42 protein-coding genes (1 of these 42 running past the window's edge) are annotated in these 57,671 nt (G+C 37.9%); 19 read left to right on the forward strand and 23 right to left on the reverse strand.

Annotated features, from left to right (window positions below; all coding sequences use genetic code 11):
- Positions 1 to 484 precede the first annotated feature (484 nt).
- Both JIV24_RS13190 and JIV24_RS13195 read right to left on the reverse strand, forming a co-directional pair.
- The gene (locus JIV24_RS13190) at positions 485 to 3,124 is read right to left on the reverse strand and encodes a DUF5686 and carboxypeptidase regulatory-like domain-containing protein (RefSeq protein WP_200465521.1); all 2,640 of its coding nucleotides are present in this window, start codon (positions 3,122 to 3,124) and stop codon (positions 485 to 487) included.
- 161 nt (positions 3,125 to 3,285) lie between these two features.
- Complete coding sequence (locus JIV24_RS13195; RefSeq protein ID WP_200465522.1) at positions 3,286 to 4,047, reverse strand: DUF481 domain-containing protein; 762 nt, start codon at positions 4,045 to 4,047, stop codon at positions 3,286 to 3,288.
- A 175-nt stretch (positions 4,048 to 4,222) separates the two neighbouring features.
- Here JIV24_RS13195 and JIV24_RS13200 point away from each other — a divergent pair, with 175 nt between their 5' ends.
- The 3 genes from JIV24_RS13200 (at position 4,223) to JIV24_RS13210 (ending at position 7,838) form a co-directional block, all read left to right on the forward strand.
- A complete protein-coding gene (locus JIV24_RS13200) occupies positions 4,223 to 5,422 on the forward strand; it encodes a pyridoxal phosphate-dependent aminotransferase (RefSeq protein ID WP_200465523.1) in 1,200 nt (399 codons plus the stop codon).
- 110 nt (positions 5,423 to 5,532) lie between these two features.
- Positions 5,533 to 6,777, forward strand: coding sequence for an ABC transporter permease (locus tag JIV24_RS13205; RefSeq protein ID WP_200465524.1), 1,245 nt, complete (start codon positions 5,533 to 5,535; stop codon positions 6,775 to 6,777).
- Positions 6,778 to 7,157: 380 nt separating this feature from the next.
- The gene (locus tag JIV24_RS13210) at positions 7,158 to 7,838 is read left to right on the forward strand and encodes an NUDIX hydrolase (protein ID WP_200465525.1); all 681 of its coding nucleotides are present in this window, start codon (positions 7,158 to 7,160) and stop codon (positions 7,836 to 7,838) included.
- On the opposite strand, the gene JIV24_RS13215 is transcribed toward JIV24_RS13210, so the two are convergent.
- From JIV24_RS13215 to era, 4 genes are all read right to left on the reverse strand, one after another.
- Entirely contained in the window at positions 7,786 to 9,198 is a 1,413-nt protein-coding gene (locus JIV24_RS13215) for an MltF family protein (protein WP_200465526.1), read from the reverse strand. The two genes, JIV24_RS13210 and JIV24_RS13215, sit on opposite strands and share 53 nt — an antisense overlap.
- A 69-nt stretch (positions 9,199 to 9,267) precedes the next feature.
- Positions 9,268 to 11,286 carry a putative porin gene (locus tag JIV24_RS13220; RefSeq protein ID WP_200465527.1) on the reverse strand — a complete coding sequence of 673 codons (2,019 nt, stop codon included), beginning with the start codon at positions 11,284 to 11,286 and terminating at the stop codon, positions 9,268 to 9,270.
- Positions 11,287 to 11,444: 158 nt separating this feature from the next.
- On the reverse strand, positions 11,445 to 12,749 hold the full coding sequence (gene der / locus JIV24_RS13225; protein WP_200465528.1) for a ribosome biogenesis GTPase Der: 1,305 nt from the start codon (positions 12,747 to 12,749) through the stop codon (positions 11,445 to 11,447).
- A gap of 87 nt (positions 12,750 to 12,836) precedes the next feature.
- Complete coding sequence (gene era, locus JIV24_RS13230; RefSeq protein ID WP_200465529.1) at positions 12,837 to 13,721, reverse strand: GTPase Era; 885 nt, start codon at positions 13,719 to 13,721, stop codon at positions 12,837 to 12,839.
- 178 nt (positions 13,722 to 13,899) lie between these two features.
- Here era and JIV24_RS13235 point away from each other — a divergent pair, with 178 nt between their 5' ends.
- The 3 genes from JIV24_RS13235 to JIV24_RS22665 all read left to right on the forward strand — a co-directional run bounded on the left by JIV24_RS13235 (position 13,900) and on the right by JIV24_RS22665 (position 17,785).
- A complete protein-coding gene (locus tag JIV24_RS13235; protein WP_200465530.1) occupies positions 13,900 to 16,203 on the forward strand; it encodes a family 20 glycosylhydrolase in 2,304 nt (767 codons plus the stop codon).
- Between the two features lie 144 nt (positions 16,204 to 16,347).
- On the forward strand, positions 16,348 to 16,932 hold the full coding sequence (locus tag JIV24_RS13240) for an FKBP-type peptidyl-prolyl cis-trans isomerase (protein ID WP_200465531.1): 585 nt from the start codon (positions 16,348 to 16,350) through the stop codon (positions 16,930 to 16,932).
- Between the two features lie 34 nt (positions 16,933 to 16,966).
- The gene (locus tag JIV24_RS22665) at positions 16,967 to 17,785 is read left to right on the forward strand and encodes an FKBP-type peptidyl-prolyl cis-trans isomerase (protein WP_317193948.1); all 819 of its coding nucleotides are present in this window, start codon (positions 16,967 to 16,969) and stop codon (positions 17,783 to 17,785) included.
- Between the two features lie 93 nt (positions 17,786 to 17,878).
- Here JIV24_RS22665 and JIV24_RS13250 read toward each other — a convergent pair whose 3' ends face one another.
- The 9 genes from JIV24_RS13250 to rho form a co-directional block, all read right to left on the reverse strand.
- Positions 17,879 to 19,513, reverse strand: coding sequence for a dipeptidase (locus tag JIV24_RS13250; RefSeq protein ID WP_200465532.1), 1,635 nt, complete (start codon positions 19,511 to 19,513; stop codon positions 17,879 to 17,881).
- Positions 19,514 to 19,597: 84 nt separating this feature from the next.
- Positions 19,598 to 20,632, reverse strand: a complete 1,035-nt coding sequence (locus JIV24_RS13255; protein ID WP_200465533.1) for a proline racemase family protein — start codon at positions 20,630 to 20,632, stop codon at positions 19,598 to 19,600.
- A 145-nt stretch (positions 20,633 to 20,777) separates the two neighbouring features.
- Complete coding sequence (locus JIV24_RS13260) at positions 20,778 to 21,740, reverse strand: ornithine cyclodeaminase family protein (protein WP_200465534.1); 963 nt, start codon at positions 21,738 to 21,740, stop codon at positions 20,778 to 20,780.
- A 9-nt stretch (positions 21,741 to 21,749) separates the two neighbouring features.
- Complete coding sequence (locus JIV24_RS13265) at positions 21,750 to 23,141, reverse strand: aminopeptidase P family protein (protein ID WP_200465535.1); 1,392 nt, start codon at positions 23,139 to 23,141, stop codon at positions 21,750 to 21,752.
- Positions 23,142 to 23,254: 113 nt separating this feature from the next.
- Positions 23,255 to 25,519, reverse strand: coding sequence for a S9 family peptidase (locus tag JIV24_RS13270; protein ID WP_200465536.1), 2,265 nt, complete (start codon positions 25,517 to 25,519; stop codon positions 23,255 to 23,257).
- Between the two features lie 753 nt (positions 25,520 to 26,272).
- On the reverse strand, positions 26,273 to 26,758 hold the full coding sequence (locus JIV24_RS13275) for a hypothetical protein (RefSeq protein ID WP_200465537.1): 486 nt from the start codon (positions 26,756 to 26,758) through the stop codon (positions 26,273 to 26,275).
- Positions 26,759 to 26,801: 43 nt separating this feature from the next.
- Positions 26,802 to 29,996: a sensor histidine kinase gene (locus tag JIV24_RS13280; RefSeq protein ID WP_200465538.1), complete on the reverse strand. Its 3,195-nt coding sequence runs from the start codon at positions 29,994 to 29,996 to the stop codon at positions 26,802 to 26,804.
- Between the two features lie 188 nt (positions 29,997 to 30,184).
- Entirely contained in the window at positions 30,185 to 30,736 is a 552-nt protein-coding gene (locus tag JIV24_RS13285) for a DJ-1 family glyoxalase III (RefSeq protein ID WP_200465539.1), read from the reverse strand.
- A 202-nt stretch (positions 30,737 to 30,938) separates the two neighbouring features.
- A complete protein-coding gene (gene rho, locus JIV24_RS13290; protein ID WP_200465540.1) occupies positions 30,939 to 32,702 on the reverse strand; it encodes a transcription termination factor Rho in 1,764 nt (587 codons plus the stop codon).
- Between the two features lie 303 nt (positions 32,703 to 33,005).
- Between rho and JIV24_RS13295 the strand changes: the two genes are divergently transcribed.
- From JIV24_RS13295 to JIV24_RS13315, 5 genes are all read left to right on the forward strand, one after another.
- Positions 33,006 to 33,872 carry a sigma-70 family RNA polymerase sigma factor gene (locus JIV24_RS13295; protein ID WP_200465541.1) on the forward strand — a complete coding sequence of 289 codons (867 nt, stop codon included), beginning with the start codon at positions 33,006 to 33,008 and terminating at the stop codon, positions 33,870 to 33,872.
- Between the two features lie 86 nt (positions 33,873 to 33,958).
- Positions 33,959 to 34,615, forward strand: coding sequence for a ribulose-phosphate 3-epimerase (gene rpe, locus JIV24_RS13300; RefSeq protein WP_200465542.1), 657 nt, complete (start codon positions 33,959 to 33,961; stop codon positions 34,613 to 34,615).
- Positions 34,616 to 35,113: 498 nt separating this feature from the next.
- Complete coding sequence (locus tag JIV24_RS13305) at positions 35,114 to 35,836, forward strand: class I SAM-dependent methyltransferase (protein ID WP_200465543.1); 723 nt, start codon at positions 35,114 to 35,116, stop codon at positions 35,834 to 35,836.
- 138 nt (positions 35,837 to 35,974) lie between these two features.
- Positions 35,975 to 38,302, forward strand: coding sequence for an Ig-like domain-containing protein (locus JIV24_RS13310; RefSeq protein WP_200465544.1), 2,328 nt, complete (start codon positions 35,975 to 35,977; stop codon positions 38,300 to 38,302).
- Positions 38,303 to 38,338: 36 nt separating this feature from the next.
- Positions 38,339 to 38,542 carry a hypothetical protein gene (locus tag JIV24_RS13315; RefSeq protein ID WP_200465545.1) on the forward strand — a complete coding sequence of 68 codons (204 nt, stop codon included), beginning with the start codon at positions 38,339 to 38,341 and terminating at the stop codon, positions 38,540 to 38,542.
- 74 nt (positions 38,543 to 38,616) lie between these two features.
- On the opposite strand, the gene queF is transcribed toward JIV24_RS13315, so the two are convergent.
- Complete coding sequence (gene queF, locus JIV24_RS13320) at positions 38,617 to 39,057, reverse strand: preQ(1) synthase (RefSeq protein WP_200465546.1); 441 nt, start codon at positions 39,055 to 39,057, stop codon at positions 38,617 to 38,619.
- A gap of 386 nt (positions 39,058 to 39,443) precedes the next feature.
- On the opposite strand from queF, the gene rlmD reads away from it, so the two are divergent.
- Positions 39,444 to 40,853, forward strand: a complete 1,410-nt coding sequence (gene rlmD, locus JIV24_RS13325) for a 23S rRNA (uracil(1939)-C(5))-methyltransferase RlmD (protein ID WP_200465547.1) — start codon at positions 39,444 to 39,446, stop codon at positions 40,851 to 40,853.
- Positions 40,854 to 40,891: 38 nt separating this feature from the next.
- Here the strand turns inward: rlmD and JIV24_RS13330 are convergent, their stop codons facing one another.
- Positions 40,892 to 41,749, reverse strand: a complete 858-nt coding sequence (locus JIV24_RS13330) for an SDR family NAD(P)-dependent oxidoreductase (RefSeq protein ID WP_200465548.1) — start codon at positions 41,747 to 41,749, stop codon at positions 40,892 to 40,894.
- 229 nt (positions 41,750 to 41,978) lie between these two features.
- On the opposite strand from JIV24_RS13330, the gene JIV24_RS13335 reads away from it, so the two are divergent.
- The 3 genes from JIV24_RS13335 to JIV24_RS13345 all read left to right on the forward strand — a co-directional run bounded on the left by JIV24_RS13335 (position 41,979) and on the right by JIV24_RS13345 (position 44,823).
- A complete protein-coding gene (locus JIV24_RS13335) occupies positions 41,979 to 43,457 on the forward strand; it encodes a DUF3300 domain-containing protein (RefSeq protein WP_200465549.1) in 1,479 nt (492 codons plus the stop codon).
- 36 nt (positions 43,458 to 43,493) lie between these two features.
- On the forward strand, positions 43,494 to 44,012 hold the full coding sequence (locus JIV24_RS13340; protein WP_200465550.1) for a DUF4136 domain-containing protein: 519 nt from the start codon (positions 43,494 to 43,496) through the stop codon (positions 44,010 to 44,012).
- A 178-nt stretch (positions 44,013 to 44,190) separates the two neighbouring features.
- Positions 44,191 to 44,823: a DUF6629 family protein gene (locus JIV24_RS13345; protein ID WP_200465551.1), complete on the forward strand. Its 633-nt coding sequence runs from the start codon at positions 44,191 to 44,193 to the stop codon at positions 44,821 to 44,823.
- A 161-nt stretch (positions 44,824 to 44,984) separates the two neighbouring features.
- Here JIV24_RS13345 and asnB read toward each other — a convergent pair whose 3' ends face one another.
- Positions 44,985 to 46,571 carry an asparagine synthase B gene (gene asnB / locus JIV24_RS13350; protein WP_200465552.1) on the reverse strand — a complete coding sequence of 529 codons (1,587 nt, stop codon included), beginning with the start codon at positions 46,569 to 46,571 and terminating at the stop codon, positions 44,985 to 44,987.
- A gap of 609 nt (positions 46,572 to 47,180) precedes the next feature.
- Here asnB and JIV24_RS13355 point away from each other — a divergent pair.
- Positions 47,181 to 48,227 (forward strand): endonuclease/exonuclease/phosphatase family protein, encoded by a 1,047-nt coding sequence (locus JIV24_RS13355; protein WP_200465553.1) that lies wholly within the window; start codon positions 47,181 to 47,183, stop codon positions 48,225 to 48,227.
- 82 nt (positions 48,228 to 48,309) lie between these two features.
- On the opposite strand, the gene nadD is transcribed toward JIV24_RS13355, so the two are convergent.
- The 3 genes from nadD to JIV24_RS13370 form a co-directional block, all read right to left on the reverse strand.
- The gene (gene nadD / locus JIV24_RS13360) at positions 48,310 to 48,885 is read right to left on the reverse strand and encodes a nicotinate (nicotinamide) nucleotide adenylyltransferase (RefSeq protein ID WP_200465554.1); all 576 of its coding nucleotides are present in this window, start codon (positions 48,883 to 48,885) and stop codon (positions 48,310 to 48,312) included.
- 4 nt (positions 48,886 to 48,889) lie between these two features.
- On the reverse strand, positions 48,890 to 49,462 hold the full coding sequence (gene gmk, locus JIV24_RS13365) for a guanylate kinase (RefSeq protein WP_200465555.1): 573 nt from the start codon (positions 49,460 to 49,462) through the stop codon (positions 48,890 to 48,892).
- A 65-nt stretch (positions 49,463 to 49,527) separates the two neighbouring features.
- A complete protein-coding gene (locus tag JIV24_RS13370) occupies positions 49,528 to 50,403 on the reverse strand; it encodes a YicC/YloC family endoribonuclease (RefSeq protein WP_200465556.1) in 876 nt (291 codons plus the stop codon).
- Positions 50,404 to 50,645: 242 nt separating this feature from the next.
- On the opposite strand from JIV24_RS13370, the gene JIV24_RS13375 reads away from it, so the two are divergent.
- Both JIV24_RS13375 and JIV24_RS13380 read left to right on the forward strand, forming a co-directional pair.
- Positions 50,646 to 52,022, forward strand: a complete 1,377-nt coding sequence (locus JIV24_RS13375) for a fasciclin domain-containing protein (protein WP_200465557.1) — start codon at positions 50,646 to 50,648, stop codon at positions 52,020 to 52,022.
- 142 nt (positions 52,023 to 52,164) lie between these two features.
- Positions 52,165 to 53,049, forward strand: a complete 885-nt coding sequence (locus JIV24_RS13380; protein ID WP_200465558.1) for a MerR family transcriptional regulator — start codon at positions 52,165 to 52,167, stop codon at positions 53,047 to 53,049.
- Positions 53,050 to 53,056: 7 nt separating this feature from the next.
- Here the strand turns inward: JIV24_RS13380 and JIV24_RS13385 are convergent, their stop codons facing one another.
- Complete coding sequence (locus tag JIV24_RS13385) at positions 53,057 to 54,397, reverse strand: MATE family efflux transporter (RefSeq protein ID WP_200465559.1); 1,341 nt, start codon at positions 54,395 to 54,397, stop codon at positions 53,057 to 53,059.
- A 167-nt stretch (positions 54,398 to 54,564) separates the two neighbouring features.
- Positions 54,565 to 55,962: a tryptophanase gene (locus JIV24_RS13390; protein ID WP_200465560.1), complete on the reverse strand. Its 1,398-nt coding sequence runs from the start codon at positions 55,960 to 55,962 to the stop codon at positions 54,565 to 54,567.
- Between the two features lie 562 nt (positions 55,963 to 56,524).
- On the opposite strand from JIV24_RS13390, the gene JIV24_RS13395 reads away from it, so the two are divergent.
- Positions 56,525 to 57,671: the 5' portion of a DUF3078 domain-containing protein gene (locus tag JIV24_RS13395; protein WP_200465561.1), read on the forward strand. 293 nt of this gene lie beyond the right edge of the window; the window shows 1,147 of its 1,440 coding nt (coding positions 1-1,147); the start codon lies at positions 56,525 to 56,527; its stop codon lies beyond the right edge, outside the window.

A 57,671-nucleotide genomic window follows, 5' to 3' on the forward strand; every position in this document is an offset into this window, starting at 1 on the left:
CTAAAAATAATACTGGAAATATACTTTAAAACTTATAGCATATCTCCAGTGTTTTTTAGTTCGTAAGGATTAACTAAATAGTGGTAAAAGGAATCGATAACCCCTCGGGATCAGTTATTATTCCTTGTATGCCTTGCGCAAAACCTTTAATGTTAAGTAATAAAAAAAACGCCAGTATAATTAGCTTTTGCATTTGTTATGTTGAGTTATCAGGTTGGGGCAAAATATCACAATCTTTGTGCTCCACAACATAACATGCGTGATATTTTATAAACAATTAATTAATTTAGATAGAAAATAAATAATGATTTTTTTTTAAATTAAAAACCCACGTTCTATGAGCGTCGTGGTCAGAGAAGCTTTGCATTTTGCATTAATTGTATTTTAGGAATTCAATCATACGTAATAGCTTCTATGATATATATTAGTATTTAATGCCCTATGGGCTTATCTCAAAGCCACGTCCTTTGGGCGTGGATATTTACTAATTGATATTAATGCCAAGTCTAAAGCCCCATCGAGCATAACTGCCATCTTCAAAACCAGCAAAAACACCTGCACTGCCTATCAAAAATATTTGATTCATACTATAACCAACCTCAACATAGTTTTTGTAGTTTGGCTGGGTTAGATAGCTGCTGTATAAATTCTCAGTCCATAGACGATTACTTACGAGTGGTAAGAATTTTAATAGCAAGTATGGTGTGGTGTACGATACATGAGCCTTGGCATACCATTCGTTGGTGCTGTATCGATAATCATCAAGTAACATAAAGGCATTTTCCCACGATTTAAAGTTGACGGGAATTTCTGATGTGTTGAAATGCTGGAAGCGTGAGAAATGCATCTGGTCATTGCGTGAAAAATAGCCAGCACCCACCTGCCAGTTGAAGGCATTGAAAATACCCCACTCTTTCTTTTGTGATATCTCACCCCGTATGAGTTCATAGTCCGAATCACTATCAAATACATTGTTAAAACCTCGTTGATAGTTGACTTTAAAAGTAGGATACCTTGACCCGCGCAAGTATTTTCTTCCTTTATACATTCTGTAACGCATGCGTGGTGTATAGCTCACTTCAAGGGAGGTGAACATATCGGATTGATCCATTAAATGCTCAGGTGTCACCTGTTCATTGGGCGGTGTGTTTTCAGTATAATCCTTGTCTTGATCCAATATTGACCAATTGGTGTTGTTTTCCAATTGCTGATAGGAACTGTAAGATGCCGCTAATCGAATACGCATGCCATGTATCAAATCAAAAGAACCATTGATTGCTGCATAGTCCTTTTGATATAGCTTCATGTAGTGATCTTTGAAAAATAAGGCCGAAAACATGTTTAGTGTTCGATCAATACCGTATTTACTATTGAAATCCTTACTTTGCTGACCGCCGGATATTGAAAGGTTAGCCCTGCTTTTGGGCGCAAAACTTAACCAGGCATTGGCATCCCACATTACTTTTTCTCGTGCAAAGGCATACTCTATCATTGGTTCAAACCGGAAAGTATGTACTGAATCAAACTCATGACGAAGCGTTAGGCGTTGCTGATAGCTCCAACCATCGACCGCATTAAAGTCAACCTGGCTTAAACCTATTAAACCATGATAAGTTATGCGTGTTGATGAATCATTGGCATAAAAAGTATGACCTGATAAAAAACCATCTGATACCTTGCTGAATGCCGATCGCTTTTTCTTTTCTGTTTTAATCGTGTCTGATTCTATTTTTGCCAATTTAATAGAATCTTTCACTTCAAAGCTTCGCAATTCACCACTGGTCAGCGGTATTGGTCGTATGGTTTCCCAATAAGAGGAGTCTCTTTTAGTCGTGTCTTTTTTATGCGTGATTTTGTAAGTGCTCTTTATTTCAAGCGATTCTTCCTTTTTCTCTTCTTCTTTGCGCGATTCTTTTTCAATCAGGCGCGAAAGCTTAATCATTTCACGGTTGGATAGCTCCTCTTTAGCTAACAGTTCTTCCATTTTCTTTTGTTGGCGGGTCATCTCCTGTTCTTTCTCAGCCTGTAGTTCAGCAGCTTTTTGAGCTGCTTCCTCTGCTGCGTATTGTTTCATCAAAACATTTGGCACAGGTAGGTTGGTGTTGAGTTGAATGTCGGAGTATTTGACCGAACCGGCATACCAAAAATCCGCTTTCACCCCAAATATGGAGGCCGCTACATTAAAGCGATGGCTAATAGGCAACCACGAACGTTCCTTAACCGGAGCATAAACTTGCTTAATATTGATCTCGCCAAAAAAAGCTTCGTTTGTTACATCAATTGAATGGATATTCCATAAATTATCGACGATGTAAATGTAACCAGTGTAGGTCTGCTGACTTTTTCTTTTTGGAACGATTTTAATCTTATTAACTGCTACATCACCTTCGTAAAAGAAGCCTTCGTACACAAATTTGTAATGCGAAAAGGAGTTAGGAGCCAATGGTGAAATGGCCATGTCCTGATGAGGTTCGTAAAAGCTGTAAGTGATATAACCCATCACGTCTTCATCGTTTGAGTCAGGGAAAGTACTGCGTGATGAAAGAACCGTGTGATTGTACTTGTCAGGAGCCGTAAACTCAATTTCATTCATCGATTCCATGGTGTAGGTTTCTCCGACTTTGATGTCAGGTGATTCCTCATCTCTCTCCATCATCTTCTGAAAAAGTTTTGGAATCTTTTTCATCAGCAGACTTCCTTTTAAGTATACTTCTGCTTTGTATTGTTCGGTTTGACGTTGATAATAGGGGGCAAGACTAATTGCTTTTCGCATGATAGGGTAGGCAGGATCTTCACCGCCTGAAAAAACGCGTACCTCTTTAATACGGTATTCCTGCTTTTTTAGCACAATGTTATTGGTGATGAACTCGTCATTAACATTAACTGTTACCTCTGTTTTTTGAAATCCCAATCCTTGAAACACAATGGTGTAAGTGCCATTTTGAAGGTGGATTTCATATTCGCCTAAATCGTTGGTTGTGGTACCGGTTGTGGTTTCTTTTAAGAAGATGGTGGCAAACGGAATAGGATTGCCTTGTTCGTCAGTTACTGTGCCTTTTACACCTTGCGAAAAGCCGAGTATTGGCAATAGCAATAGTATTCCAGCAAGATAGAGTTTATCCATAGGTTATTAAGTTAGATTATTGGTTTAAGTTGATGTAAATATAAACAAACATTGTTACAAAAGAGGCAGGTTATTGTCCTGTCGTTCAATATTTCAATGTATGGCGTATAACTATCAATAATAGTTACAAACCTATCAATTTATATTTGCCAAAGGAGTCCTTAAAACTTAAGGCTGAATGAGTTGTTGATGGTGTAGAATAGTTTATCAACTTCAGGCGGAACCAGGTTATCGTAATCAAAGCGCACGTACAATGCGAAAGAGAACTTTTTGGTGATTTTCACATTAAAGCGCGACTCGCTCCAAATACGAAAATCAGCAGGATCGGAATAATCGGGCTCGTAGTAGGTAGTGTGGGATAGTGAAGCATTTTGTGACATCTTCCAGTCTGTAGACAACATCGAACTAAATTTCACCAAGCTTTTTCGCCGTTCATAAGTGCTGGTTTCAAACAATTCGTTGAGGTAAATGGTGTAGGCAACCAAAAACAGTGAAAACTTCTCTTTATCAGCAATGTTAAAACGCGGGCCTCCACCCATCACATGTCTGTGTTTTAGTTGTTTGATGCGGTTGTATTGATATTGATAAAAGGCTTCAGCAATAATGATTTTATCGGGTACCCAGTAATTATATTTGAACATCATGTTACCGTTATTCACATTGCGTTCTTCGTCAACTTTGCTAAAACCCAAATCTGTCGAAAAGAGGTAGGTGTTATCATTATCGTTGTATTGTAATTTAAACCGCGAAATAACCTGTAGCATATCCGTAGTGGTGTGCACAATATTCAGCCCTAGGTTAACATCACCCTGGAAACCTTTGTTTGGATTCTTAGTCCGACGTTTGTCGATGCTAACAATTTGAGATGTAGCTGATAAGCTGATGGTTGTTAGAAGGATGAATGTTAAAATCCGTTGGTGCATATTTCACTTTATTTGTGACAAAAATAAGGATTCTCGTGAGACGCGAAAATATTGTTTATTAAGGCTTGTTACATTGCAGCAAAAAACTGTTGAAAATCATGATTTTTGTATTAAGATAAAATCTAAATTTGTGGTGAAATAAGAATTATTAAAATAGCATTTAAAATCTATAACAATGCCAAATATTTCTGATAGAGGACAGCAGATGCCGGCATCACCAATTCGTAAGTTGGTGCCATTTGCCGAAGCAGCGAAAGCAAAAGGAACAAAGGTTTATCATTTGAATATCGGACAGCCGGATATTAAAACGCCAGAAGTGGCATTAGATGCTATCCGTAACATTGATTTAAAGGTGGTTGAATACAGTCACTCGGCAGGTATCGTTAGTTATCGTCAGAAGTTGGCAAAGATGTATCAAAATATCAACATCAATGTTGACGAGAATGAAATTTTGGTAACAGCTGGTGGTTCTGAAGCGATTACTTTTGCGTTTTTAACGTGCCTTAATCCTGGTGATGAGGTTATAATTCCGGAACCTTTTTATGCTAATTACAACGGTTTTGCAGTTTCTGCAGGTGTTGAGGTTAAACCTATACGCTCAAGTATTGAAGAAGGATTTGCATTGCCTGCTATAGAGGAGTTTGAGAAGAAGATAACACCTAAAACGAAGGCTATTGTTATTTGTAATCCAAATAACCCAACAGGTTACCTTTATTCTCAGGAAGAAATGGATCAGTTGAAACAAATGGTGCTAAAACATGATTTGTACTTATTCTCTGATGAGGTTTACCGCGAGTTTTGTTACGATGGCGAAAAGCACATTTCAGCCATGCACCTTGAAGGTATTGAGAACAACGTAGTGATGTTTGATTCAGTATCAAAGCGCTACAGTGAGTGTGGTGTACGTATTGGCGCATTGGTAACTAAAAATAAGTCAATTCTTGAAACAGCCCTCAAGTTTGGACAGGCACGTTTGAGTCCTCCGGGATTTGGTCAAATTGCTGCTGAAGCATCGTTGGATACTCCAAAGGAGTATTTTGATGAGGTATATGACGAATATATTGCTCGTCGTGATTTTCTAGTTGAAGGATTAAATAAAATAGAAGGTGTTTATACGCCAACACCTAAAGGTGCATTTTATACTGTTGCCAAGCTGCCAATTGATGATTCAGATAAATTCTGTCAGTGGATATTAAGTGAATTCAGTCATAATGGGCAGACTGTTATGATGGCGCCAGCTTCAGGGTTTTACAGCACACCTGGTGCAGGTAAAAATGAAGTACGTATTGCTTATGTTCTTAATAAAGAGGATTTAGGAAATGCAATTGAGACTTTAGAAGCAGCCTTAAAAGCTTACCCAGGGCGTACACTTTAGAAGAACTAAAAGCGAAAAATATTCAAAGGGCCGGAGTTTTACTTCGGCCCTTTTTAAATTCCTGTTATTACTTTCAGGTGTTTTTCTACCTTTGTATAAAACCGTACACATTGAATATCGAACTTTTTATAGCACGAAAAATAGCCTCGGGCGGAATGACCGGAAAGAAACTGGCAGGTCCGGTTATCAAAGTAGCCACTTTAGGAATTATACTTGGAGTGGTGGTGATGATTTTATCTGTGGCGGTTGGCTTTGGCTTTAAAGGTGAAATACGAGAGAAGATTAGTGGTTTTGCTTCGCATATTCAAATAATGAGTTACGATTACAACTATTCACCAGAAACCAATCCAATTTCAATTGATAAAGGACTAGAACAAGAAATAAGCGAAGTTGATGGCGTTGAGTACATTCAACGATTTGCCACAAAACCCGGTATAATCAAAGCCAATGATTTAATCCAGGGTGTGGTACTCAAAGGTATTGGCGAAGAATATAATTGGGATTTTATACAATCAATATTGGTAAAGGGACGATTACCAGTTTTTGCTGACTCAATTCGATCGGATGAAATACTCATATCCGAAGAAATTGCCCGAATGCTTAAATTGGAAGTGGGCGATAAAATTCGGATGTACTTTATTCAGGATAGGCCATTGGCTCGTCGATTTGATATAGTTGGTATTTATAACTCTCATTTTCCGGAGTATGATAAACGATTCGCATTTGTTGATTTGAAGCATATTCAGAAATTGAATGGATGGGATAACAATCAAATATCTGGTTATGAAGTTGGAGTAAGTCAATTTGACCTTATGAACCAGGTGAATGAAGAAATTTACTATCTGACGAGTGCTAAGGTTGAGTCGAATGGCACCATGCTTCGAAATAGAACTATAGAGCAGGTACAGCCACAGATTTTTGGTTGGCTCGATATACTAGATACCAACGTTTATGTCATCCTTATCCTAATAATCTTGGTGGCCAGTTTTAATATGGTTTCAGGTTTGCTTATTCTCATTCTTGAACGTACCAATATGATTGGTATTTTAAAAGCACTTGGTGCCGAAGACTGGAATCTTCGTAAAGTCTTTGTTTACCTATCTGGATTTATCATCGGACGTGGTATGCTATGGGGAAATATTATCGGAATACTTATATGTATTATTCAAAAATACACGCAGTTTATAAAGCTTGATCCGGCTAACTATTACCTATCTACGGTACCTATTCATATTAGCATGGGAGAGCTAATTCTATTGAATGCCGGTGTGCTGATAGTAACAATGGCGATGATGTTAGGACCTACCTATCTGGTGTCGCGAATTCTACCGGTTAAGGCGATTCGTTTTAATTAAAAATCATTGTCCGTTAATCGACAGCTGGTGTGCGTATTCGTACGCATAGTTTGTATCCACCCCTTCGATAAATAAATGTGCTATAATTTCTTCGCTTTCTAGTTGTTTGAAATGAATTGTTTTACAGGTCTTTATCTTATTTTACTTAAATTATTTCTCAATTAGTATCAATTTTACGATGAATGGTATGGTTGTTGATTGAGACCTATCAAATACTTAATTAAGGTTTAAGTTAATAAATGGGACAAATGGCCGAGAACGCTCGGCCTTTTTTTATGCACTAATTTTAAGGCCATCTCTTTAGGAATAATCATCACAATTAATTAACTTAAAAGAGAACAAACTATTGAATTTGCGAGTTACATTGTAAAGAAAAGTGTATGAAGAAGGAGATTGATATATTAACCCGGGCATTGTCCAAACCGCTACCAGGGATTGAAGCACAAAGACTTATGTCTCCGTCGGTCAGGTTTACAGGACATACTAAATATGATTCGAGTAAGGCCAGGATAAGCAGTGTGCTTATTTTATTATATAAAAAGAATGATGAGTGGTGCATACCATTAATTCAGCGCCCTAAGTATGATGGAGCCCATAGCGGACAGGTTAGTTTTCCCGGAGGTAAATTAGAAGAAGGAGATCGTTCGTTTTTGGACACTGCTCTAAGAGAAGCTGAAGAAGAAGTAGGGATCAATCGAAACGAATTAAGCTTTATTGCCGAATTAAGTTCACTTTATATTCCAAATTCAAATTTCATTGTTTATCCTCAGGTATGTGTAACTGAGTTTGAACCGTTGTTTATACCTGACAGACGTGAGGTTGAGTCTATTATTGAAGTTCCAATTTGTCAACTGCTGGCACCTGATACAGTAGATCGCTTTCAACGAAATATTAACGGTACTATAGTTGATGCACCTTTTTACAAAATTGATGATTATATGATATGGGGTGCAACAGCAATGATGCTCAGCGAGTTTTTATCACTTGTCGAAAAATCAGGTTTGTTTACTAATCCGTTATTACATTCTTATAATGCGTGTAACGCTCCAGAATGTCGGTAACATAATGAAATGGCTCTTCTCCTCGACAGTAGCCATACTTCACCACCGGGTCGTTGTAAAACGAAGGCTTTGACTTATTTAGCAGGTAATAATCTACGTTATCTTCCCAAATATTAGGATTTTTATTATTCTTCTTGGCTAGTCGCATGGCATCTTCCACATGGCCAGGTCCCACATTATATGAAGCCAAAACGAATTTAAGACGTTCTTCTGGATCGCTTATTCTATCTCTAAATCGCTTATCGAGCCAGATAAGGAATTTTAATCCACCCTGAATATTTTGTTGTGGCGAGGTGATTTTCTCAACGCCAAAACTCTCAGCTGTTTGTGGCATCAGCTGCATTAAGCCAATGGCTCCTGCCCAGCTCTCAACTTCTGGTAAAAAGCGTGATTCCTGATAGATGAGAGCAGCAATTAATCGCCAATCAAAGTTATACTTCTCACTTTCTTCTTTGATAATAGCATCATAAGCCGAAACTCTACCACCTTTGATGGAATGAAAGCTTGAGTTAACAAGGTGTGTTGAGCGTTTGTTGATGAAGTACTTTCGATAAATACGCTTGTACTGATTCGTTTTTTTGAAATTAATCAACCAGTTGTCAACTACATCTCGCAAGTCCCCAGAGTTTGGGCGAACAGCCCATCCAATTTTCTGGGGAAAACTAATGGCTGTTTCGACATCGATATTATCGAAAAAATTTAGGTTTATCTTAGCCAGGTTATAATCGCAAACAGTATATGGAATTTCGCCATTGGCAACGAGTGCGATTAATTGCTCAACTTCGTAGTCAGGAATTTCAACAACATGTATGCTATCTCCAATTTCATTGGCCAAACTCTGGAGTCTGGTAACATATGCTGAGTTCTCTTGTACATATACTGTTTTACCTGCTAAGTCAAGCTGATTTCTGATAACATCATCTTCTTCAAGTGTATTATTTGCACTTGGTTTTTGTTGCACTAATACCTGATGTGTGATACAATGAGGCTCAGTAAATGTTACATGATGACTCCTGTTGCGCGTAACTGTTAAGTTGGTGGCTATTAAATCTACATCGCCTTTTAACAGGCTTTCAAAATTCTTTTCAACATCGTTAGAAACTACGATTTCTAATTTTAAGCCTAAAGTATTGCTTAGAGCCTGAAGCAATTCCAGTTGATAGCCCAACGGACGCCCTTTGTAAACAAAGTAGTTGGTAGAGTTATAGTCGGTCACTACACGTATTTTGCCTCGCTTAACGATATCGTCCAAATCAATGGAAGCCATCTCATCCGGTAGTTTGGAGTTGGTCTGTTCAGTTTGAACCTGACATCCGATGAGTAAAATGAGTACAACAAATGTTGTGACAAGCTTCAGCATAATAACTTCTTTAATTACAAGTGCAAAGTTAATGACTTGTACCCATTAAAAGTTATTTAGGTTACTTCATTAGTCATAAAAATTCCATGATACACCAAATTTAAGGTTGCGAGGATTGCCCGGATAACGATAAGTGGTATAATATGGAGCATCAGGATATCCCTGGTTAACGTGGTCAAACTTGACATAAATACGCGCACGTTTGAGTTGTAAGTTCACAAAGGCATCTACAAATGGATAATTTCCTGTCTTTTCGTTTTGTTGATTAACGAATTGTCCGGTGGCCGGCATGTAAGCAGGGGCATAATAGGAAGTATTATATCTTACATCAAATCCTATTTGGAAATGTAGAACCTGAAACAACGAATTCTGATAGTATGTTGAATTGTAAAGTGCCAATAAAGGAAGAGGAATGTATTTGTCATCGCTGGTGTACTGAACGATAACATCATTAACACTGTGTACTCTGCCTAGAATAAAGTGTTTTTTAAGGCGGGCATTTAATACCTGTAATACAGTACTGGTTTGTGATGGAGTTCCATCCAGATTCCAGTAAATATGTTCGGTAATTAAATTTGCACCACCGCTTATCTCAAGTCGACGCGTAGGAATACGAATACCACCATTAATTCGAATGCTTTTGACTTGATTAAAGTCCTTGCTATATTGAATATGATTCGAGAAGTACTGGTTCTCGAATAACTCCGGTTGTCGAAAATAGATGCCGCCATTAGCGAAGAAACCAGCTGTATCTTTTCTGATTCTAAATTGAGAATTCAGGCTACCCGTTATTTCCGAATCGCCAGCGCGATAACCCTGGAAGTAGAGTTCTGCACCAGCGTTCCACCAAAAGTTGTCTCCAAGGTTTTTAAATATTTGACCACCAATGGCTGATGTAACTAATGTTGTATCTCTTGTTTGGTAGTTGGGTATTCCATTTCCGTTATCGTCGTATCCCCAGCTTGTTTCTCCCGGGAATTTATAATACATAATGTCATTGGTAATGTATGCACGTAATCCGAATTTTAATAAAGAGTTAGCTTCTTCATTAAATTTAATCTGAAATGTATTACTCAGGTTATTGTAGCTTGTGCTATCTCTTGTTTGTAACGAATCTCTGTAGATGTTTGGATAAAATGGTGTGTCAGTAATATAATAGTTCTGCAAATCATCAATTTTATATTGGCGATTTCCCTGATCAAACTTAAGCGTGTGGAAAATGGTACTTACAGGTAATTCTGTAACGGTTGAATCGTTGTCTCTTACGCTGATATTACCGATTGATAAGGAATGGTTATAAAAGAACTGAAGGTTGTTGATGTTGTTGAAAGCCGTTTGGAAATGAACAGGTAACTCATCAGGTTCATAGTCTTGAAAATCGGAATTAGTATCTGCGGCATTTATACCTCCGTTTTCCTGATTCTCAATTTTGGCATACACAAATGCCATGTGCATGTTATAGCGCTCACCATTATAACTGCTCCAGAATTTAAAATTCTGATTCTCGGCTTTTTGTCCCTGGTATTGTCCAATAGAAGAATTCAACTGGTACTGGATGCCAACATTAATTTGTTTATTAATATTTTGAGTGTATAAGACGCTGATGGCTTCTTCAGATCGCACTTTGGGGCCTCCAAAATGATAGGTGATATTAACGTATGGTGTTTTGGTATTGTAGAAATACAATTCGTGAGGCTGAGGAATGTAGGTTAAAAACGAATTGTAAAACAGATGTCCGTAATGTTGCTCCTGCTCATCAAAAATCATCGATTGATTTGCCGAGTTCATATTTCCTAACCAGGCTTGTGCAATACTCTTTTTAAATATTGGGTTATATATTTGATAGCCATTGGACATGGTGTCAACAGCAGCAGTGTCGCTAAAGGTAAAATGATCTTTTAAATGCCAGGTTCTCACATCAGGAGGTATGTGATCGCTTTCTGGCGTTCCTCTTTGACTCATTTCATCGTTGCCTTGACCCATTTGGTCAGGACCTCCACTACCCATGGTGCGCTGTGCCTGAGAATGTGAGACAAATAAAAGACTAATTAATAGGGTTAAAAGGTATTTATTGAAGTTGGATATCATGATTTAAAGTCATCAAATCGTTCACAATCTAAATATATCGGTTGATCTTGGTTTATCAGTCCAAGCAAATATAACCAAAAACTTTTCAAAAGAACTTTAAGAACCTCGTTTGGCATTTGCTTATAAAAAAAGAAGCTATCATTGATAGCTTCTGCTTGTTATTTCTTTCTAAGAATTATATTTACTGGTAAACCATTAAAGTTCCAGTATTCTCTGATTTTATTTTCTAGAAAACGCTTGTAAGGATCTTTAATATACTGTGGCAGATTACAAAAGAACGCAAAGGTTGGTGAGTGCGTTGGTAACTGCGTTATGTATTTTATTTTTATAAACTTACCCTTGGTTGATGGTGGTGGAAACCTGTCAATTAAAGGTAATAATGTGTCATTCAACTTTGAAGTTGTAATTTTTAAATTTTTATTCTCATAAACCTGAAGAGCTTCTTCTATGGCTTTGTGAATACGCTGTTTTGTAGTAGCAGAGGTGAAAACAATCGGGAAGTCGGTGTATGGAGCCATTGCTTCGCGCACCATTGCCTCAAACTTTTTAACGGTATGCGTGTCTTTTTCAATTAAGTCCCATTTGTTGACTAACACAACAATTCCTTTTTTGTTACGCTGTATCAGATTGAAGATTTTTTGATCCTGAGCTTCAAAACCTCGTGTCGCATCAATCATGAGCATACACACATCGGCATTTTCGATGGCTCTGATCGCACGCATTACTGAGTAAAACTCTAAATCTTCATTAACCTTTGATTTTTTACGCAATCCGGCTGTGTCTACTAAATAGAAATCGTGACCGAATTTGTTATATCGTGTAAAAATAGAGTCGCGCGTTGTACCCGAAATAGGTGTTACTATATTACGTTCTTCACCAATAAAAGCATTTATAATAGAAGACTTACCTGCATTTGGTCGCCCTACAATGGTAAACTTAGGAAGATCTAACTCTTCTTCGTTTTCATCTTTGGGAAACATCGATACCAGTTTATCAAGAAAATCGCCTGTACCTGCACCGTTAATTGCAGAGATAGGATAGAGGTGTTCGAGTCCTAAAGAATAAAAGTAGCTCGATTCTGTGATGCGTTCGCTGTTGTCAACTTTGTTAACCACCATTAATACTGGTTTCTGCGAGCGGCGAAGCAAATCGGCAACACCTTCGTCATAATCGGTAATACCTGTTACTACATCAACTACAAACACCACGATGTCAGCTTCCTCAATGGCGATAACGACCTGTCGTCGAATGGCTTCTTCAAAGATATCATCCGAATTGGTTGCATAGCCTCCAGTATCAATCACTGAAAAATCAACTCCATTCCAAAACGCCTTACCATACAAGCGATCGCGCGTTACACCAGCTTCTTCATTAACAATGGCCTGGCGGGTTCCGGTTAATCGATTAAAAAGTGTTGACTTACCTACGTTAGGGCGGCCAACTATTGCAACTATATTTCCCATGATGAATATTCTTTTTGTTTTCGGGGCTGCAAAGGTAGTTAAACTCCTGCTTTACACCAATCTTTATTTTTGATTTAGATGCTTTTACTATTTAAGCTCGTAACCATGACCACGTAAAAAGTTTTCTTTGTCGCGCCAATCTTTACTCACTTTAACATAGGTAGTCAGATTAACTTTCTTTTTAAAGAACTTCTCTAAATCCTTACGTGCTTCAATTCCAACCCACTTTAGTTTAACACCTTTGTGGCCAATGATAATGCCTTTTTGTGATTCTCGGGCCACATGAATGATAGCTCTGATATCAATACGTTCTTTGGCTTCTTTAAACTCTTCCACTTCGACTTCTACCGAGTAAGGAATTTCTTTTTTGTACTGAACCAATATTTTTTCACGGATAATTTCGGTTACAAAAAATCGCTCTGGTTTATCAGTAATGGCTTCCTTGTCGAAAAAGGGAGGTGAGTCAGGTAGCATCTCAATAATGCGATCAAATAAGTTTTGGACATTAAACTTATGCAATGCCGACATCGGAAATAGTTCAGCTTTAGGCAACTGTGTTTTCCAAAAATCAATGATATCATCCAGCTTACTTTGGTCTATTAAATCAATTTTATTAATGACCAACAGGACTGGTATATCTGTTTTTTGAACCGAACTCAGGAATTCGTCATTTTTATCTGGCTTTTCAAAAGTATCGGTTACATACAGTATCACATCGGCATCAGATAAAGCTGCTTTTGAGAATTTCAGCATCGACTCCTGTAACTTGTAGTTTGGCTTTAACACTCCCGGTGTGTCAGAGAATACAATCTGATATTCTGGTTTGTTTACAATACCAAATATACGATGTCTGGTAGTTTGTGCTTTCGAAGTGATAATCGATAAGCGCTCGCCAACTAATTCGTTTGATAATGTTGATTTACCAACATTAGGGTTACCAACAATATTTACAAAGCCTGCTTTATGTGCCATATTCCATTTTTGTTTTCAGCTGCAAAGATACGATTAATTGTTCAGTGCTGATTGAATAATATTTATAGAAGCGTATGAGAAGATGAAACTTACATTTTTATGTTATACATTTACGAGGGTCAAATTGCGTTTTGTTGCAAAAAGATGATTACACGAGAATAAATAAACCTATAAAACTATGATGAGAGTAAGTGTAATAAGTTGTTTTTTATGCCTGATGATTGTATTTGGAAACTGTACAACTAATAAAGGCAAGGGAAAGGTTGTTGAAAAGATTAATGTTATACCACAGCCTAATTCAATTGATGCTAAGACAGGTGTATTTTCTTTAAGTAAATCCACCAAATGGATAATTAATCATCAAGATCTTAGACAGGTTACAGATTATTTCAATACTAAAATAAATACTTCTACGGGCTATAAATTAGAAGAAACAATAGAAGAGCCTTCTTCAAATTTTATTTCGGTTAATATTAGTCCAACACTTCTTGGTGGAGATGAAGCTTATGCTTTATCGGTAACCAAAGATTTTGTGCATATCACCGGAGGATCGGCACAAGGTGTTTTTTATGGCTTACAAACGCTTTTACAACTATTGCCTTCAGACATTGAAAGCTCAAAGGTGATTAAAAAATCGACCTGGGATATTCCGCTTGTGGAAATAAAAGATGAACCACGTTTTAAATGGCGTGGCATGCACCTCGATGTATGTCGTCATTTTGTGCCTGTCGAAAATATCAAAAAGCATCTTGATATGATGGCCATGTTTAAGATGAATACTTTTCATTGGCACCTAACTGAGGATCAGGCCTGGCGCATTGAAATTAAAAAGTACCCTAAGCTGACTGAGCTTGGCTCAAAACGAACAGAAGGAGAGGGTTTTGAATATTCAGGTTATTATACGCAGGAGCAGGTAAAAGAAATAGTAGACTATGCATCACAAAGGTTTATTACCGTAGTTCCCGAGATTGAGTTGCCAGGGCATGCTTTGGCTGCATTAGTCGCCTATCCTGAGTATTCATGTACCGGTGGTCCGTTTGAAGTGCGTAATGTGTGGGGTGTTGAGCCTGATGTGTTTTGTGCCGGAAACGATGATACATTTGCATTTTTGGAAGACGTGATAGCCGAAGTGGTTGAATTGTTTCCATCAAGCTATTTTCATATTGGTGGCGACGAATGCCCGAAAGAACGATGGGAGAAGTGCCAGAAGTGCCAACGTCGTATGCGTCGCGAAGGACTCAAAGATGAGCATGAGCTGCAAAGCTATTTTATTAAGCGTATAGAAAAGGTTTTGATTGCGCATGATAAAAAGATGATTGGTTGGGATGAGATTTTAGAAGGTGGTCTGGCCGAATCAGCAGCAGTTATGTCGTGGCGAGGTGAAAAAGGAGGTATAGAAGCTGCATCGCAGGGGCACGATGTGGTGATGACTCCTGGTAACTGGTGCTATTTAGATCATTATCAGGGTGATTATCGGGTTGAACCGGTTGCTATTGGCGGTTATACAACTTTAGAAGAGTTATATGGTTACGAGCCTGTTCCTGAAGCACTCGCCGAGGACAAGACTCAACATGTATTGGGTACGCAAGGTAATGTATGGACCGAATACATGTATACACCCGAATTGGTTGAGTATCGGGTTTATCCTCGATTGATAGCCTTAGCCGAGGTTAATTGGACGCAGAAGCAAAACAAAGATTTTACAAGTTTTACTAAACGATTGGATGCACATCTGCCAAGGTTAGACCTGCACAATATAAATTACCATATTCCATTGCCGGAAGGACCAATTAATAGGCTCGTTTTTATTGATAATGCCAAAGTGGAATTTACCAATACCCGCAAATATGATATGGTGTATACCACTGATGGGAGCAAGCCAAGCGCTGAATCCAATAAATACAAACAGCCACTGATTTTTGCCGAGAACAAAACCATTAATATTGCCACACTTTTGCCAAGTGGTAAAATGAGTAAGGTAAGAACGATAGAATTGGTAAAATCGAAAATGATTCCATCCAGTAAATCTGAGACAACTAATGTTGGTCTTTCAGAGGAGTATGTTGAAGGTGTATTTATCAAGATAGCCGATTTGAATAAAGTGCCCGATTGGAAACAACGACAAGGTGTAATCGAAGACAAAGGAGATAAATACCGTAAGACAGATTACAAACAACCATCAGCGCATATTTTTACTGGCTTTATTGATGTTGAAAAGGATGGTGTTTATGAGTTTCAAACAAACTTGGATCAGTTTTTTATAGCCGACCAGTTATTAATAAATAATGATGGAGAAGTTAAGCGTTTCTCGCGCCATAATTCAACCATAGTCTTAGCAAAGGGAAAGCACCCGGTTAAACTAGTTTATTTAAATAACATCATTGGCGGATGGCCCCAGGCATGGAATGGTCCTCGTGTTGATTTTCGTTTATTGGGTGATGAGAAATTTACAATGGTCACAAACGAGATGTATAGTTATTAGCCTGAAGTTTATATAAGTTGATAAAGCCCTTTCTGGTTATGGAAGGGCTTTTTTGTATGTGAAATTTTGGGTTTTCAATTTCTCATTAAATAATGTATTTTCGCAGCTGATTTAAATAGAATACAATCATTTAAAAATAAACAAATGAACAAAATTAGTTACGCCCTTGGGATGAACCTGGCTCAGAACCTTAAAAGCTCAGGTATAGAGACGATTGAATATTCAGAATTTACAAAAGGGCTGGAGGCTGCTTTTGAAGGCACAGAAACTCAAATGTCAGCTGACGAAGCTAATCAAGTATTACAGCAATTCTTTGGTGAGTTACAAGCTAAACAGGCTGAAGTTGCTATTCAGGCTGGAAAAGACTTTTTAGCTGAAAATGCTAAAAAAGATGGTATTGTAACTTTAGAAAGCGGATTGCAGTACGAAATTATGACAGAAGGTAATGGTGATAAGCCAGCTGCCACTGATCAGGTGGAGTGTCACTACCACGGAACATTAATCGATGGTACTGTTTTCGATAGCTCGGTACAACGAGGTGAGCCTGCTACATTCCCGGTTAATGGTGTTATCCAGGGATGGGTTGAAGCATTACAGTTAATGCCTGTAGGAAGTAAGTGGCGCTTATTTATCCCTTCTGATTTGGCTTATGGTGAGCGTGGTGCTGGTCAGCACATTGGACCTCACACAACACTTGTGTTTGAAGTTGAGTTGTTGGCAATTAAGTAATTCAATCATTAATATTTAATTCAATTATTAACAGATGAAAGTAACAAATTTATTAGCTGCCTTTACTCTGATTGTGATGGTAATGGCGTCTTGTACTAAGGTTCCGAACACTGGAAAAATGGACTTTGCAGACCAGACTGATAGTGTGAGTTATGCACTTGGTTATCTTCAGGCTGCTAATTTGAAACAACAGTTTGAGCGTTGGCCGGTTGAAATTGATTCTGCTGCATGCGTTGGTTTAGCTAAGACAATTGCTAAGCAAGGGATGAGTAAAGGTAATCTAGAGCATTTAAATGGTATGTTTAATGAAATTGATGAAGCTGCTTTTATGAAAGGCTTCCTTAATGAGTTTGCATACAATAAGTCTTATTTTACTGAGATGACAGCCGACATGTACTTGCGTAAAGTGATGGAGGCCAACAAAGCAGTTAAAGACGCTGAACGTGCAGAAAAAGCAGAAGCTAATTTAGCTGAAGGTCAGAAGTTTTTGGATGAGAACTCAAAGAAAGAAGGCATTGTGACACTTGAATCAGGACTTCAGTATGAAGTGTTGAAAGAAGGAAACGGTGCTATTGCAACAGCTAGCGATCGAGTGAAGTGTCATTACCAAGGTTCTTTAATTGACGGAACCGTTTTTGATAGTTCATTGGAGAATGAAAATCCTGCTCAGTTTGCTGTTACAGGCGTTATCAAAGGCTGGACAGAAGCATTGCAGTTAATGCCAGAAGGAAGTAAGTGGCGTTTGTACATACCAGCTGATTTGGCTTATGGTGAGCGTGGTTCGGGTGCTAAAATTGGCCCTAACTCAACACTTATATTCGACCTTGATTTAATTGAGGTGGTGAAGAAGTAATTATTCTCATTGAATAAAAATAAAAATAGGCTTTGAGCATTGCTCAAAGCCTATTTTTATTTAGCTATTAGCCAAGAGTTGTTAACTGCTTGCTTAAATTCCCTGTTTATTATTTGTAAACTCGCTGATTAAATCCAATTTCAATTCTTTAAATAATTGATGAACTTCATTCATGCGATCAATTGTTATTTGGGTAATGTACGCCTTGGCTTTCTTCGGGTTTTTCTGTAGTAATGACTGCGCTTTTTCATCAACCATTTCTTGTTCTGCAAAGAAACGGGCTTCCAAAGGTTCTCTTTTTTTGAGTACTACTTTGTGAGCATCCTGCCAGCGTAAGTACATCAGGTTATCAACAAAATCAACAGTCCAGCGGATACTGTTGTCCTGATAATATTCAGGGTTATACACTTTATAGCATTCGGCAATATCTGTTACGCCTGTGTAAATGGGTACGTAAGCACTGGTGTAGGCATTATCTACGTAAAACCAATATACACCTCCTATTTCATCGGGTAACCAGCTTCTTAATTGTGCAACCATGCCATATTCGCCGCGGGCACGTGCTACATTACGGCGACTGTTGATGTTCATCACGCGACGCATTTCTTTAGTCGGGAATGGAGTGGTAAATGCACTTTTAGTTAGCTGCCCTTCTTCATCAGGATAATACCAGGCAGAGGCATTTTCCTTGTCATAGATGGTACCTTTAAAGGTTGAGCGCTGAAAAGCCATCACGTCCTGTACCGACATTTTTTTTTCTGGCTTAACTGAGAATGGGTAGATAGAAATTGGTTCCACGTATTGGGTGTACTGATTTTCACCTTCCCACACTGACTCTGAGAAGCGATCGGGCCAGTTAGTATGATTGGGTGCAAAAGTTGCGTAGAATAGCCAAAAACGTGAAGTTGACCATTCGCGAGGAATAGGGGAGTAGGCTTCTTGCCAGATAAATGGTTTGCCCGAATCAGGATTATACCAGCCGCGATCGATCGCTACCTGTTTGTAGTTTGTTGAAGCACAAAAGTTATCTTTATCCTCAATATCAATTTGTTTAATGATACTCCAGTTGGGGATAATCATGGCATGATCGTCAGGAACACGCTGAGCAGCCCAGATACAACCTGGTTGGCCACTGTCTTTCTTCCAGTCATTACCAACACTGAAGACTTCGAGTACCCAAATATCTTCCGTATCAGCAATCACTAATGATTCACTTTCATCTATGCACGAAGGTAAGAAACCATATGTTTCTAATAACCCAGTAATTAATTTCAGCGCATCTTCAGCTTTAGTGCAACGCTGCAGGGCAAAAGCTTGTGCTTGTTCAATGGTCATTATTTGCTCGCAAATTGAGCGATCAACCATTAACTCCGGTCTCTGACTTAAGGTGCTCTCACCAATGGCTAGCTGTTTTGAGTTAATCTGCGGGTATGCCGTCTGAAAGTAGGAGTAGGTTTCTTCAACCTGAGGAATATGGCCAATGACTTCGCCATAGTCGCCTAATGGCCGACCTGACTCAATCATGCCCCAGTATACGGGAGCTTTTGTGCCAGCATTGAATTGTTGTGCCGGAACAAGGTTTAAACGACAGTCGGGACCGGCATCGGTGTGCGATACAATAACTGAGCCGTCGGCAGATGCTTTTTTGCCAATGGCAATGACTGTACAAGCAAGCACATGGCTGTATGTACCAATGATAATGAGTAGTGTTGATAATATCGTTTTCATGATTATAGCTCTTTATTAATAAGTCCACTCTTATTTTGAATGCAAATTCAACAGATAGTCTGAGTGTTGTTCATATGTGATTTACTATCTGAAAATAAATCCTTTTCTCAAAGGGTCATTGGGGTCAAACCAAAATTCATTTTTACCTGTCAAATGGGCTGTTCCGCTAACCTCTGGTACCACTGCTTTGTGTGGTCCATAGTTTGTTTCTTCACTTACCATCACGTCCATGGTAGTGCCTAATATGCTTTCAATGGTAATGCGTTTACCTGCTATTAACTCACCTTTGGCATGATGAAGAGCAGCTCTTGCACTGACGCCTGAGCCTGTTGATGAGCGGTCAACTTCTCCTTCGGCAAAAATGCACACATTGCGACTATGATGCATAGGATTTTGTGGTTTCCCAGTGAAGATAGTGCCATACAAAAAACTTAAATCCTCTTCAAACGGATGCTTTATCTCATATTTATTCATTACTGCATATTTAATGCGGCGCCCCCAGTCAATCAGTTGGTTGTAATCCTTTTCTTTCAGCCCAATGCCCAGTTTATAGGCATCAACAAAAGCATAAAAAGCACCACCATAAGCCACATCGAAAGTCACATCGCCAATGCCATCTACATATATGGTTTCATCTTTATAAAGTAAGAATGATGGTACGTTTAGGAATGAAACCTTCTCGACAACACCATCTTTTCTGAAGGCTTTTGAGCGAATTAATCCCGGAGGAGCATCTATTGTTAACTCAGGTTCATCGCCACTTTTCTGAATCATTCCCGTGTCAAAAACGAGCTTGGTAAGTGCAATAATGGCATGACCACACATAGTGCTATATCCCTCGTTGTGGATAAAGAAAGTGCCAAAGTCGGCATTTTTAGTAAAAGGTTCCGTAATGAGAGCGCCATACATATCGGCATGACCACGAGGTTCGAACATCGTGCCCGTGCGTATGTAATCAAGATTATCGCGGAAGAAACGACGTTTCTCAAGGATGTTATTGCCTTTTATCTCGGGCAATCCACCATAAAGTACGCGCAATGGTTCGCCTCCGGTATGTAAATCTATCGTTTTAATCTGAAGCCACTCTTTGGGTGGAGTCCAGTTATTAAGGGTGAGCATTTAATTATTTTTAGAAATTAAAGTGTTTAAGAGCTGAATTTATGAAAAACTCTATGCAAGCTAAAGTATGTGCCGCCTCACTCCTTGTGCCTATCTCCCCGAGGGGATTATTTACTCTGCAATACATCTTGCCAATAGCTATTGGTTAAAGATTTACTTCTTCTCCTAAATTGCTTTCACAAGCTTTTTCATAAACAAGCTTGGCAGCAAACAAATCAAAGATGCCCTGACCAACCGTTTTAAATAAACGTGTTTCTCTGAAACCTAACTCATTGGGTTGCTCAATTAGTGATGAGATGTGCTTAACCTGTTCTTCTTTTATCATCTGTTTGTCAAGCGGATAAATTAAATCGCCGCTTTCCGTTTTACCATGCTCGGCATCAATCCAAACACTATCAATCAGGCGAAATATTGATTCAGGCAACTCGCGCATATCAGGTTTATACGAACCTACGCTAATAAAGCATTTGCCAATAATTAAGTCTTCCAGATTAGGAATGACAGGTTCCGGAGAGGTTGTTGCCGTTGCGATAATTTCACTATTGACAACAACCTGTTGGGCATCCTCGCAAAGAGCAACATCTACATTGGGGCATTTATCGGCCATAAAACTGATAAACTCACTAATGGTCTGCGGTGAGCGGTCGTAGACATATATGCGTTCCAAATCGCGCTCATGGCTGGCTAGCCAAGCTATGTGTCTGCCTTGTGCACCACCTCCAATAATTCCCAGTGTAGTTGCTAAAGGATCTGATAAATGTCGAATTCCAACACAGGCAACGGCTGCCGTACGCATTGCTGTTAGCTTGGCACCATTCAGCAGAGCCAGTGATTCTCCGCTAGCACCATCGTTTAAAACAACGGTGCCATTAATGGCCGCTTTTCCGTGCTTGACATTATTGGGAAAAACAGACACCAATTTAGTGGCAAACATATCGGGACCAACGGATGGCATTAATAACAAAGTATTGTCGTTAATATCAACATGCATTCGCTTAGGTGTGAAATAGTCCAAATCATTACTTGACTTAAGGGCTAATTCCATAATATCGGTCCACAATGTGGGTTCAGCAGCTTGCTCAATAACCTGTGATGAAAGAATTCGCATAGTTCTGGATTAAAATGCTTTTAAGCGTTCTTTTTCAACATCCTCGATGGTTTTTGGCAGAGGTTTACCCAGTAAACGATACCCTGTATCTGTTATCAAGAAGTCTTCCTCATTACGACAACCACCAAAATCTTTGTATTCTTCAAGTTTATCGAAATTTAAGAACTCTAGCAAATGCTTTTCATTTTTCCACTTGTCAATCAGCTGAGGGATAAAGTAAATACCAGGTTCAATAGTGAGTACAAAACCCGGTTCAAGCTTACGTGCCAAACGTAATGATTTCATGCCGAATTGAGTGCTTTTTGCTTCGTTATGATATCCCACATATTGTTCACCAAGGTCTTCCATGTCATGTACGTCAAGCCCCATCATATGGCCTAGTCCACATGGGAAAAACATGGCATGCGCACCACATGCAACTGCATCGTCAATATTACCCTTAACAAAACCAAGATCTTTCATGCCACGCATAACTTCGCGTGCTGATTCTAAGTATATCTCTTTAAAGGCAACGCCAGGCTTAAGCATGGAAATGGCTTTTTCGTGTGAGTTAAGTGCCACCTGATAAATGTCTTTTTGCCTTGATGTAAAACTCTTACCGGTAGGAAAGGTGCTGGACATATCTCCGGCATATCCCATTGATGTTTCGGCGCCTGCATCCAATAAAAATAGCTCGCCATCTTTTAATGTGTTACCGTGGTAGTGATTGTGCAGCGTTTGTCCGTTAATAGTGGCAATTACCGGGAAGCTGATAGCGCCATCTTCAGCTAAAGCAATACGTTCTACTTCGGCAGCAATTTGCGCTTCGGTAAGTCCTGGTCGTGCAAAGCGCATTGCAGCCAGATGCATTTCAACGGTTGTGTTTACGGCTTTCTCAATCTCAATAATTTCCTCTTCACTTTTGTAATTGCGTTGTTTGATTACAGCTATTACCAGTTCCAATGAAGCTCTTTCTTTTACTTCAGATGGTTGGATGTTTAGCCATTCCAATAGCTTTATTTTGCTTTCGCTCCTGTAAACAGGTAGGAAATGAATTGGTCTACCGGCGGCTTTGGCAGCTTCGAGCGTGGCCAATAAATCAGCTGTTGTTCCCGTTTTATGAACGCCACAATTTGTAGCTCGTTCAGCAATGGTTGGCTGGTTGCCCATCCACACAATGTGGTCAATGGTATAGTCATCGCCATAAACGCTCGACACGCCACTTTCAGCATCAACAACACCAACTAAATCGGGGTGCTTAAGTCCAAAGAAATACAAAAAGCTACTATCCTGTCGAAAACGATAAGTGTTATCGGTATAGTTCATGGGGCTTTCGGTATTGCCAATAAACAATAACAGGCCTTTGTCAACATCTTTTGCCAGTTTTTGGCGTCGTTTGATATAAGTTTCTTTTGAGAACATATGGTATTGAGGTTTAAATGTTTTATAGTTGAATTCTGCATTGCCTCTTAGAAGTTTTCATCGTGAAAATATTTCCTGTAGGTTCTGATTATTTCGTGTCAAGTAGATTGAAATTACTTTATTTTATAATTCTTAGGAGGCTCAATGCCATGCAGGTGCTTTACAAAGAAGTCCCAGCGTTTACGTGTCAGGTAGTTATCGTAGTATACCTGACTATGGTCTTTATTTGGTACCAGAATAAGTTCAAAGTCCTTGTTAGCTTTTATTAATTCAGCCGCTAATCGCATGGAGGCTGTTGGATTCACATTCTGATCCAGATCGCCATGAACTAAAAGTAAATGGCCTTGCAGATTTTTAGCATGGGTGTAGTTGCTTTGTTCATCGTAGTTTTCACCAGCTGGGTAGCCCATGTACAATTCTGGCCACCAGGCTTTAGCTGAGCGATGATCGTGATTGCCGGCCGTAGCCACACCAACTTTATAAAAGTCAGGATAAGCCAATAGAGCACGTGCAGCATCGTATCCGCCAGCCGAATGACCAAAGATACCGACGCGTGTAGCATCCATCCACGGGTATTTTTCTGCAAGTGTTTTAATGGCAATCATTTTATCCGGGCCACCAATATCACCTAAATTGCGATACGAAACATCATGAAAAGCTTTAGAACGGAAAGCTGAACCCATGCCATCTATATTGACCAGTACAAAATCAAGTTGAGTTAGAGGAGTATCGTCATTTGATAATCCACGATAAAAGGTTTTAGGAGCTCTAATGGTTTGCGGACCACTATAAGTTCCTTCAATGACTGGGTATTTCCTGTTAGGATTGAAATTATGAGGTTTAAATAGTACACCGTAAATATCGGTCTTTCCATCACGGCCTTTTACGACAAAAGGCTCAGGCTTCTGCCAACCCATGGCCAATATTTCTGAGATATCACCGGTTTCTAGTCGTTTGATGATTTTTCCATCCTTGCTTCGACGTAGTATAGCAACATTAGGCTCTTCAATTGTTGAGTAGTTATCAACAAAATACGGACTGTTTTCATGAAAGAACAGGGTATGATGAGCTGCCTCTGGAGTAAGCTTTTTTAATGCTGAGCCATCGAATTTAACCGAATATAATAATGGGAGGTAGGGGTCAACACCCGGTTCTTTTCCTCCTGCTGTAAAGAAGATTCGTTGTGCTTTTTCGTCGATGTGCTGAATGTCGCGCACAACATAGTCACCTTTTGTAACCTGATTGATGACCTGGCCAGTTGACTGGTCGATGCGGTAGATGTGTTGCCAGCCGTCACGTTCAGAGAGCCATAAAAGTTGTTTCTGTTTATTCAAAAGTCGTAGGTTGCTGGTGTTTGGATCAACATATGTTTCCGCATTTTCTGAGAATACTGTTCTTGTTGCAGCTGTTGCAGCGATTAACTCATAAATTTCAACACTTTGGTAGCCACGATTAAAGCTGACTTGAAAAGCTTTTGACCCATCCTTTGACCAATTAAAACCATAAGCCAAAAATGTTGCTTTTGCCGGAATGTCAAGTGCTTTGTAATTAGCATTTTCAACGTCAATTAATATGTATTCGACGGTTGGCACAATGCTATCGCCAGCAATGGGACGTTCGTATTCAAGCACTTCGGCCCGATGCCCCTTATTGAGTAATACCTTATATAAATATAGGTTGCGGGCTTGTCGACGATCATATTTGCCTGCAATAATGTATTTACCATCAGGGCTCCAGTTAATATCTAATTCCAGAGGATGATCATTTTCAAGTTCAATATTTTTTGTTGAATACCACGATGGTGAAACGCCATAACCATTGCCTTTATTACCATCTTTAGTGATTTGAATGGAATCAGTGTCTGTTTTTAACCAGATGTTGTAGTTATGAACGATTGCCATTTTGCTCTTATCTGGCGATTGTGATGAAAGTTTTGGCTTATTTTCTTTTTCAAATGTTTGGAGTTGATCTTGCGTGATTTGGTATTTAAACCACTGTTTGCCTGATTTAAATTGAACTTGATTTGCATCTTTATTCACTTCAATGGATGATATTGGCAGTTTAAAAGCCTTCACTTCTTTATCAAGTACTTTTGCTATTTGAGCAGCCAATTTTTCTTGATCAAATAAAGGTGATTTATCGCCAGTTTTAATCTGACACTTAATGTATTCGGTTCCTTTTTTAGTGTTGGTTGAGTACCAAAAGAAATCGGCATCTTTTACCCATTGTGGCTTAACCCATGAATTATAATACTTTTTAGTAATGTTTGATGAAATAAATTGTTCGGCGCGTTGATAGTTGCTTGTGTCGATGCTAATCTGGCTTGTTGCCGGTACCAGATAGCATGCAACACATAAAAGAGTGATTAACTTCTTCATTGGTTTTGATTTACTTTTAAATAGTTTAGCTTGTAATATTAGAGGTACACGAAAGCGTACAACTATAGAGATGGCTCAGTACCATTTATTGATATCAGGTAAGGGGAAATCAGAAAATCCAGCACTCAAATAAGCCCATGCCAAACCGACCATAAAGGCTTATTAATGCAATAGATGAAAATGAAAAATGCATAATGCAGTGCTTATGAGCTTTTGAGCACTGATTTAAAACCGCAGTATTTGCTTTGAGTTTAATCATTATACATTTCGACCTTGGGAAGTGCAATGTAATAAATTCAAATTATTTCAGTGCATTTAGTACTGAAAAATATCTTAAACCTGACTTATAACAGGAAATTAAAATGTAAAAGCAATAGCGTCCTAAACGTTTTTAGTTGTACCACGAGATGTATTGTTACGAAAGGGCCTCAGCAGATGAGACAAAAAACAAGGTTGAAATGACGCTTAAGAATTGTTTTCTGCTTGAGGCTTTTGGAGGAACGTAAAAAGTCGAGTTTAAAACAATTTCAGTCATCAACTGTAGTTTTTTGATCGAAGCTGGTGCAGCCTTGATGCTTTTTCCTTAGTTTTTGACATTATCGGAACGATTGAGAATTGAGTATTCTTAATCGTTTCAGCAGTAAGTCGGGCGGATAGCCCAATTTCAAAAAATAATTAGGACAATATTGATGTAAAAGCATAAAAAAAGCTCAGGCAAACTGCCTGAGTCTTTTTATGATGCTGTATTTCTATTTAGAACGCGTAGCGAACACTTAAGGATAATCCCATGTTAAAATGTTGGTTTGACGGCCCAAAGCCAAACTGTGGCATGGTATCTAAACTGAGGTTGATTGGTACTTCTTCAAAATTGTATTCGGCACCAATTTGTCCGCCAATTCCGAAGTATGCACCTGAATTACCACTGCCATCGTAGTCGCTGTTGTAGCTCCAGGAACCAAGTGTTACTGCCGGACCAGCGTACCAGTTAAAGCCACTCTCAATATTCCAGACCCATTGGTAGATACCTGATAAGTTAAATCCATTACCATTGTTATTGGCGTTAAAACCAAGGTCAACCTCTACGCGGTTGTAATTCGATAAGCCATATTGGTAGGTTACTTGTGAACCGAAAGTATTACCTCCTCCAAGCCTTGCTCCAAGTGCATGTTGATTTTTTACCTGCCCAACAGCTGTCATGCATAACAGGCTGATAGCCATAATTACTAATTGCTTCTTCATTTTTTTTATTAAGGTTAATATGAAACTTTAGTTGATTAGGCTGCTATTGTATAGGTATTTCGATATTGAAAGTTGATCCCTTTCCAATTGCCGATTCTACCCAAATTTTGCCATGATGTTCATTCACGGCTATTTTACAAAAGCTAAGTCCCAATCCGTTAGAGTTAGCCTGGCCAGATTTCTTTAGTTCAATTTGCTGATAAAGGTCAAAGATACTTTCCTTAAAATCATCGGCTATTCCATGTCCTTCATCCTGCACGGACAAAAGTAATGTTTTTTCGTTTTGCTTATTATTGGTAACACTTCTTAAAGTGATTTTTCCATTTATCTTGCTGTATTTTATAGCATTGGTCAATAGATTAATGTATACCCTGCGCATGATGTCTTTATCAACATTCACCTGCATTGGTGTAGTCAGGTTTATTATCTCTATTTGGTTGTTTTTAAGTAAGAAACGCACTTCGTCTATGGCCTCGTTTGCAAGCTGTCTGATATCGCAATGCTGGTAAAATAATTTAAGTGAATGCGTTTCGTAGCGTCTGACATCCAGTATGTTTTCTACTAAACACAACATTTGACGACTTGAACTATTAATGTGTTCAAGGTATTCGACTTCATTTAATGATGAAAGACCAATGATGCCATTTAGAGGGTTTTTCAAATCGTGAATTATCATGCTAATGATAACTTCTTTAAAGGATTCGAGCTTTTCGTTTTTAACAAGTATCTGTTGAAGTTCATTTTTCTGATGTTGTAACCTTTCCTTTTGGCTTAACAAGGCGGCTGTGCGCTCTGTTACTTTCTTTTGGAGGATTTTCTCTGTTCGTCTGTATTCTCTTGTTCTTAATTTATGAAGAATTAAAACAGTTAATGAAATAACGAGTAAGAGTGCTATATAAACCCAGTAGGAGCGCCACCATGGCGAATGTTTAATAATGCTTATTTTTTTAGCTGAGGCCTTTATAACTTCGTTGTTTGATGGGTTAATAGGATAAATAGATAGTTCATATTGGCCTGGCTTCATATTCAGAAATGTTATTTCTCCATCGGCATAAAAGAACTCGCTTTCTTTGTTATTTTGGGTGATTTTGTAGGCAACTTTGTTGGTGTGAAAATTTCTGTAACTAAGACTGTTTACTCTTAAACTGAATAAGTCAATGTCGGCAGCTATTGAAATTTCATCCACATAGTTTATTTGACGTTCAAGTTTTCCGTTATTATTATGTGGCTGTCCTGGTTTAATGGAGGTATTGTAAATTTTTAATTCACTGATAAATATTTCGGGTGTATCATGGTGAGGTGTGAACTGCTCTGTGTCAATCAAGTTAAAGCCATTGGTGCCACCAAATAAAAGCATTCCATTGTCAAGTTGATAGAAGGAGCCAGGGTGAAACTCTATATTCTGAATATTTAAGCTGTTAATACCTTCTAATTCATTGTTTGTTCTGTTGAAGCTGAAAAGTCCGGAAGAACTACTTATCCAGAGGTACTCTTTAGAGCTTTCTGAAATACCATAATATTCAATATTCGGATATTTATCACTCACTATATTAAATTCATTATTTCCTGAGTTATATTCAAACAATCCCTTGTTAGTAGCAATGTAAACAGATGAGTCTTTTGTAATACAGGTGCTATAACAAATAGTGGAAATGACAGAATCAAATAATTCTCCTGAACCGGTTGATGTATTTATTCGTAAAACACCTTTCCCGGCACTTGATAGCCAAAGTGACTTATCATCAATAAGCTCTATGTGGAAGAAGTCCTGTATCTCATAATTGTTTTGGTAATAAACCTTAATCTTCTCACACACATTTCCATCGTATTTATAAAGTCCTCCATCAACACTTGCGATGTACAGCGTGGAATCGTCAGCTTCTTTAACCGAGCGAATAAAGTTACTTTGTAGCCTAGAGTTGTTTTTTGTGAGATTGACGATGCTTTTCTTTGACAGGTTGATGATAAAGAGGCCATTGTTGTAGGTGCCAATATACACTTTCTCTTTGTTGTGATTGGTTGATAGCGAAGTAACAGGATAGTTTTGTAGTAGCTTGCTCACTTTTTTATTAAATGCGGATAGGTTCTCTTGTTTAAATGATTTATCTAGTATTGATAAACCATTTTCAGTGCCTATCCAGATGGTGCCACTAAAGTCTTCGGCAAAACAATTTACATTTCTATTTGGTAAAATATTACGCTTGTAATAATGCTTGATACCATCGCCTTCATAATTCGCTTTGCTAAAACCGCCTTTAAAGTAGCCAATCCAAAGTAAACCCTCATCATCTATTAGTAGGCTCTCAAGTTGGTTGCTTGCCAATGAGTTTTTGTCATTATCGTGTTTGAAATGCTTATACTTTAAGTTATCTGGGTTTATTAGAAATAAACCTCCGCCATCGGAACTTACAAATACACCATATTCAGGGTGTGATTTCAAGTCAGATATATGAGAATTTTTTAAGCTCTTAAAAAATGGAGCCTCAGGCTGAAGTATTTGGTAATTCTCATCTAATAAAATTAATCCACTGTATTCGGTGCCTATCCAATACCTTTTATATTTATCTTTTACTACCCGCGTTATGTTGCTTAAAGGAACTGCTATTTCTGCTACTTTTTTATAGGTGCCTGTTTGCGAATTGAGTTCAATAATTTCGCCCGAATTGGTAAAAATACTCAGTAGTTGGTTGTACCTCGGTATTATTCCTCTTATGTCCGGTATCCCCTTTGTCAATACTTCCTCAAACTCATAATGAGTAAAGCCATTACCTGTTGTGTGGCTAAGACAATAATTTGTGCCAATCCACAATTGATCATCAAAGACTTCCAGGCAGTTGATGTAATTATCGCTAATCGTTGAGTTATTTAATTCTTCAGCAGCCCAATAATGTTTGTATTGACCAGTTTCTATGTTTACACTAAAAAGCCCGTCGCCCCATGTGCCAGCCCATAAAGTTTTATTATCCAAAGTGGTTATGTCGGTTATTGAACTTTGAGTTGTATGAGCTGAATCAACAATAAATTGGTGTAAAGGAATAAAGTCGTGTCCTGTAAATAAATCAATGCCCTTGTCGGTGCCAAGCCACATTAATTGATTATGTGACTTATAAAAGCAGGTGACAGTACTGCCGGATATACCATCATCAAGATTAAATGATTTAAATTTTAAATCATTTCCGCATAGCCATGTGTTGCAACCGAAAATGATTAGTAAAAACAATATGGTTCGAGTGTGCATATTTTCTTTTATTAGCAATCAGGCAATCGAGTTCTTAATTAACAAATCAAAGTGTAATTTAACGTTTAATAACTGTATATCAGTATTTATGGCATATATATTGAATTAAACCTATCAGATTTTTTTCATAGATTTGGGTTAGGTTAGTAAAAGGACAAGTAGCAACGGCTTCATTGTCCTTTTCTTTTTTAGTGGCTCACCAGCATCTTTTGTGCCAGCTCATTGGCGACTTTACTTCCGCATAGTTCATTAACCAAGTTTATGGAAAACTGCATGGATGCACCAATAGCATTGGCCGTTATGACGTTACCATCTTGAATTGTTTTCGCTGATGAAATATTAGCACCTTTTAAATGTGCCTCAAATCCAGGGTAACAGACAGCATTTTTATTTTTCAGTAAATCAAGTTCGCCCAAAATGAGTGGGGCTGCACAAATGGCACCAATTAGTTTTCCTTTATCAGCAAAGTCGAGTATCACTTTTTTTAATTCGGCATGGGCATTTAAATTATGCGTACCAGGCATACCTCCGGGTAATATAAGGGCATCAATGTTCGAAAAATCGGTTGAGTTAAATGTTTGGTCGGCAAGCACGCTAATGTTATGCGAGCCACAAACCTGTTTATTTTCGGTGATAGAAACAGTGGTGACCTCCACATTAGCTCGTCTTAATACATCAACAGGGGTTAATGCTTCTACTTCTTCAAAACCGTCTGCCAAAAAGATAATAACGCGCTTCATTGAGTTGAAATTTATGTGTTTAGTTAAAGTGAATTAAAAGAGAATATTGCTAAGTTGCCTGTTAAATTTACTCTTTAACACATAAAAGTAAGGAAAGGAAATGAAGAACGAAAGCAAAGCATGGCATTGCTTTGAAATAGCAGAATTATGGTAAAAAAAACGGGATGCTATTGGCATCCCGTTCTTTAGAATCTATTTTACGTTAATTATCGTTCATCGAAATCAAAAACTCTTCATTAGAGCTTGTTTTGCGCATTCTGTCATGTAAGAATTGCATTGCTTCAACAGCTGTCATATCAGACAAGTAGTTACGAAGTATCCAGATGCGATTCATCATATCTGGCTCAATCAATAGGTCTTCACGTCTAGTGCTCGACATGTTAACATCAACTGCAGGGAAGATACGCTTATTAGAAAGCTTACGTTCAAGCTGAAGTTCCATGTTACCGGTTCCTTTAAATTCTTCGAAGATCACTTCATCCATTTTAGAACCGGTTTCAGTTAATGCTGTTGCAATAATGGTTAATGAACCACCTTTTTCAATGTTACGCGCAGCACCAAAGAAACGCTTTGGACGGTGTAAAGCATTGGCGTCAACACCACCAGACAGAACTTTACCTGAAGCAGGTGAAACTGTATTGTAAGCACGCGCTAAACGTGTAATAGAGTCAAGTAGTACAACAACGTCGTGACCACATTCTACCATTCGCTTGGCTTTTTCAAGTACTATGTTGGCAACCTTTACATGGCGCTCAGCTGGCTCATCAAATGTTGATGAAACAACCTCGGCATTTACGCTGCGTGCCATATCTGTTACTTCCTCCGGACGTTCGTCAATTAAGAGGATGATCATGTATACTTCTGGGTGATTAGCGGCAATGGAATTGGCCACATCCTTTAATAAAACTGTTTTACCAGTTTTTGGCTGTGCCACAATTAATCCACGCTGCCCCTTACCAATTGGCGAGAACATGTCAACCACACGTGATGATAAATTGGATTTCGGCCCGGTGGTTAAATCAAATTTTTCATCCGGGAATATTGGCGTTAAGTGATCGAATGGCACACGGTCGCGCACAAAAGCAGGCTCACGACCATTGATTTGTTCCACCTTAATTAATGGGAAATATTTTTCACCTTCTTTTGGTGGGCGAATGGTACCTAATACGCTATCGCCGGTTTTTAGGCCAAATAACTTAATCTGTGACTGAGATACATAGATGTCATCAGGTGAATTCAAATAGTTGTAATCAGATGAGCGCAGGAAGCCATAGCCATCAGGCATAATTTCTAATACACCGGATGCCGAAATGATACCCTCAAATTCGTATTGCTTGTCATCTCTACGATCATTCTGGCGACGATTGTCTCTATTGTCACGGTTTTGAAAACGACGTTTGTCATCACCTTGGCGGTTATCGCGGTTGCGGTTGTCGCGGTTGTCATCACGACGCTTAAAATCGCGAGGAGCATCTGTTCTTTCTGTTTTCTCAGGTCGTTCTGTTTTTTCTGCTTTAGGCGCTTTTTCTTCAACCTCTTCTTTTGCTTCAGTAGCTTCTTGTGCAGGGGCTTCTTTAGGGGTCTCCTTTTTAGATGCCTTAACAGGCTCTTTCTTTACCGACTCTTTTTTAACTTCTGCCTTCTTTGCAGGAGCCTCAGCTGATTTATCTTTTTCCTCTTCTTTGTCATTAATAGCACCTGCAGCTTCGGCTACTTTTGATTTAACAGATGAGGCTACCGGTCCATCGTTGCGCTGAGTGCGCGGGCGTTTGCTTCGAGGTTTCTTTTCGGTGGGTTTGTCTTTTTTAGGCTTCTTATCAGCTGAAACCTGAATGGCTTGTTCGTCAAGGATTTTGTAAACTAAATCCTGTTTTTTGAAGGATTCAACACGCTTGACATTAAGCTCTTTAGCAATTTGACGTAATTCTGTCAAAAGCTTTTTGTTTAGTTCTAGTATATCATACATAACTATAGTAACAATATTTTAAGAAATATCCTTTTGGATTAATTTGTATTCTGAATTATAATACTCGAAAGTTAAAATAAGGATTGACTACCTGACAGGCGTCAACTTTAGTTCATGCAAATCTATGGAAAGTTTATCTACTCACAAAACATTTTCGTCAAATTAATGGAAATAGCTTAGTATTTTAACTATCAATCACTTTGTAAGTCGCAAAAAAAAATGCATTTTTAAAAAAGCTTTTAAACAAATTTCATTGCTTCGGCGTTGTTATAAAGAACCAGGACCAAACATAACCATTTAGATATGAGACAACTCAAGATTACTAAGCAAGTTACTAACCGCGAGACGCCTTCGCTGGACAAGTATTTGCATGAAATTGGAAAAGTTAAGCTTCTTAATGCGGATGAGGAAGTTGTTTTAGCCAAAAAAATTAAGCAAGGAGATAACAAAGCATTAGAACGACTTATAAATTCCAATTTGCGTTTTGTTGTTTCGGTTTCTAAGCAATATCAAAACCAAGGATTGAGTTTGCCAGATTTAATCAATGAAGGAAATCTTGGATTGATAAAAGCAGCTCAGCGTTTTGATGAAACACGAGGTTTTAAATTTATTAGTTACGCCGTCTGGTGGATACGACAGTCAATACTTCAGGCTTTAGCAGAGCAGGCGCGTATCGTAAGGTTGCCGCTCAATAAAATTGGTTCGATTAATAAGGTTAATAATGCCTTTTCACGTCTGGAGCAAGATTTTCAACGTGAACCAACGGCCGATGAAATTGCCAAAATTTTGGAGATCGCTCCCAAAGAAGTAAAAGAAGCACTGAAAGTGTCGTCGCGTCATGTATCAATGGATGCCCCATTAAAAAAGGATGAGGACAATACCTTGTACGATGTGCTTTTATCGAATGATTCACTGAGTCCTGATACACATCTGTTGGATGATTCGTTACGTCAGGAAATTGATCGTTCACTGGCTACCTTGTCAACGCGAGAATCTGATATTATCAAATTATATTATGGTTTAAGTGGTGAGCCTCCATACTCACTTGAGGAAATTGGTAAGCTGTTTAATCTAACGCGGGAACGCGTACGACAAATTAAAGAAAAAGCCATTAAGCGCCTGAAAAATACTTATCGAAGTAAGATATTGCGCTCTTTTTTGGGACAATAACAAATATGTGAAATATCATAGGTCGATATATGAATGTGTTGTATTTTTGCAACACATTTTTTATTGAATAAATAAGCAATCGAGAAATGAAACATTTAATCGCACCATCATTATTGGCGGCAGATTTTAGTAATCTGAAAAAAGATGTAGAACTAATAAATAATAGTGAGGCTGATTGGTTTCACCTGGACATAATGGATGGTGTTTTTGTGCCAAATATATCTTTTGGAATTCCAATATTGGAATCGATAAAACCTTTGGCAAAGAAACCTTTTGATGTGCATTTGATGATTGTTCAACCTGAGCGTTACATCGAAACGTTTAAAAAGGCTGGTGCCGATATATTTAATGTGCATTATGAGGCCAGTACGCATTTGCATCGTACAGTACAAACAGTTCATGACGCCGGAATGAAAGCTGGAGTAACGCTTAATCCGCATACACCTGTTTCAGTTTTGGAAGATATTATTAGTGAGCTGGATTTAGTCTTGCTAATGTCTGTTAATCCAGGCTTTGGAGGTCAGAAATTCATTAAAAATACCTTTGATAAAGTGGAACAGCTTAAAGAGCTTATTTTACGAAAAAATAGTCGGGCATTAATTCAGATAGACGGTGGCGTAGATAATACAAATGCCACAGAGTTGATTGATAAAGGTGCTGATGTATTGGTAGCAGGCAGTTACGTTTTTAAGTCGTCAAATCCTGAGGCGACGATTAAAGGCTTAAAAGAGCTGAGTTTTTAAGTCATTTATGATATTACAATAAAGAGAAAGGCAGGTTATATTATCTGCCTTTTTTATTCTGTAAATTCTTACCATTAGCTCGTTATATAATATCAAAAATCTGTTTGGTAATTATTGGTAAGGTTTTTTAATCAAATGATTAATTGGATGCTGGTTTTAAGGCAAGTTGAAAGATGGCTTTGTATTGCTTTATTTTTAAGTAAGTATTTTTGAAGCTCACAATTAGGTCGTTCTGTGTTTAGTTTTGCCTGGGCCTATATCTGGATTGAATCGTCGCTGAGTCGGAGTAAACTCATACTAAACTCAAAGTAAACTCGTATTAAATTCGAATACAAGTGAGTTTAGTCTATCTTTAATATGAGTTGAATGTGAAAAAAGTTTGAGTTTAGAGCATAGTGAGTACGATTGTGCTACAAAGCAGAAGGCTGTATCTGATATTTCACGAACATCTTGGTTATCATTTTGCTAAATGCTATTTTTGCACCACAGATTTATAATATGGGAGAAGAATTAAAGAGCGATCCATTAGGGCGGGCGGCACTTGAGTATTTAGGTGGTGCACGAGGACTCGAAATAAAAGTACAATCCAATATAGTTGAAGATGACGTTATTCCTGTTGACTATTTGTTTAGAAGCTATAACGAAATGCCTGTTCTGGAGCAGAAGGCATTGAATCATTGTACAGGAAGGGTATTGGATGTTGGTGGTGCTGTAGGTTCGCATGCACTAGAACTTCAAAAGAAGGGTATAGATGTTACTTTGTTAGATACGTCTTATGGATGTTGCCAGGTAGCGCGTCAACGAGGTGTCAAAAACGTGATTAATGAAGATTTTTATACTTATGAACCAACGGAGAAGTTTGATACATTACTGTTGATGATGAATGGGATTGGCATTGCAGCAGCACTAGAGCATTTGCCGGTTTTTTTAGCATCTGCCAAGCATTTATTAAATCCCGGGGGGCGAATAATACTAGATAGTTCCGATTTGCGTTATCTATATATCGATGAGGATAGCTATTGTGAATTGCCTGAGGAACGTTATTACGGAGAGGTTATGTATACCATGGCCTACAAGAAACATAAAACCCAACCTTTTGAGTGGTTGTTTATTGATTCGGCCTTATTGGCAGTGAAGGCAAAGGAGAATGGTTTCTTATTTAAAATGTTAGCAGAAGGCGAACATTACGATTACTTGACAAGTTTGACACTTATCAAGTAAATTTGTTCAGTTATAAGGATAATAGTGATGTTCGTCAAAGAAAGTGGAGTTGTGATGTATTTAACAAAAGAATTTAATTGTGGGTAAATACATTTTAGTATCTTTCGAAAGTTGTTTGAATTATTAAAATTCAGGATTATGAGAAATTTATGCGCTGTTTTAGGTTTGTTGTTGATTTTATCTGCTAATAATGTAATTATAGGTCAGATTGATTATGGTCAAATTGTGTTCAGTCCTGACCGTGCTGCAGAGAATATATCTGTAAACCCTATTATTACATTGACTTTTCAAGGAAATACATCAGTAGATTTACTAGAGGGTAATACGATTTATATAATGGCTACAGATTATTCCCATTACATTTCTGTTACTACTTCAAGAATCCCAATTCCTCCTTTTACAGAATTTGAGGATGAAAGAGTAAGTGTTACAGGTAACTCAATTACGATTGATCTTACGAAAGGAGGAGAGAGTTTAATTAATGATCTCGAATATGCAATTAGGATTCCTGATGGAACAATTGAAGTCGACGACGCTTATTTTTATAATGAATTGGAGAACTATACTTATTGGACCTTTAAAACTGAGGCTGCACCAATCCCACCCTCAATAAGTCAATATATTCCTGGTAATGGTGATGGAACAGGAAATAATGTGGAAGGGGTGGCTCTCAATCGTACTTTGAGCCTTACTTTCGATACCGAAATTAGTTTAGGGTCAGGCATATTGAGAATTAAAAACTCTGCTGGCGATGAATTAATTGAAATTCCTTCTGATAAACTATCTATTGATGGTAATACATTGTCAATAACACATAATGATTTTGTTCCCGAGTCGTCATATTATATTCTGATGGAACCTGGATTTGTTGAGTCAACAACAGGAACACCTTTTGGAGGAATATCGGATATTAACGAATGGAGCTTTACAACACTAGGTGTGAGGACATGGACAGGAGGAGGTGCTGCGTCAGATTGGAATGATGCAGGTAATTGGGAAGATGGTAATACGTTTGTTGACGGATCATATTTAAATATTAACACAGAGACAAATGGAGCCATTTTGGGCTCTAATGCTGATGTTTACGATCTAACCATCCAAAATGGGGGGAGTTTAACAATTCCAAGTGGTACGAGTCTTAATGTTGCTAACGAAATAAATCTAGAATCAGATATTTATAATAATGCCTCGTTGGTTATTTTAGGTGATCTTACGTATGATCATAATAAGGTCAATATCACACAGAACATTACATCATCAAATCGTACTTATCATATTTCATCACCTGTGCAAAATGCAACGTTTGCTACTATTGGTTCAAATGTTGCTTCATATCAGTGGAATAATAATAATGTCAATAAATGGGAAGCTACGTCAGCAACTCTTTCAACAGGTAGAGGTTATGCTATTCGTTGCGATAATTCATCCAATTTAGTTTTTTCAGGTCTAATAAACGAAGGTAATATTACATTGGATGTGCCCGCAGGTGTAGTGACTGCATATAGTGTAGTCGGTAATCCGTATACGCATGCAATAGACTGGGATAATGTAATTCTTTCGCCAGAAGTGCCAAATATGTTTTGGTTATGGAAAAATGAAACTGGAAGTTTTACAGCCTATAATGGTGAGGGAGGATTATATGTGAATCCTATCGGAGAAGGTAGTACAGGTACTGCATCATTAATACCTTCGATGCATGGTTTTTTTGTTAGAACGGTGGATACTGAAAATAGTGGTACTATACAGCTTACAGATGCTTGTAAAACAAGAAATGAGGGTTCCTACCTAAAATCCACGCAAAAACAAGAATATCCATACATTAAAATTGCAGGTGTAACTGAGGGTAATACAGATGAAGTTATTATTGCTTTTTCATCCAATGAAGAAAATATTCCAAAATTAAATACAGCCAAAAGGTTTAGTACTTCATTGGTTGGACCACAACCGTATTTTGAACATGGTGGTGAAAGACTTTGTATTAAAGGAGTACCAAATACAAATGGAGAGCTAATTATTCCAATGTCCGTTAGAATTGATGAAGTAGGCTCTTACTCAATTGAGAAAGTTGAGACTAGAGATCTTCAAGAAGGTTATGCAATAACATTAGAAGATTTGTATACGCATGTGAATACTGATTTATTGAATGAAGGTTCTTACTCATTTACTTGCAATTCAACAGGTGATATTACAGATCGTTTCCAAATTAGAGTGGTAAATACAGTAGCAACACAGATAGAACAAGAGGTACAACAGTTTTCTAATATCTGGCTTACTGATAAAATAATAAATGTGCAACTGTATAGTGAGGAATTTTCTTTCGTAAAAGTTTTTGATACGACAGGTAGGTTAATTAAATCAGAAGAATTTATAAAGGATATATCGCTTAATGTTTCGGAGTCTGGATTGTATATCATTCATATAAGTAATTCGAAAGGTAATATAAGTCAAAAAATCCTTGTCAAATAGAACGATAATTTTTTTCTTTGCTCAGCATTAATTTACATGACAAATAAAAAGAGATATAAAGCTCCTGAAATTATAGAGCACAGCCTTGATAAGGATATTTCATTAGTAATGGAATCACCAAGTGATTGGAATGATTTAGATGATGGTGATGGTGATCCATTTGCAACAGGTGCATCTCAAGCGAATGGAACGTCATCTTCCTTTGAAGAAAATCGCTTTGAGGAAAATGGTTTTAAATAACTTATACAACAAAGGCGACCATTGGTCGCCTTTGTTGTATATTCCTATTGGTCTAATGATCTATTGCTCTAACCCTACATTGTTACCTGCCAGGTATCTTCCAGATTGTTTTTCCAATCGCTGAAGCTTTCATTGCCACCTCGCACTTTCCAATCAGAATCAACTGTTAGCTTAGAGCTAATTCCACCTCGTGGGTTGCAAACCATTGTTACACGTATACGCTCCGGATCATATATTTCAACCATATGATCGTAAAATACATTGATTAAGCGCTCGTACGAAACAGTAATATTACGTAGGTGGTGTACGTACTCTTTCAACGATTTTAACTCAATAATCCGTTTCTTAGGATAAAAGGTGATGAATACATCAGCAAAATCCGGCTGGTTTTTGACCCCTAAGAAGGTAAACTCCGGTATCTTAATTTTTATCTCGTATGCCTGACCCGTTGGGTTTGGTAATGACTTTAAGATCGATGCATCAATCTCTTTGTAGGTTAATACTTTTTGTTCCATTAAAAAATAATTTCGGTTTTGTTTTGCTTTATGGTGGCACAAAAATAATGAATTATAGCAGATGTGGGCACTAAAGATGATATATGTTAGCATTTTAGTTGGAATGCAGAGAGCTGACGATAGAGGACGGAAGACAGAAGATGGAGGACGAGAGACAGAGGTGAGTAGAGAGTAGAGGGGATTACGTTTAAATGCTCTTCGGACTTCATGCTTTTATTTGGTTGTGACTATTAGTTGTTGAATTTGAGTAGGTTGAGTTGTGTTGAGGTGTTTGGTTATTTTCCGCTTTGTAAATTGTCTCATTACTCATATCTCACTACTCACATCTAATTAAGAAAACTTCGGACTTTTTTAACTAATTTTGCGCTCTGAAAAACAAGATAAAAGTGGGACGATCACGAAGAAATAAACCTTTGTTAAAAAAGGTGACGATTACTGATGTAGCTGCAGAAGGAAAAGCGATGTGTCGGGTAGAAGATAGGGTGGTATTTGTGCAAAAAGCAGTACCAGGAGATGTCGTTGATGTGCAGGTGACCAAAAAGCGCCGTAATTACTATGAGGGCTTTCCTGTATATTTTCATGAATACAGTAAGATACGGCAAGAGCCATTGTGTGAACATTTTGGTGTGTGTGGTGGCTGTAAATGGCAGGCTTTGCCTTACGAACATCAGTTGAAATATAAGGAACGTGAGGTGCTGAATAATCTATCGCGAATTGGTAAGGTTGAATTGCCCGAATCAATGCCAATATTAGGTTCTGAGCAAACAGAGTTTTATCGAAATAAGCTAGAGTTCACCTTCTCAAATAATCGTTGGTTATCGGAAGCTGAACTGCAAAGTGATGAAACCATTGAACACCGCAACGGGGTTGGTTTTCATATTCCGGGAATGTTTGATAAGGTGGAAGATGTAAAAAAATGTCACCTTCAAAAGGACCCTTCTAATGCTATTCGTCTGGCCATTAAAGAATATGCGCTTGAACATGGCTTAACGTTCTTTGATTTAAAGAAGCAAGAAGGATTTCTGCGTACATTGATTATTCGTACAAGTACGACCAATGAGTTAATGGTGATATTAACGCTTTTTCATGAAGATAAAGAAAACAGAGAGGCTTTATTGAACTATTTAAAGGAGCAATTCCCTGAAATAACTGCCTTAATGTATGTTATCAATGAGAAGAAGAATGATACCATTACCGATCAGGACATTATTTTATTTAATGGTCGCGATCATATTTTCGAAGAGATGGAAGGTTTGAAATTTAAGATTGGACCAAAATCTTTTTATCAGACCAACTCTGAACAGGCTTATGAATTATATAAGGTAACACGTGATTTTGCCAATATTAAAAGTCATGAGGTTGTTTATGATCTTTATACCGGTACGGGTACCATAGCTAACTTTGTTGCTAAACAGGCTAAAAAAGTGGTGGGTGTAGAATACGTACCTGAAGCCATTGAAGATGCAAAGGTGAATTCATCAATTAATAATATCGACAATACAGTCTTCTTTGCAGGTGATATGAAAGATGTATTGAATTTTGATTTTATTGAGAAGCAAGGGCATCCGGATGTGATGATTGTTGATCCGCCACGTGCTGGTATGCATGCTGATGTTGTTCAAACGATTCTTACAACGGCCCCCGATCGTATTGTTTATGTGAGTTGTAACTCGGCTACACAGGCGCGCGATTTAAATTTGCTCGATGTGCGATATAGGGTTACAAAAGTTCAACCGGTTGATATGTTTCCTCATACTCACCATGTTGAAAATGTGGTATTGTTGGAGCGTAAGTAAACCAGCTTTTAAAATATTTGACCGAAGTTGTGGTGGAGTTATTCTGCAATGACTTCGGTTTTTTGTAGGTTCTGATTTGGGACAACAGACTCAGGAACCACCTGTTCTTTTTGTCGTTTGACAGCAATGTTTTGCATGAGGCGAGAGAGAAAAGATGATTTACTCATCAGAAATAATAAATGGTTGATGACTCCCGGAATACAAATGACATTGTTATTGTCCAGATTTGATAGTGATGTTTGAACTACTTTTTCAATACTGGTCCATAAAAAGGGAGGTATACGATCCACAAATTCAGCCTCACGTTTAATTGATTGATGAAAAGCGGTTGGTGTAAAACCTGGGCTGAGGGCTTGAATTTTAACCCCGTAATTAGAGACTTCACTTTGCAGTGTTTGTGAAAATTTAATAATGGCAGCTTTGGTAGTTGAGTAAATAACGCTTCCGGGTAATTCCATAAATGCAGCAAATGAAGCCATGTTAACTATGTATCCGTGTTTCTGTTTTATCATAGCAGGCAACACTGCTTTGCTAAATCGAATTGTGCTGGTCAGGTGAACATTAATCATCTTAAGTTGCTCCTCCAGTGAAACTTCCAGAAAAAAGCCTGCAACGCCAAATCCGGCATTGTTTACCAAAATCTCAACATGATTGAGTAATTGCAAATGGTATCCAACTTTCTTTATTTCATCTTCCTGAGATAAGTCTGCAACTATATAATCTACTTCAATATTGTTAGCTTCAGACAATGATTGGGTCATTTTAATCAGCCTGTCTTCTCGCCGGGCCACCAATAGTAGATTGTAGCCCTTTTGAGCTAGTTCAATAGTATATCTGTATCCAATACCACTTGTTGGGCCTGTAATAACGGCTAATCGATTAGGTTTTGTTGTCATAGGTCTGTTGCTTTTTCCTGAAGCGAAGATAAATGTAGTGACAAATTATGATGAAATGGTAAATATCTGTATCAAGTAACAAATTTCTCAACTGAATGGTTATGATGTGTGCTATGTTGCATAAAACGAACAAGGATTATCGTCAGTTTTAATTACCTTCAAACTGGCATATATTTTGCTTTTAACAGCACTCATTCTGTTAGCCTAAACGAAACTTAATTTTACGCCTATGAAGTCGACACATGTTTTTAAGAAAATGGAGGCAAGGTTCCTGATTTTTTTTCTGCTACAAGCTTTGATGCTTAACTTATTTGCACAAACCGATTTAGATAAGTTTAAGGAAATTATTAAAGAAGATAGCACATTAATTAATGGTTTGGCAAATTATGATGTGGCTGTTCGCACCGATATCTTAATAGTTGCTCAGCATCCTGAGGTGCTTGAGGAATTGAAAGAAAAGCAGCAAAACGCACAGCTCGCATTTCAGAATATCATTAGTGATTATGATAGAGATACACAATTTGGTATTTATGAGCTGAGTCGTTATCCTGATTTATTAAAGGAATTAACAATTGAAGGGAAGTTAAGAAAACGTGAAATTGAAAATGTGATTCTTTCTTATCCGGAGGATATTCATGAGGTAGCTCTGGAGTATGGTCGTAAACGATACAAGGCTTTGGCTGCCATCGAGAATTTAAATGAGAAAAACAGTAATGATTTTGCAGTACTTATCGGTAAATATGATGAAGAATTTCAGAATAGTATAAAACGATTAATTGATACGCCTGAGATATTATCGACCCTGTCAGAAAACTCGGAGTTTACCCGCTTGGCCGGAAGTGTTAATAAGCAGTATCCTGAAAGAATGGCTGCCTACCTGGAAGTGAAACATAATGAGATTAAAGCACGGAAGGCACAGGAGTTAGCAGATTACCAGGAAAAACTCAAGGGAGATCCGGAAGCTTATGATGAGATGCTTGCTGCAGCTGAGCAATTTGCTTCGGAAGAAATGGTGAATAAGAACATTACGGATCCGGTTACCAAGGAGGTTGAAGTGGTTCATGTTAATCATTATTCTTACTGGTATGGTTACCCACATTGGTATAGCTATCCGTATTGGCGACCTTATCCTTGGTATTATCACACCGGTTTTTATTATGGTCCTCGTGGAGTTGTGTTTATTGGTATGCCTTCGTATTGGTATGTCGGATGGCACCACCGTTATTACCCGAATCGTTACCCGCATTTGTCATATCATTATTACCGACATGGGCATCGTCACCCACGTTCATATTATAATTTTAACCGTACGGTTAATGTCAATATAAATAATAACATAAACGTTGATAGGGGTAATTTGGCAAAGATTGATCATAACCGTGGTAATATAATTCCAAAACAATGGCCAAATGAGCGTCCGGCTGCAAGGCCTGATGTACGCCCCGATCAAAGGCCGTCAACAAGACCTGAAGCGAGGCCATCGACGCGCCCTTCGACGCGACCAAGCCAGCAACCTTCTCAGCGTCCGGCAACAAAGCCGGCAACGCCGAGTACTAGACCTGCAACGCGTCCAAGTCCGCCAGTGAATTATAATAATTATCGTTCCAATGAAAGTTTCAGGCAAAACTGGAGTCGACCATCAACTCCGGCAACACGACCGGCAACACGACCTGCAGCAAGGCCTTCAGGTGGATTTAGAAGGCGTTAGTGCTTTTTATGATTGTTCATTATTAAAGATGTAGTTATGAAGAGATTAATAATATTTGTTTTAATAGGAGTTCTTTTGAGTGCATGCTCTTCCATTCGTACGACAGCCGATTGGGATCCTTCAGCCGATTTTAGAGGATACAACAGTTTTGGTTTTAGTCAGAGTTTTGATGAGATAAAACTCAATGATTTAGATAAAAGGCGTATTAAAAATGCCATTAAGCTAGAGATGGAGAAAAGAGGGTATGTTTTATCTTCTCAGCCTGATTTACTCATTAACGGCTATGTTACTGCTGTTGAAAAAACGGTCGTAACCAATACGCACTACGGAGGTTATGGTCCTTACTATTATGGTTGGGGTGGTTGGTATACTTCAACCGATGTGAGTAACTATCGAGAAGGTACACTTATTGTGAGTTTAATTGATGTCAGGCAGAAGCAGCTGATATGGGAAGGTCGGGCCGAAGGTATTGTGGCGCCATCGGGTGGGCAAAAAAGAACCAAGGCTACTGATGATATGATAGAGCAGTTGTTTTGGAAGTATCCTATTAAGTAGAGTGCTTTATAAGAAGTCAATTGACTTTCTATTGTAGCTAGTAAAGCTTAGAAATAGTCAATACCTAATATTGCGACCTAAAGGTTTATATAAATCTTTAGGTCGTTTGGGTTTAATTGGAGAGGTTTATTTTTTATGTAATTGAATCCATTATCTTTAAAAAACTAAATCTCAATTTATGTGTTTTTCGGCAGAAGTAAGTTTTGGAGCAAGTGCAGTAATTACCACAGTTGGAGTTGCTGCCTTCAAAAAAAGTAATAATAAAGAGCAGCGTTTATTTGCGTTGATTCCAATTCTTTTTGGGATTCAACAGTTTTTTGAAGGTTGTTTATGGCTGACTTTAGAGAGTGAAAGTTACCAATATCTGGTGTCGTTGTTTACATTCGGTTTTCTGATTTTTGCTCAATTGATATGGCCTGTTTGGGTGCCTTTATCAGTATTTGTAATGGAGAAACGCAAATTAAGAAAGCGTTTAATAGGGTTTTCTCTTGCAACAGGAATTGCATTATTTATTGTGTTGGCCTATCGGATGGTTTTCTATGAGGTCACCGCTCAAATTGAGAATCATCATATTTTTTATACGGTAGGTCATTTTAAAAGTACAAACTGGTGGAGTGGTATTCTATACTTGCTGCCTGCAGTTTTTCCGTTTGTTTTTTCAAGTAATAAGTTTGTTAATTACCTTGGATTAATGATGCTACTTCTGTTTGTTGTTGCTAAGGTTTTCTATCTGAAATACATGATATCAACATGGTGTTTGTTTGCAGCCGTTTTAAGTCTTTACATCTATTTTATTCTTAAGAAAGAGTAGAAGGTATAGATTCTGTATTTGCTACTTTGCTGAATGCTATTATTTGTGTAGCAGTAGTAAGATGGATTTGTTTTTGTGAGGCATATGGGAGCAAAAAAAGCTGGATAACCTTGCGGCGACCCAGCTCTTTCACTTTTGTTTTTATGGCTAATGTTTACTTATTATTCTCCACTCTTACCATAGTTTGGTAAAACACGTGCACTTGGGTCGTTCACATTACAGTTCTCCCATTCTTTGTTAGGCATCCAAAAATCTTTAACAGATTGGCTTCTGCCTGGGAAATGTTCTTCAAAAATCTCGCGATACATCAATGATTCTTTTGAAATTGGTGTTGCATGCGTGTATTTTGCTTTTTTAGCTTCAAAAACTTCATCGCTATACATTTCTTCAGCATAAGCTTTTAAGTAATCTACAACACTGTGCCCCACTGCATCTGAGAAGGCTGCTTTCTCGCGGTATAAAATATCTTTTGGCAGATAATCACCTTCAAAAGCTTTTCGAAGAAGGTATTTGCCAATGCCGGTAAAGTTCATTTTGCGCTCTGGCTGTATACTCATTACATACTCAACAAAGTCGAGGTCACCAAAAGGCACACGAGCTTCCAATCCATTGCATGATATGCTTCTGTCAGCACGTAATACATCGTACATGAAAATCTCGTTAAGGCGCTTTTCTGCTTCCTGCTGGAAGGCTTCAGGGCTTGGTGCGAAATCGGTGTATTTGTAACCGAATATCTCATCGCTAATTTCGCCCGTCATCAATACTTTAATGTCAGTGTTCTCCGTAACGTATTTACAAACCATGTACATACCCATGGATGCACGAATGGTGGTGATATCATACGATTCGATACAATAAATCAGGTGGCTTAATGAGTCAAATATATCCTGACGTTTAAACAGTACTTCGGTATGGTCAGCACCCAGGTAATCAGCTACCACACGTGCGTATTTTGTATCAATCGGGTCGTCTTCAATACCAACCGCAAAGGTGCGAATTGGTTTGTCTAGCATACGTGCCCCAACGGCACATACTAAGCTTGAGTCCAAACCGCCACTTAATAAGAAACCTACGGGCACATCGGCATGTAAGCGTTTCTCAATACCTTTTGTCAGGTAATGGTTGATGTTCATGAAAATCTCATCCTGCTCATGATCAACGTATTTGTCAACCTTAGAAATGTCGCGGTACTGTTTGATGGATTCACCATCATAATAATGTCCCGGAGGAAACGGCTTTACGTCATCGCACATTTCATGCAGTGACTTCATTTCGCTGGCAAACATTATTTTACCTTGTTTGTCATGTCCATAAAACAATGGACGAATACCAATTGGATCACGCGCGGCAAAATACTTCTTGGCAACTGAGTCGTAGATGACAAATACAAATTCAGCATCTAAGGCTTTAGCTGTTTCTTCGATGCCTTTTTCAAGAAACAAAGGAATGATAACTTCACAATCACTACTTGACTTAAACTCAAATGATGATTCATACTCAGTTCTAAGCGCATTGTAATTGTATACTTCTCCATTACATACCAAATTAATGTGCTTATATACTAGAGGCTGATTACCATTGGCCGAAACATCCATAATGCTTAATCGATGAAATCCCATCCAGCCGTTATCATCAAAATCTCTGGTAATTGAGTTGTCCGGTCCTCGGTATTGGATCTTTTTAAACTCTCTGGCAAACTTTAGTTTGTCCATTTTGTCGCTTCCTGTATAAACTGCAAATCCACACATGACAATCTTATTTTTAATTAGTAATGGAGTAATTTGTTTTAAATCTTAGTTCAAAAGTAACGAATCATTATTTAAAAACAATAAAAACTTACAAAAAATAATAAAAAAGACCAATAAAATGTCAAATAGTAATATTTGTATTGAAGGGGCGATATCTTAAAATACGAATAAAACAATCGTAATTGAGCCCTGAATAGTGGGTGTAATCAGTAGAATATGAATATGACACTATTTTTTAGTCATTGTGATGGGGTGATGGATGAAATGTTAATATGTAAGTAAATGCTAATAAAAAGATACGAATTGATTATTGAGTGCTCTCTATTTGTTATATTCGCAATATGTGTGGTGTTGAAATACGTTTCTTATCGTGTTGCTAAATGAATCTTGATATTATGTGGAGCTCTGTTGTTAAGGCTATAAGCTGTACAAGGGTAAATGTGAATTATGGGATTTTATTCGTATTAATATGTTGCGCACTAGACTAATGGGTCTAGTGATTTTGAATTGAGTTTAGTCTTGTTTTAATTATCATGTTGTATATAAGGGAGTGAAGTTGTGATATGTTAGGATTAATTGCTATTTTTCGAATCCATAAACTAAATGAATATGTTAATTATTAAGAGGGCGTTCTTTATCGTTGGTATAGCTTTATGTATTGCTTCATGTTCAATATCAGAACGAACCATTAGCAATAGTAACGAGCCTGTGGTTGTGGGGTTTTATAATCTGGAGAATCTTTTCGACACAATCAATTCACCTGGTGTTAGAGATGGAGAGTTTACGCCAGAAGGTCAAAAAATGTGGAATTCTGTTCGCTATGCTGATAAGCTTGATAAAATGGCAGCTATAATTCGACACTTAGGAGATACCATTGGAGTGAATGGTCCTGCAATTCTTGGCCTGTGTGAGGTTGAAAACCGTTCAGTCATCGAAGATTTAGTAGCCCACAATTCTATTAAGGAACTTGGCTATGAAATTATCCATAGGGATTCGCCTGACAGACGTGGAATAGACGTGGCATTATTATATCAACCAAGTGTTTTTGAAGTAAAAAATGTAAAGGCACATCCTTTATATATATATGATCAGAATGATGGGGACCGAATTTATACGCGAGATCAATTACTGGTATCTGGCTTAGTAAAGGGTGAAATGTTACATGTCGTAGTCAATCACTGGCCATCGCGATATGGAGGAGAGGAGCGCAGTCGTCCGTCAAGAAAAGCTGCTGCTCAGTTAAGTCGTTCAATAGTTGATTCTTTACAAAGTATTAATGAACATGCTAACATTATACTTATGGGCGATTTGAATGATGATCCGCATAATGTGAGTGTAAAAGAAGAGTTGAGAGCGGTTGTTAAAAAGGATCTGCAAAACGATGATTTGTATAATCCTTTTGCCGAAAAGCATCAGGAGGGTGAAGGAACGCTTTGCTATCGTGGAACCTGGAATATGTTTGATCAGATTGTGATGTCGCAAAGTTTGTTATCAGGCTCCGCTTCATTGAAATATAAAAATAGCTACGTGTACAGTATAGAGCCATTAAAAGTTCAGGAAGGAAAGTATAAAGACTATCCTTTCAGAACTTATGTAGGGAACAGATATGATGGCGGTTATAGCGATCATTACCCTGTTGTTATTGTAATCGAATAAAATATTAGTTTATACCTTTAGTTATGAATGATGGTCGGATAGCAAATGTGTTGTCCGGCCATTTCTCTTTAGTGACCTCAATTTAGATGTAAAGCTTGTGCTCTTTGATGTATTCAAATACCCTTTCAGGAACAAGGTAAGGAGTTGATTTTCCTTCTTTAATCCATTGTCTGATATCAGATGACGCTATCTCAACCAGAGGTGCATTGCTTAGCTTACAATTGTTGGGTAATTGTTTGGCGTCAAGATGATAACCTGGTCGTGGGTAAATCAAAATGTTGTAATTGCTAATGATCTCCTCGGCCGACTTCCACTTGTTAAAGCGAATAATGTTGTCAGCCCCCATGATTATGCTGAATTTTTTTTCAGGATAACGTTTGGTTAGGGCATTAAGAGTATCAATGGTATACGAAGGAATTGGTAAGCTTAGTTCAATGTCTTCAGCTCGATAAGTTTTTTGCTCTTCGGTTGCCAGTCTAACCATTTCAATACGCTGTTCAGAATCAAGCAGGTCATCTGCTTTTTTAAACGGATTAAGTGGACTAACCACAAACCAGATTTCACTGAGACCTTCGAACTCGTGCATGTAATTGGCTAAAGCCAAATGCCCAATATGAATGGGATTAAAAGAGCCAAAGAATAAACCGACTGATTGCACTTAATTATTTATTTAAGAATTGTGACAGCGCTTTTTCTGTTTCTGCTAGAGCTTGTTCGAGGTTGTCATTGATTATTACTTTGTCAAACTCTGGGGCAAAAGCCAATTCTTTCTCAGCCTTGGCAATGCGTATGGCGATTTTTTCGGCAGAGTCGGTTCCCCGATTTTCAAGTCGTGTTTTGAGTTCTTCAATCGAAGGAGGTTGTACAAATACACTTATGGCTTTGTTGCCGTACATCTTTTTTATATTGACACCACCCACAACGTCAACATCAAATACAATATTACTTCCTTTGGAACAAATGCGCTCTACTTCGCTTTTGAGTGTTCCATAAAACGTGTTTTCATACACTTCTTCCCACTCTAAAAAGGCATCTTCTTTAATTTTAGCTCTAAACTCATCGGGTGTTAAAAAGTGATATTCCACCCCATCCTTTTCGTTGCCTCGTGGTTGGCGGCTAGTGGCTGATATTGAAAATTCTATGTTGAAACCTTTATTTAATAAAGCTTGAACAATAGTGCTTTTTCCTGCACCCGAAGGTGCCGAAAAGATGATGAGTTTACCTTCTCTCTTCATTTTTCTCACTGTGGTATGGTAACAGAAATCTTTCAATTGATCAAAATTGACTAGTGCTTTATGTTTTAGAGTACGTTAAGGATTTGTTCCTTAATTTTCTCTAATTCATCTTTCATACGAATAACAACTTTTTGGAGATCAGCATCATTGGCTTTAGAACCAAGGGTGTTAATCTCTCTTCCAATCTCCTGGCAGATAAAACCCAATTTCTTTCCAACCGCATCTTTGTTTTCGATAGTTTCCATAAAGTAGTCAAGGTGATTTTTTAATCGTACTTTTTCTTCGGTCACATCGAGTTTTTCAAGGTAAAAGATGATCTCCTGTTCAAAGCGGTTTTCGTCTATCTTGTTGCTTTGGCCTAGTTCCTCCAGGTTTTCACGTATGCGTGTCTTTATTTTTTCAATACGTTGTGTTTCGTAGTTAGGAACTTCTTTTAATAATTCACCAATTAGTGTTATTCGTTCCTTAATATCTTTTTCTAAAGCCAGCCCTTCACGCTTTCTGAAGTCGATAATGTCATTGATGGCCGATTTTAGAGTTTCCATAATCGCTTTCCACTCTTCTTCGTCCAACTCTGCTAATTCTATTTTAACAGTATCAGGTAACGGCATTATAACTTTTAAATAGTCTGTAGAGCCTTCTAAGCCTAAATCTTCGGCAATTGATTTTAATTGCTCATGGTACCTGCCAATTACTTGCTGATTTATTTTGGTAATCTTATCTGATGTGGCAGCCTCAACATAAAAGCTCAGGTCGATTTTTCCACGCGATAATTGTTTGCCAAGTAAGCCTCTTACTTCAATTTCTTTTTCCCGGTACAAGTTTGGTAGACGAGTATTTAGGTCTAGCTGCTTGCTGTTTAGTGATTTGATTTCAATGCTTATCTTTTTGTTAGGAAGTTCGCAAACGGCCTTCCCATAACCGGTCATCGATTGAATCATAAGTTTCTGTTGTTACAAGTAAAGCGCAAAGGTAATCTTTTTCTACTACATGACTAAGGAAAACAAAGCCATAGAATGTATAAAAAGTCTGTCTAAATAAAATTTGTAAATATTAAACAATCAATAGGTTTTATTTAGAATGCATAATAATGACTAAAGAATAAACAAAAAGATTAAACAAAAATATGCCTCTCAGGTTTACCTTATAAATCACCATTTAAAAACCATTAAATATTAAGGACATGAAACGAGTAATTGACAATTTCGGAAAAAACCTTTGGGTATTGATACTTTTATTAAGTATGGCATTTGTAAATGTATCATGTGATGATGACGACGATGATGAAGCGGGTAACGAAGAGCCAATGCCCGTGGAGACGATGACTATTACAGATATTGCTGCTGGCAATACGGACTTTAGCATCCTGGTGGCGGCTTTACAAAAAGTTGGCTTGGACGATGATTTGGCTTCAGAAAGCGGAGAGTTCACAGTCTTTGCGCCAACTAATGCCGCTTTTGCTGATTTGCTGGAGGAGCTTGGCGCAAGTGGATTGGATGATATCTCAAACGATGTTTTGACAAGTGTACTGTTGTATCATGTTGTTTCGGGCTCGAAAATGGCATCCATGATTGAAACTGGCTATTATAATTCGTTAAGTGCCGGACCAATGGATGGCTATGGACTATCATTCTATGTTGATATGGCTACTGGTACTATCAATGGAAGAGCAATGATAACAGCTACTGATATTAAAGCTGATAATGGAGTCATCCACGTGATAGACAAGGTTATTTTGCCAATGAGTATTACTGATCACGCCATTGCCAACCCTGCATTTTCATCACTTGTTGCAGGTGTAGTGAAAGCTGAATTGGCAGGTGCTCTGGATGACGATGCTGCTACATTTACCGTGTTCGCTCCAACCAACGATGCTTTTGATATGTTTTTTACAGACATGGGTATTACATTGGATGATTTATCTAAAGAAACACTCTCATCTGTGATCCTTTATCATGCCATTGGTGCTTTTGTTCCTGCTTCAATGGTGGAGGCTGGGTATTTCCCCACATTAAGTACAGCTTTTGAAAGAAACATCAGTGTTAAAGTAGATACGGATGGTGGTGTAATGTTAAATGCAGATAGTGAGGTGGTGGCCACCGACGTTGTTGCAACCAATGGTATTATACATGCGATAAATAAAGTCATTATGCCTCCGGGTATAGTTGATATAGCCATGGATAATTCAAATTTCTCAATATTAGTACAGGCGGTAGTTAAAGCTGAATTGGTAGATGCCCTTTCGGGAGATGATCCTTTAACTGTTTTTGCCCCGACTAATGCAGCTTTTGAAGAGTTATTTGCTGCCATTAATGTTACTGGAATTGATGACCTGACGAAAGAAGACCTAACGCCTATACTTTTAGCTCATGTGGTTAGTGGTAATGTGGCTTCAACCGATTTAAGCAACGGCAATGTTCCAACACTTAATGATCAAAAAATGATTGCTATCAATGTTGATAGTGGTGTCTCAATTGATGGAACCATTAATGTGGTAGCAGCCGATATTCAAGGTAAAAATGGAATAGTTCACGTTATTGATAAGGTGATTGTTCCTTAATAGTCGGTTCAGACGTTGAGCTTAATGGGGGTGATTGTGCCCCCATTTTTGTTTTTAATAAATACAGGATTGATGAACATTAATTGCATTTAATGCGTTAAAGATTCAAACATTAAGAAGAAGATATTTTACAACCTGATATATGGCATTTTACTCAATAAAAGATTTAGAAAAGATTTCGGGCATTAAAGCTCACACAATAAGGATTTGGGAACGCCGATATAATCTTATTGAACCAGAGCGTACTGCTACTAATATTCGTTACTACAACGATGATGATCTGAAGCGAATATTGAATGTATCTATTTTAAATCAAAATGGTTATAAAATATCGAAAATTGCACAGATGAATGAAGCTCAATTGCGTGAGCGTGTCATAGATTTGTGTTTGGATACCCGAAATACCGATGTGCAGATTGAAAGCTTATTGGTGTCCATGCTTGAGATGGACGAAGGTAAATTTACCAATGTACTAACCAATTCCATTATTAAACTAGGGTTTGAATCTACGGTAGAAACAATTCTATTTCCTTTTCTTGATCGTATTGGAATTCTTTGGCAAGCAGGAACAATTAATCCAGCACAGGAGCATTTTATTTCTAACTTAATTCGTCAGAAATTGATTGTGGCCATTGATAACGAAATGCAAAACTTTATACCTAAAGGCGATAAAAATATTGTGTTTTTCTTGCCGGAGAATGAGTTACACGAAATTGGCTTGCTATTTTATAGTCTTATAGCTCGAAAAGAAGGATATAATGTGGTTTACTTGGGAGCATCTGTTCCAACTGAGGATTTAAAAGTTGTGGTAGATGTACGAAAAGCTGATGCTTTATTTACCTCATTTGTTGCTGCTCGTAAACAGGAGGAGTTAGAACTGCTGATGAGTGAAATAGCTGGCTCTATTCCTGACATACCTGTTTATATTATGGGTTTGCAAATTAAAGAGATGCAACCCAAAATACCTTCGCGTTGTCAAATTATTACCTCGTCTAAAGATTTCAAAAACCTGTTAAATCAGTTGTAGGAACAATCTAATTGCTGTGTTTCACGACACTTTTAAACTTCCATCTCCCCGTAAAGTAATAGATGAGCGAGCCTGCTAATCCCATGCTCCATCCGATAGGAATGGCCCACCAAATGCCATTGACACCAAAGTGTTTGGATAAGACGAGGGCAAATGGTATGCGAATAACCCAAAGAGAGAATAGGGTTATAAACATTGGAATTAACGTGTCACCAGCCCCTCGCAATACACCGTGCATTACAAACATGGTTGAGAAAATCATGTAAAATGAACTTACAATAACCAGATAATTAGTGCCATGAGCAATAACTGCTTCATCCTGGGTAAATGCCTGCATCATATACTCGCCAAAGAATACTACTATTAACATTACAACAAGTGATATACCCCAGGCCATAAATAATGTGGCCCGAAGCCCTTTTTTTATTCGGTCAACTTTATTGGCTCCAAGGTTTTGACCAACAAAAGCAGATAAGGCACTAGCCAGGTTGAGGGCGGGCATAGCTGCCAAAGCATCAATTCGACTGGCAACAGAAAAGGCAGCCAATACATCGGTGTCAAAATTATTTACAATCCTGATGAGTGCCATAATTCCTAAAGCCACAAATGTCTGCTGAAATCCGGTTGGTAAACCAATACGGATGCTCTGCATGAAAAGTTCTTTGTCGAATCTAAACTTGAAGATGTTAAAAGAAATTATTTGATGTTTTTTGTTGAGGTAAATAGCACCAGAGATAAAAGCACCAGCTTGGGCAATTAAGGTGGCATATGCAACGCCGCTAATTCCCCAATTAAAAACAACGATAAAAACAATGTCCAATACAATGTTAACAACAGTGGCAATCACCATGAAGTACAAAGGTGTCATTGAATCGCCTAAGCCTCTTAAAATTGACGAAGTACCACTAAAGCCAAAGAATGCGATCATGCCCATCATGAAAACATTGAAATAATCAGTTGCCAAGGGTATTACCTCTTCTTCAACGTGTAGGAGTCGAAAAATATCCTCACTAAAGATTATACCAATGGTGGTGATAATAATCGAAGCAATAAACAAAAAGATATAGGTCGTATCAATTGCCCTTTTGACCTTATCGAGGTTTTTAGCACCAAAATACTGGCTGATAATAATTGTTGCCCCACTGCCTATACCAATTACAAAAGCTATTAGTGCATAAAAAATAGGAGAGGAGGCGCCAATGGCTGCAAGTGCTTCTTTGCCAAGGTAATTTCCAACAATTATACTGTCAACAACATGGTAAAGCTGTTGCAATAAATTGCCCAAAACCATAGGTAATGCAAATTTAAATATGAGCTTCGCTTCATTTCCTACGGTCAGGTCTTTCATTTAATTGTAATTGAGTATCGACAAGTACAACCACTATAAGGTTGTTTTGGTTTAACTAATGGAATACAAAACAAACCAAAAAATAAAGGGTAGCAAAGTTATCATCAATAAAAAAGACTGACTCAATAGGGAGCCAGTCTTAATGTGTGTGATTATGAGTGTTTATCTTACTTCTCTACACTTTCTGTTACCGCTGGAGCTAGTTCCACTGTAAAATGGCGCATTAATGGTGCCTCATCTAAAATGGTATAACCATGCTTAATCTCATCACGACGATCATACACATTCTTTAGTGCTACTGCAATAACATCCATGTGGTTGTTGGTGTATACACGTCGAGGGATAGCCAGGCGCAACAGCTCTAAATCAGGATAACGATTTTCGCGTGTGGCCGGATCTCTATCTGCTAATAAGGTGCCGATTTCAACCCCACGAATACCTGCTTCTTTATAAAGTTCAATGCCTAATGTTTGGGCAATGTATTCTTCTTTAGGGATATGCGGTAAGAAACGCTTGGCATCAACAAAAATGGCATGGCCGCCAAAAGGCTCTTGTACAGGAACACCAAACTCTTTTAATTTATTACCAAGGTAAGCCACTTGCTTAATTCGTGTTTCCAAATAGTCAAATTCGGTACCTTCATCCAGTCCTTGTGCCAATGCATTCATGTCTCGGCCCGACATTCCGCCATAGGTGACGAATCCTTCGTAAATGATGTTAAATTGGCTGGCTTTTTTGTAAAGATCTTCTTCGCGCAAGGCAATAAAACCGCCCATATTAACAATGGCATCTTTTTTACTACTCATGGTCATGCCATCGGCATATGAGTACATTTCTTTTACAATCTCTTTAATGCTCTTATCAGCATATCCTTCTTCACGAAGCTTAATGAAATAGGCGTTTTCAGCAAAGCGAGCAGAGTCAAACAATACACGAATACCATACTCTTTAGCTAAGGCGTATACATCACGCATATTTTCCATCGAAACAGGTTGCCCACCAGATGAGTTACAGGTAACTGTAACAATTACCATCGGTATATTTTCTTTTGGATGCGATTGAAATACGTGCTCTAATTTATTTAAGTCGAGGTTGCCTTTAAAAGGATGGTCAACCGTTGTGTCAAATGCTTCATCAATGGTACAGTCAATAGCACTTGCCTTTCTAAATTCGATGTGACCTTTAGTTGTATCGAAGTGTGAGTTGCCAGGCACTACATCGCCTTCCTTTACCAATGCTGAGAAAAGAACATTTTCAGCTGCACGTCCTTGGTGTGTCGGTAAAAAGTAATCAAAACCAAGTATGTTTTTAATGGCATTTTTTAGATTGTAATACGATGATGCACCGGCATAGCTTTCGTCACCTAACATCATAGCTGCCCACTGGCGATCACTCATGGCGCCAGTTCCACTATCAGTTAGTAAGTCAATAAAAACCTGATCGCTTCGTAAGTTGAATAGGTTATACTTCGCATTTTTAATCCATGCTTCTCTTTCTGTACGTGTGCTTTTGCGGATGGGTTCAACCATCTTAATCTTAAAAGATTCTGAAAAAGGTAATTCCATTATTTATGTTTTTAGTTTTTTTAGAAATATCAAATGTTATCTATCAGATAGCCTGTATGCCCAATAGGGATATGGTATGTATCGATAAATAAAAACGCTTGAAATGTAAAATGTGGTATTCCGCGTTGGCGGTTGTTAACAGGTGAATTCGTCGCGGTTTTTAATGTTTATAAAAACGCGATTAGATAATGCAGATTGTATATAGTTATTCACCATTTTGATCTATTAACAGTGCAAATGTAAAAAACATACACAAGAGTCAAAAAAAAGAATTGTTAAATTGTAATAAGTCATAGTTTTGATAATTAAAGCGACTCATAAAGAAGTCAGAAAAGTTAATCAGGAGAGTGTTTTGTAGTGCTTGAGTTATGTTATCGATATGATAGTGCTCTGAATAGGCACATTGCGGTTTGTTTAATAATTGTTTATAAATTAGAGTCTGTGAACATATGGAAAGTGTATTTAAACCATTTTAGCAGTTGTTCATTTTCGGGTTTAAGGATATTCCTGTTATTTTTGCAATAGAATTTCACCTGACACATAAAGGACCTACAGTATTAGAATGAATCAATCTGCACGTTCATATTATAAAATAGTATTCGTTATTAGTATGTGTGTTACCTGCTATAGCACGTCGCTTCTTGCTCAATGGCAAGGTTATGGTTTTGATTGGCGTTATTGGTCAGGTAATCCATCAATGCATCGTCAATGGCAGTCTTCACTTTATAAATATCAGAATGTAGATAAGTATCCAGAGCTCTCAAAGCTATATATTACAGATTACATTGTTAATGAGATAGAAAAAGATATCCGAATTGAAGCATATTTATTTCCTTCTTTGGTAGCAGATGATGTTAAGGTATTTACTTTTGAACCAAAATTCAGAGTTCCGATTCATCCTCGTATATACTATCAACCAACCGTTTTTGTTCAGAAAGAACTGAAGGATTATGAGGGGTTAATGCAATCAAATTCAATATCTCATGAATATGCTTCTGTTTTTGATAAGCAATACTTTATTTCAGAGGCCAGAGATAACTACGTATTTTCTCAACCTGGTAACATTCAATTATCCTGGGATTCTATACCTGATGCTCCAAGAATTGGTGACGGTTTCTTAGAACGTCGTTCGGCACGTGATGGGATAAATTTGTTATTGAGAGATAATGCATATAATACGCGCCCAAGTTTAGAGAAAATGCGTTTCTCAACCGGACCATGGACGCTCAAAGGCACAGAGAATATTCTATTGGCGCAAGGTTATGTTGAGAATTGGGTTAAAGGTGGAGAAAGCAGCATTAGTTTAGGAAGTGATTTGCGTTTAATGGCCAATTATAAAAAAGGTAAACATGAGTGGGATAATTATATTATTCACAAAATTGGCGTGGTATCAACCGAGAATGATCCGGGTAGAGTTAATAACGATTTAATTGAAATTAACACGAAGTATGGTCATCAGGCATCGGAGAAATGGTACTATAGTTTTTTATACAATTTTAAAACACAGTTTTTCAATGGTTATGAAAAAGACGATGTAGACCGGGAAGAGCCTATTTCAGGATTTTTTGCACCTGCATATATGTCGTTTGCTGTTGGTATGGATTTTAAGCCCGATGATAAATTTACATTACTGCTTTCTCCTATCACAACACGTATTACTATTGTCGCTGATACGGTAAAGTATAAGGAAGAAAATTATGGTATTCCTA

This window comes from Carboxylicivirga marina, assembly GCF_016612505.1.
Taxonomy (GTDB): Bacteria; Bacteroidota; Bacteroidia; order Bacteroidales; family Marinilabiliaceae; genus Carboxylicivirga; species Carboxylicivirga marina.

Coding starts and splice junctions, on each gene's coding strand:
- JIV24_RS13375 (WP_200465557.1), top strand. CDS start 50,646: ATGAAACGAGTAATTGACAATTTCGGAAAAAACCTTTGGGTATTGATA.
- JIV24_RS13305 (WP_200465543.1), top strand. CDS start 35,114: ATGGGAGAAGAATTAAAGAGCGATCCATTAGGGCGGGCGGCACTTGAG.
- JIV24_RS13255 (WP_200465533.1), bottom strand. CDS start 20,632: ATGCTCACCCTTAATAACTGGACTCCACCCAAAGAGTGGCTTCAGATT.
- JIV24_RS13285 (WP_200465539.1), bottom strand. CDS start 30,736: ATGAAGCGCGTTATTATCTTTTTGGCAGACGGTTTTGAAGAAGTAGAA.
- JIV24_RS13315 (WP_200465545.1), top strand. CDS start 38,339: ATGACAAATAAAAAGAGATATAAAGCTCCTGAAATTATAGAGCACAGC.
- era (WP_200465529.1), bottom strand. CDS start 13,721: ATGGCACATAAAGCAGGCTTTGTAAATATTGTTGGTAACCCTAATGTT.
- der (WP_200465528.1), bottom strand. CDS start 12,749: ATGGGAAATATAGTTGCAATAGTTGGCCGCCCTAACGTAGGTAAGTCA.
- JIV24_RS13385 (WP_200465559.1), bottom strand. CDS start 54,397: ATGAAAGACCTGACCGTAGGAAATGAAGCGAAGCTCATATTTAAATTT.
- JIV24_RS13340 (WP_200465550.1), top strand. CDS start 43,494: ATGAAGAGATTAATAATATTTGTTTTAATAGGAGTTCTTTTGAGTGCA.
- JIV24_RS13190 (WP_200465521.1), bottom strand. CDS start 3,124: ATGGATAAACTCTATCTTGCTGGAATACTATTGCTATTGCCAATACTC.
- JIV24_RS13215 (WP_200465526.1), bottom strand. CDS start 9,198: ATGCTGAAGCTTGTCACAACATTTGTTGTACTCATTTTACTCATCGGA.
- queF (WP_200465546.1), bottom strand. CDS start 39,057: ATGGAACAAAAAGTATTAACCTACAAAGAGATTGATGCATCGATCTTA.
- JIV24_RS13195 (WP_200465522.1), bottom strand. CDS start 4,047: ATGCACCAACGGATTTTAACATTCATCCTTCTAACAACCATCAGCTTA.
- JIV24_RS13390 (WP_200465560.1), bottom strand. CDS start 55,962: ATGGAATTACCTTTTTCAGAATCTTTTAAGATTAAGATGGTTGAACCC.
- JIV24_RS13335 (WP_200465549.1), top strand. CDS start 41,979: ATGAAGTCGACACATGTTTTTAAGAAAATGGAGGCAAGGTTCCTGATT.
- JIV24_RS13310 (WP_200465544.1), top strand. CDS start 35,975: ATGAGAAATTTATGCGCTGTTTTAGGTTTGTTGTTGATTTTATCTGCT.
- JIV24_RS13220 (WP_200465527.1), bottom strand. CDS start 11,286: ATGATATCCAACTTCAATAAATACCTTTTAACCCTATTAATTAGTCTT.
- JIV24_RS13345 (WP_200465551.1), top strand. CDS start 44,191: ATGTGTTTTTCGGCAGAAGTAAGTTTTGGAGCAAGTGCAGTAATTACC.
- gmk (WP_200465555.1), bottom strand. CDS start 49,462: ATGAAGAGAGAAGGTAAACTCATCATCTTTTCGGCACCTTCGGGTGCA.
- JIV24_RS13380 (WP_200465558.1), top strand. CDS start 52,165: ATGGCATTTTACTCAATAAAAGATTTAGAAAAGATTTCGGGCATTAAA.
- JIV24_RS13270 (WP_200465536.1), bottom strand. CDS start 25,519: ATGAAGAAGTTAATCACTCTTTTATGTGTTGCATGCTATCTGGTACCG.
- asnB (WP_200465552.1), bottom strand. CDS start 46,571: ATGTGTGGATTTGCAGTTTATACAGGAAGCGACAAAATGGACAAACTA.
- JIV24_RS13210 (WP_200465525.1), top strand. CDS start 7,158: ATGAAGAAGGAGATTGATATATTAACCCGGGCATTGTCCAAACCGCTA.
- JIV24_RS13250 (WP_200465532.1), bottom strand. CDS start 19,513: ATGAAAACGATATTATCAACACTACTCATTATCATTGGTACATACAGC.
- JIV24_RS13280 (WP_200465538.1), bottom strand. CDS start 29,996: ATGCACACTCGAACCATATTGTTTTTACTAATCATTTTCGGTTGCAAC.
- rpe (WP_200465542.1), top strand. CDS start 33,959: ATGAAACATTTAATCGCACCATCATTATTGGCGGCAGATTTTAGTAAT.
- JIV24_RS13265 (WP_200465535.1), bottom strand. CDS start 23,141: ATGTTCTCAAAAGAAACTTATATCAAACGACGCCAAAAACTGGCAAAA.
- JIV24_RS13235 (WP_200465530.1), top strand. CDS start 13,900: ATGATGAGAGTAAGTGTAATAAGTTGTTTTTTATGCCTGATGATTGTA.
- JIV24_RS13260 (WP_200465534.1), bottom strand. CDS start 21,740: ATGCGAATTCTTTCATCACAGGTTATTGAGCAAGCTGCTGAACCCACA.
- JIV24_RS13275 (WP_200465537.1), bottom strand. CDS start 26,758: ATGAAGAAGCAATTAGTAATTATGGCTATCAGCCTGTTATGCATGACA.
- JIV24_RS22665 (WP_317193948.1), top strand. CDS start 16,967: ATGAAAGTAACAAATTTATTAGCTGCCTTTACTCTGATTGTGATGGTA.
- JIV24_RS13370 (WP_200465556.1), bottom strand. CDS start 50,403: ATGATTCAATCGATGACCGGTTATGGGAAGGCCGTTTGCGAACTTCCT.
- JIV24_RS13330 (WP_200465548.1), bottom strand. CDS start 41,749: ATGACAACAAAACCTAATCGATTAGCCGTTATTACAGGCCCAACAAGT.
- JIV24_RS13355 (WP_200465553.1), top strand. CDS start 47,181: ATGTTAATTATTAAGAGGGCGTTCTTTATCGTTGGTATAGCTTTATGT.
- JIV24_RS13240 (WP_200465531.1), top strand. CDS start 16,348: ATGAACAAAATTAGTTACGCCCTTGGGATGAACCTGGCTCAGAACCTT.
- JIV24_RS13295 (WP_200465541.1), top strand. CDS start 33,006: ATGAGACAACTCAAGATTACTAAGCAAGTTACTAACCGCGAGACGCCT.
- rho (WP_200465540.1), bottom strand. CDS start 32,702: ATGTATGATATACTAGAACTAAACAAAAAGCTTTTGACAGAATTACGT.
- JIV24_RS13200 (WP_200465523.1), top strand. CDS start 4,223: ATGCCAAATATTTCTGATAGAGGACAGCAGATGCCGGCATCACCAATT.